49 protein-coding genes (2 of these 49 cut by a window edge) are annotated in these 57,671 nt (G+C 66.1%); 32 read left to right on the top strand and 17 right to left on the bottom strand.

Annotation, left to right across the window (positions count from 1 at the left end; all coding sequences use genetic code 11):
* Positions 1–468, bottom strand: the start of a protein-coding gene (locus tag CBY09_RS11905) for an aminoglycoside phosphotransferase family protein (protein ID WP_094289787.1). It extends 675 nt beyond the left edge of the window; only the first 468 of its 1,143 coding nucleotides appear in the window; the start codon lies at positions 466–468; its stop codon lies off the left edge, out of view.
* Between the two features lie 119 nt (positions 469–587).
* Between CBY09_RS11905 and CBY09_RS11900 the strand changes: the two genes are divergently transcribed.
* The 3 genes from CBY09_RS11900 to rsmA all read left to right on the top strand — a co-directional run bounded on the left by CBY09_RS11900 (position 588) and on the right by rsmA (position 5,273).
* Entirely contained in the window at positions 588–3,002 is a 2,415-nt protein-coding gene (locus CBY09_RS11900; RefSeq protein WP_094290191.1) for an LPS-assembly protein LptD, read from the top strand.
* 4 nt (positions 3,003–3,006) lie between these two features.
* Positions 3,007–4,425, top strand: coding sequence for a peptidylprolyl isomerase (locus CBY09_RS11895; RefSeq protein ID WP_094289785.1), 1,419 nt, complete (start codon positions 3,007–3,009; stop codon positions 4,423–4,425).
* Between the two features lie 68 nt (positions 4,426–4,493).
* Positions 4,494–5,273, top strand: coding sequence for a 16S rRNA (adenine(1518)-N(6)/adenine(1519)-N(6))-dimethyltransferase RsmA (rsmA, locus tag CBY09_RS11890; RefSeq protein ID WP_094289783.1), 780 nt, complete (start codon positions 4,494–4,496; stop codon positions 5,271–5,273).
* 235 nt (positions 5,274–5,508) lie between these two features.
* On the opposite strand, the gene CBY09_RS11885 is transcribed toward rsmA, so the two are convergent.
* The 7 genes from CBY09_RS11885 to aptA all read right to left on the bottom strand — a co-directional run bounded on the left by CBY09_RS11885 (position 5,509) and on the right by aptA (position 13,185).
* Positions 5,509–5,718 (bottom strand): hypothetical protein, encoded by a 210-nt coding sequence (locus CBY09_RS11885; protein WP_094289781.1) that lies wholly within the window; start codon positions 5,716–5,718, stop codon positions 5,509–5,511.
* Positions 5,697–6,122: a barstar family protein gene (locus tag CBY09_RS11880; RefSeq protein ID WP_063461487.1), complete on the bottom strand. Its 426-nt coding sequence runs from the start codon at positions 6,120–6,122 to the stop codon at positions 5,697–5,699. Before CBY09_RS11880 ends, CBY09_RS11885 begins: the two co-directional genes overlap by 22 nt.
* Positions 6,123–6,262: 140 nt before the next feature.
* Positions 6,263–6,670: a guanyl-specific ribonuclease gene (locus tag CBY09_RS11875; RefSeq protein WP_094289779.1), complete on the bottom strand. Its 408-nt coding sequence runs from the start codon at positions 6,668–6,670 to the stop codon at positions 6,263–6,265.
* Between the two features lie 154 nt (positions 6,671–6,824).
* Positions 6,825–9,170 carry an NADP-dependent malic enzyme gene (locus tag CBY09_RS11870; protein WP_094289777.1) on the bottom strand — a complete coding sequence of 782 codons (2,346 nt, stop codon included), beginning with the start codon at positions 9,168–9,170 and terminating at the stop codon, positions 6,825–6,827.
* Between the two features lie 409 nt (positions 9,171–9,579).
* Complete coding sequence (locus tag CBY09_RS11865) at positions 9,580–11,097, bottom strand: CoA-acylating methylmalonate-semialdehyde dehydrogenase (protein WP_094289775.1); 1,518 nt, start codon at positions 11,095–11,097, stop codon at positions 9,580–9,582.
* A 70-nt stretch (positions 11,098–11,167) separates the two neighbouring features.
* On the bottom strand, positions 11,168–11,803 hold the full coding sequence (locus tag CBY09_RS11860) for a DJ-1/PfpI family protein (RefSeq protein WP_094289773.1): 636 nt from the start codon (positions 11,801–11,803) through the stop codon (positions 11,168–11,170).
* 20 nt (positions 11,804–11,823) lie between these two features.
* On the bottom strand, positions 11,824–13,185 hold the full coding sequence (gene aptA, locus CBY09_RS11855) for an omega-aminotransferase AptA (protein ID WP_094289771.1): 1,362 nt from the start codon (positions 13,183–13,185) through the stop codon (positions 11,824–11,826).
* A gap of 400 nt (positions 13,186–13,585) precedes the next feature.
* On the opposite strand from aptA, the gene CBY09_RS11845 reads away from it, so the two are divergent.
* Positions 13,586–14,536, top strand: coding sequence for a LysR family transcriptional regulator (locus CBY09_RS11845; RefSeq protein ID WP_094289767.1), 951 nt, complete (start codon positions 13,586–13,588; stop codon positions 14,534–14,536).
* Positions 14,537–14,626: 90 nt separating this feature from the next.
* On the top strand, positions 14,627–14,932 hold the full coding sequence (locus CBY09_RS11840; RefSeq protein WP_063461580.1) for a flagellar basal body protein: 306 nt from the start codon (positions 14,627–14,629) through the stop codon (positions 14,930–14,932).
* Positions 14,933–15,143: 211 nt separating this feature from the next.
* Here CBY09_RS11840 and CBY09_RS11835 read toward each other — a convergent pair whose 3' ends face one another.
* On the bottom strand, positions 15,144–15,416 hold the full coding sequence (locus CBY09_RS11835; RefSeq protein ID WP_094289765.1) for a DUF2061 domain-containing protein: 273 nt from the start codon (positions 15,414–15,416) through the stop codon (positions 15,144–15,146).
* Positions 15,417–15,689: 273 nt separating this feature from the next.
* On the opposite strand from CBY09_RS11835, the gene CBY09_RS11830 reads away from it, so the two are divergent.
* From CBY09_RS11830 to CBY09_RS11760, 16 genes are all read left to right on the top strand, one after another.
* Entirely contained in the window at positions 15,690–16,733 is a 1,044-nt protein-coding gene (locus CBY09_RS11830; RefSeq protein ID WP_094289764.1) for an SPFH domain-containing protein, read from the top strand.
* A gap of 127 nt (positions 16,734–16,860) precedes the next feature.
* The gene (locus CBY09_RS11825) at positions 16,861–18,375 is read left to right on the top strand and encodes a DUF4178 domain-containing protein (RefSeq protein ID WP_094289762.1); all 1,515 of its coding nucleotides are present in this window, start codon (positions 16,861–16,863) and stop codon (positions 18,373–18,375) included.
* Between the two features lie 73 nt (positions 18,376–18,448).
* Positions 18,449–18,667 (top strand): DUF350 domain-containing protein, encoded by a 219-nt coding sequence (locus CBY09_RS11820; protein ID WP_199865996.1) that lies wholly within the window; start codon positions 18,449–18,451, stop codon positions 18,665–18,667.
* 144 nt (positions 18,668–18,811) lie between these two features.
* Positions 18,812–19,606 (top strand): UPF0149 family protein, encoded by a 795-nt coding sequence (locus CBY09_RS11815; RefSeq protein ID WP_094290190.1) that lies wholly within the window; start codon positions 18,812–18,814, stop codon positions 19,604–19,606.
* Positions 19,607–19,666: 60 nt separating this feature from the next.
* Entirely contained in the window at positions 19,667–21,424 is a 1,758-nt protein-coding gene (locus tag CBY09_RS11810) for an RNA-binding domain-containing protein (RefSeq protein WP_094289760.1), read from the top strand.
* Between the two features lie 358 nt (positions 21,425–21,782).
* Positions 21,783–23,339, top strand: a complete 1,557-nt coding sequence (locus tag CBY09_RS11805; RefSeq protein WP_094289758.1) for a polyamine aminopropyltransferase — start codon at positions 21,783–21,785, stop codon at positions 23,337–23,339.
* An 87-nt stretch (positions 23,340–23,426) separates the two neighbouring features.
* Positions 23,427–27,224: a PAS domain S-box protein gene (locus CBY09_RS11800; RefSeq protein WP_240515696.1), complete on the top strand. Its 3,798-nt coding sequence runs from the start codon at positions 23,427–23,429 to the stop codon at positions 27,222–27,224.
* Positions 27,221–28,213: a response regulator gene (locus CBY09_RS11795; protein WP_094289754.1), complete on the top strand. Its 993-nt coding sequence runs from the start codon at positions 27,221–27,223 to the stop codon at positions 28,211–28,213. Before CBY09_RS11800 ends, CBY09_RS11795 begins: the two co-directional genes overlap by 4 nt.
* A 21-nt stretch (positions 28,214–28,234) precedes the next feature.
* On the top strand, positions 28,235–29,953 hold the full coding sequence (locus CBY09_RS11790) for an NAD(P)-binding protein (RefSeq protein ID WP_094289752.1): 1,719 nt from the start codon (positions 28,235–28,237) through the stop codon (positions 29,951–29,953).
* Between the two features lie 6 nt (positions 29,954–29,959).
* A complete protein-coding gene (locus tag CBY09_RS11785) occupies positions 29,960–30,490 on the top strand; it encodes a L,D-transpeptidase (RefSeq protein ID WP_094289750.1) in 531 nt (176 codons plus the stop codon).
* Entirely contained in the window at positions 30,487–31,863 is a 1,377-nt protein-coding gene (locus CBY09_RS11780) for an MATE family efflux transporter (RefSeq protein ID WP_094289748.1), read from the top strand. Before CBY09_RS11785 ends, CBY09_RS11780 begins: the two co-directional genes overlap by 4 nt.
* A gap of 159 nt (positions 31,864–32,022) precedes the next feature.
* Positions 32,023–33,381, top strand: a complete 1,359-nt coding sequence (locus tag CBY09_RS11775) for an esterase-like activity of phytase family protein (protein ID WP_094289746.1) — start codon at positions 32,023–32,025, stop codon at positions 33,379–33,381.
* Between the two features lie 239 nt (positions 33,382–33,620).
* On the top strand, positions 33,621–34,859 hold the full coding sequence (locus CBY09_RS11770; protein WP_094289744.1) for an AAA family ATPase: 1,239 nt from the start codon (positions 33,621–33,623) through the stop codon (positions 34,857–34,859).
* The gene (locus CBY09_RS23710) at positions 34,856–35,392 is read left to right on the top strand and encodes a hypothetical protein (RefSeq protein WP_133066284.1); all 537 of its coding nucleotides are present in this window, start codon (positions 34,856–34,858) and stop codon (positions 35,390–35,392) included. The genes CBY09_RS11770 and CBY09_RS23710 overlap by 4 nt, the downstream gene beginning before the upstream one ends.
* Positions 35,393–35,598: 206 nt before the next feature.
* Positions 35,599–36,303: a riboflavin synthase subunit alpha gene (locus CBY09_RS11765; protein WP_094289742.1), complete on the top strand. Its 705-nt coding sequence runs from the start codon at positions 35,599–35,601 to the stop codon at positions 36,301–36,303.
* A gap of 22 nt (positions 36,304–36,325) precedes the next feature.
* Positions 36,326–36,868, top strand: a complete 543-nt coding sequence (locus CBY09_RS11760; protein ID WP_094289740.1) for a GNAT family N-acetyltransferase — start codon at positions 36,326–36,328, stop codon at positions 36,866–36,868.
* On the opposite strand, the gene CBY09_RS11755 is transcribed toward CBY09_RS11760, so the two are convergent.
* On the bottom strand, positions 36,855–37,748 hold the full coding sequence (locus CBY09_RS11755; RefSeq protein WP_094289738.1) for a LysR substrate-binding domain-containing protein: 894 nt from the start codon (positions 37,746–37,748) through the stop codon (positions 36,855–36,857). The two genes, CBY09_RS11760 and CBY09_RS11755, sit on opposite strands and share 14 nt — an antisense overlap.
* A gap of 135 nt (positions 37,749–37,883) precedes the next feature.
* Between CBY09_RS11755 and CBY09_RS11750 the strand changes: the two genes are divergently transcribed.
* The 4 genes from CBY09_RS11750 to bufB all read left to right on the top strand — a co-directional run bounded on the left by CBY09_RS11750 (position 37,884) and on the right by bufB (position 41,486).
* Positions 37,884–38,807: a DMT family transporter gene (locus tag CBY09_RS11750; RefSeq protein WP_094289737.1), complete on the top strand. Its 924-nt coding sequence runs from the start codon at positions 37,884–37,886 to the stop codon at positions 38,805–38,807.
* Positions 38,808–38,844: 37 nt separating this feature from the next.
* Positions 38,845–39,333 carry an NUDIX hydrolase gene (locus CBY09_RS11745; protein ID WP_094289735.1) on the top strand — a complete coding sequence of 163 codons (489 nt, stop codon included), beginning with the start codon at positions 38,845–38,847 and terminating at the stop codon, positions 39,331–39,333.
* A 141-nt stretch (positions 39,334–39,474) separates the two neighbouring features.
* Positions 39,475–39,768: a BufA2 family periplasmic bufferin-type metallophore gene (gene bufA2 / locus CBY09_RS11740; protein WP_094289733.1), complete on the top strand. Its 294-nt coding sequence runs from the start codon at positions 39,475–39,477 to the stop codon at positions 39,766–39,768.
* Positions 39,769–39,821: 53 nt separating this feature from the next.
* Positions 39,822–41,486 carry an MNIO family bufferin maturase gene (gene bufB / locus CBY09_RS24275; protein ID WP_094289731.1) on the top strand — a complete coding sequence of 555 codons (1,665 nt, stop codon included), beginning with the start codon at positions 39,822–39,824 and terminating at the stop codon, positions 41,484–41,486.
* Here the strand turns inward: bufB and CBY09_RS11730 are convergent.
* The 7 genes from CBY09_RS11730 to CBY09_RS11700 form a co-directional block, all read right to left on the bottom strand.
* Positions 41,473–42,447, bottom strand: a complete 975-nt coding sequence (locus tag CBY09_RS11730) for a Bug family tripartite tricarboxylate transporter substrate binding protein (protein ID WP_094289729.1) — start codon at positions 42,445–42,447, stop codon at positions 41,473–41,475. The genes bufB and CBY09_RS11730 overlap by 14 nt on opposite strands.
* A 39-nt stretch (positions 42,448–42,486) precedes the next feature.
* Positions 42,487–43,668, bottom strand: a complete 1,182-nt coding sequence (gene tcuB, locus CBY09_RS11725) for a tricarballylate utilization 4Fe-4S protein TcuB (RefSeq protein WP_094289727.1) — start codon at positions 43,666–43,668, stop codon at positions 42,487–42,489.
* Positions 43,655–45,148 carry an FAD-dependent tricarballylate dehydrogenase TcuA gene (tcuA, locus tag CBY09_RS11720; RefSeq protein WP_094289725.1) on the bottom strand — a complete coding sequence of 498 codons (1,494 nt, stop codon included), beginning with the start codon at positions 45,146–45,148 and terminating at the stop codon, positions 43,655–43,657. Before tcuA ends, tcuB begins: the two co-directional genes overlap by 14 nt.
* 117 nt (positions 45,149–45,265) lie before the next feature.
* Entirely contained in the window at positions 45,266–46,216 is a 951-nt protein-coding gene (locus CBY09_RS11715; RefSeq protein ID WP_094289723.1) for a LysR family transcriptional regulator, read from the bottom strand.
* A gap of 75 nt (positions 46,217–46,291) precedes the next feature.
* Complete coding sequence (locus CBY09_RS11710) at positions 46,292–47,356, bottom strand: porin (RefSeq protein WP_094289721.1); 1,065 nt, start codon at positions 47,354–47,356, stop codon at positions 46,292–46,294.
* A 75-nt stretch (positions 47,357–47,431) separates the two neighbouring features.
* Complete coding sequence (locus tag CBY09_RS11705) at positions 47,432–48,430, bottom strand: Bug family tripartite tricarboxylate transporter substrate binding protein (RefSeq protein WP_094289719.1); 999 nt, start codon at positions 48,428–48,430, stop codon at positions 47,432–47,434.
* A 52-nt stretch (positions 48,431–48,482) separates the two neighbouring features.
* The gene (locus tag CBY09_RS11700) at positions 48,483–49,574 is read right to left on the bottom strand and encodes a 4-oxalomesaconate tautomerase (RefSeq protein ID WP_094289717.1); all 1,092 of its coding nucleotides are present in this window, start codon (positions 49,572–49,574) and stop codon (positions 48,483–48,485) included.
* Between the two features lie 189 nt (positions 49,575–49,763).
* On the opposite strand from CBY09_RS11700, the gene CBY09_RS11695 reads away from it, so the two are divergent.
* The 7 genes from CBY09_RS11695 to bcsB all read left to right on the top strand — a co-directional run.
* Positions 49,764–50,705, top strand: coding sequence for a LysR family transcriptional regulator (locus CBY09_RS11695; RefSeq protein ID WP_094289715.1), 942 nt, complete (start codon positions 49,764–49,766; stop codon positions 50,703–50,705).
* The gene (mnmA, locus tag CBY09_RS11690) at positions 50,702–51,820 is read left to right on the top strand and encodes a tRNA 2-thiouridine(34) synthase MnmA (RefSeq protein ID WP_094289713.1); all 1,119 of its coding nucleotides are present in this window, start codon (positions 50,702–50,704) and stop codon (positions 51,818–51,820) included. The genes CBY09_RS11695 and mnmA overlap by 4 nt, the downstream gene beginning before the upstream one ends.
* A 308-nt stretch (positions 51,821–52,128) precedes the next feature.
* Positions 52,129–52,605, top strand: a complete 477-nt coding sequence (gene bcsD, locus CBY09_RS11685; RefSeq protein WP_240515695.1) for a cellulose biosynthesis protein BcsD — start codon at positions 52,129–52,131, stop codon at positions 52,603–52,605.
* A 46-nt stretch (positions 52,606–52,651) separates the two neighbouring features.
* Positions 52,652–53,245, top strand: coding sequence for a cellulose biosynthesis protein BcsP (gene bcsP / locus CBY09_RS23705; RefSeq protein WP_133066283.1), 594 nt, complete (start codon positions 52,652–52,654; stop codon positions 53,243–53,245).
* Entirely contained in the window at positions 53,242–54,024 is a 783-nt protein-coding gene (bcsQ, locus tag CBY09_RS11680) for a cellulose biosynthesis protein BcsQ (RefSeq protein ID WP_094289711.1), read from the top strand. Before bcsP ends, bcsQ begins: the two co-directional genes overlap by 4 nt.
* Positions 54,021–56,207, top strand: a complete 2,187-nt coding sequence (bcsA, locus tag CBY09_RS11675; protein ID WP_094289709.1) for a UDP-forming cellulose synthase catalytic subunit — start codon at positions 54,021–54,023, stop codon at positions 56,205–56,207. The genes bcsQ and bcsA overlap by 4 nt, the downstream gene beginning before the upstream one ends.
* A gap of 55 nt (positions 56,208–56,262) precedes the next feature.
* Positions 56,263–57,671, top strand: the 5' portion of a protein-coding gene (gene bcsB, locus CBY09_RS11670) for a cellulose biosynthesis cyclic di-GMP-binding regulatory protein BcsB (RefSeq protein ID WP_094289707.1). The gene runs 916 nt beyond the window's last position; only the first 1,409 of its 2,325 coding nucleotides appear in the window; the start codon lies at positions 56,263–56,265; its stop codon lies beyond the right edge, outside the window.

Genomic DNA, 57,671 nt, shown 5'->3' with positions numbered 1-57,671 from the left:
CCACTGCAGCAGTACATCGGTGGCCTGCTGGTACCAGGTGTAGGCGTCCTGGGGTTTTTCGGGGTTCAGCCGCTCGATCACGGTCTGGTGGCCCAGGTCGGACAGCAACATGAAGCCGGTGGGCTCGTCAAACGCCAGGATCTGCGGCACGTTCAGCCCGGCAGCGGCCATCAGGCCCTGCACCTGCACGAAAGGCTTGCAGTTTTCCTTTTCGGGCGGGGCATCCATCACGATGCGGCTGGCGCCCGTGGCCGTGTCGATGCGCAGGTAGCGACGAAAGCTCGCATCGGCCGAGGCGAGGCGCAGCGTGGCGGGCAGCAATTGCTGGGGGCCGGCCAGGGGCGCCAGCCAGGCGTCGAAGGCCGCTTTGCGGGCGGCGTCGGGCCAGGTCACGGGGGGCAATGTGGCGGCGGCAGCGGCCGCGCCCAGGGGCGCACCGGCGGGTGATGGGGGGAAGGGGTGGCTCATGGATAATCCGATTTTAAAACCCGCTTTGGGCACGCATCCCCGCAGAGCCTGGGGCGGGCCTTCTTCCTCTGCCACCGCCCGAACCACCACCCCACGTGCCACGCTGCCAGCCCCCCACCGTGCAGACCCCCCCTTCCCTCCGGCCCCGGCCTGCCACGGCACAGGCGGCGCGCCTGCGCGCCCCGGTGCCGCGTGCCCTGGCCTATGGTGTCGCACTGGCCTGTTGCAGCTGGCCGCTGACGGCCCTGGCCCAGGGCCCGGCCCACAGCGCCTGGGATGCCCCGCCTGCGCTGCGCACCTCGCCCCTGCTGCAGGAGAAGATCCCGGACGCCGTGCGCCCCCAGCTGCCCGTGTTTGTGAAGGGCGACCACATCAGCGGCCAGACCGACCTGAACGCGCTCATTGAGGGCAATGCCGAGCTGCGGCGGGGCGACACCGTGATCCACGCCGACCGGCTGGACTACAACGTGCCCGAAGACCTGGCCAAGGCCAACGGCAAGGTGCGCATCAACCGCGCGGGCAATGTCTACGAGGGCACGGCGCTGGAGCTGCGCGTGGATGCGTTCGAGGGCTTCTTCAGCGACGCGCGTTACCAGTTCCTGGCCACACAGGCGCATGGCGACGCCACGCGCGTGGACTTCATCGACCGCTACCGGGCCGTGGTGCACAACGCCACCTACACCACCTGCGAGCGCGGCAACGAAGCCAGCTGGGAGCCCGACTGGGTGCTGCGCGCAGGCACGCTGCGCCTGGACAACGAAGAAGAAGTGGGCACGGCCGAGAACGCCGTGCTGGAGTTCAAGGGCATCTCGGTGCTGCCCATCCCCTACATCACCTTCCCGCTGTCGGACAAGCGCAAGTCGGGCCTGCTGCCGCCCACCATCGGCCTCGACAGCCGGGACGGCGTGGCCTACATCCAGCCCTACTACTGGAACATCGCCCCCAACCGCGATGCCACGCTGCGCGCCGCGCTCATGACCAAACGCGGCGCCAACCTGGGCGGCGAGTTCCGTTACCTGGAGCCCACGTACTCGGGTCAGATCAGCGCGGACGTGATGCCGGCCGACCGGCTGCGGGACCGCCTGCGCTGGAGCTTCTCGGGCCAGCACCAGGGCGCGTTTGACACCGCCATCGGTGGCCTGGGCCTGAACCTGAACATCAACCGCGTGAGCGACGACAACTACTGGCGCGACTTTGGCCGCGCCTCCGAGCCGTTGCGCCAGCGCCTGCTGCCCGGCGACGCCACGCTGTCCTGGGCCCGCAACGACATGAGCGCCAGTGTCCGCACCCTGAAATGGCAGACGCTGCAGGACGTGAACGCGCCCATCGTGCCGCCTTACGACCGCATGCCCCAGCTGCAGTGGCGCTACGTCCCGACCCAGCTGGATGGCGGTTTCGACGCGACCGTGGAGTTGGACACCACGCGCTTCCAGGCCGCTCGCGCTCTCACGGGTCAGCCCAATGCCGACCGCAGCTATGCAATGGCGCAGATCAGCCGACCGTTTCTTGCACCCGGCGGTTTCATCACGCCGCGCCTGCAGCTGCACGCCACCACGTACCAGTTCGACACCCCCCTGTCCAACGGCGACCGCTCGGCCAGCCGCACGCTGCCCACGTTCAGCCTGGACAGCGGCCTGGTGTTCGAGCGCGACGCGGCCTACTTTGGCCGTGCCTTTTTGCAGACGCTGGAGCCCCGGGCGTTCTACACCTACACGCCCTACCGCGACCAGAGCCGCCTGCCGGTGTACGACACGGCAGCCAATGACTTCAACTTCGCCACCATCTTCACGGAGAACGCCTTTGGCGGCAACGACCGCCTGGCCGACAACAACCTGCTCACCCTGGGGCTGACCACGCGGCTGCTCGACCCGAACTCGGGCGCCGAGGCGGTGCGCTTCGGCGTGGCCCAGCGCCTGCGCTTTTCGGACCAGAAGGTCACCCTGCCGGGCGTGGCGCCCGTGAGCGAGCGTCTGTCCGACCTGCTGCTGGGCGCGGGCATCACCTGGACACCGCAGTGGGGCTTTGACTCCACCGTGCAGTACAACCCCAAGACAGGCCGCTCCATCCGCTCGACCATCGGCGCGCGCTACAGCCCCGGCAACTACCGCACCGTGAGCGCGGCCTACCGCCTGCAGCGTGGCACCAGCGAGCAGGTCGATGTGGGCTGGCAATGGCCCCTGAACGACCTGTGGGGCGACAAGGGCCAGGACCTGGGCGCAGGCCGGGGCCAGGGCGGCGGGCGCTGGTACAGCGTGGGCCGCCTGAACTACAGCATCAAGGACCGCAAGCTCGTGGACACCGTGGTGGGCTTCGAGTACGACAGCTGCTGCTGGATCGGCCGCGTGGTGCTGGAGCGCCTGCAAAGCAGCGTGACCACGTCCAACACCCGCCTGCTGTTCCAGATCGAATTTGTGGGATTCTCCCGCCTCAGCCTGGGCTCCAGCCCGCTGGAAACCTTCAAGAACAACGTGCCGCGCTACCAGAACCTGCGCGAGCAGGTCTCCACGCCCAGCCGTTTCAGCAACTACGACTAACGCCATGAACCACCGAGTTTTTGCACTGGCCCTTGCCACCCTGGCCTCCATGAGCATGCAGGGCGCTGCGGCGCAGGGGCTGCGCCCTTCGGGGGCGTCGCCGTCCGGCAAGAGTGGCCTGTCCGCGCCCTCGGCACGCCCACCGGCGGCGCCGTCGATCACGCTGCCAGAGTCTGGCGCGGGCACGGCGCCCCGCTCGGCCGACTTCATCGTGGCGGTGGTCAATTCCGAGCCTGTGACCAACTACGAAGTGCGCTCGCGCCTGGCCCGGGCCGAGGCCCAGCTGGCCAAGCAGGGCGGCGCCATGCCCCCGCGCGACCTGCTCGCGCGCGAGGTGCTGGAACGCATCATCCTGGAGAAGGTGCAGCTCCAGCAGGCGCGTGAATCCGGCATCAAGGTGGACGATATGGCGGTGGCCCAGGCCGAACAGGGCGTGGCCCGCCAGAACGACATGACCGTGGAGCAGCTGTATGCGCGCCTGGGCCGCGACGGCATGAGCCGCGAACGTTTCCGCGAAGAGCTGCGCAACCAGCTGCTGCAGCAACGCCTGCGCGAACGCGAGGTGGAAGCGCGGGTGAAAGTGACCGACCTGGACGTGGACCAGTACCTGCGCGACGAGCAGAAGGGCACGGACCCCGCCGCAATGGAAATCAACCTGGGCCATGTGCTGGTGCTGGTGCCCGAGAACGCCAGCCCCGTGCAGGTGGCCGAGCGCCAGGCCAGAGCCCAGCGCGCGGCCGACAAGGTGCGGGCCGGTGAAGACTTTGCCGCCGTGGCGCGCGAGTTTTCTGACGCTGCAGAGGGGCAGCGCGCGGGTGGCCTGCTGGGCCTGCGTCCGGCCGATCGCTACCCGGAGCTGTTCGTGAACTCCACGCTGGGCCTGCCCGTCGGCTCCATCGTGGGCCCCGTGCGGTCCCCGGCGGGTTTCCACGTGCTCAAGGTGGTGGAGCGGGTCACGGCGGGCATGCCCGCGACCGTGGTGCAGAACCACGCCCGTCACATCCTGCTGCGCACCGGCCCCCAGCTGTCCGAGACCGCCGCCGCCGCCCGCCTGGCCGACTACCGCCGCCGCGTGCTCGCGGGCCAGGCCGACTTTGCGGCGCTGGCGCGCGAGCATTCGCAGGACGGCAGCGCCAAGGACGGCGGCGACCTGGGCTGGGCCAGCCCCGGCCGGTATGTGCCCGAGTTCGAACAGGCCCTGGACACCCTCAAGCCCGGCGAGATCAGCGAGCCGCTGGTGTCGCGTTTTGGTGTGCACCTGGTTCAGCTGCTGGAGCGGCGCGAGGCCAAGCTCACCCAGCGCGAACAGCGTGAGATGGCGCGTGGCGTCGTGCGCGAGAAGAAACTCGACGAGGCCTACGCCACCTGGGCGCAGGAGCTGCGCGGGCGCGCGTATGTCGAGTACCGCGAGCCACCCCAGTAAACACCTGCAGCAGCATTGGTAGCAGCAGACCCATCCCCCACTTCCGTGACAAGACAGGCAAGGCCGCGTTGAAACACATCCCCCGCAAGCGCTTCGGGCAGCATTTCCTGTCCGACCACGGCATCATCGACGGCATCGTTTCGGCCATCGCCCCGCTGCCGGGCCAGCCCATGGTCGAAATCGGGCCCGGCCTGGCTGCTCTGACCCAGCCCCTGGTGGAGCGCCTGGGGCGCCTCACCGTCATCGAACTGGACCGCGACCTGGCGCTGCGCCTGCGACTGCATGGCCAGCTCGACGTGATCGAATCTGACGTGCTGAAGGTGGATTTCACGGCCCTCGCGCAGACCCTGCGCGAGAAGGCCGGTCAGCCCGGGCTGCGGCTGCGCGTGGTGGGCAACCTGCCCTACAACATCTCCACGCCCATCCTGTTCCACCTGCTCGCGCATGTGCAGGTCATCGAAGACCAGCACTTCATGCTGCAAAAGGAGGTCATCGACCGCATGGTGGCCAGCCCCGCGACGGGCGACTATGGCCGCCTGTCGGTGATGCTGCAATGGCGCTATGCCATGGAAAACGTGCTGTTCGTGCCGCCCGAGAGCTTCGACCCGCCCCCGCGCGTGGACAGCGCCGTGGTGCGCATGGTGCCCCATGCCGAGCCCGCGCCACTGTCGGTGCCCGTGCTCGAAGAACTGGTGCAGGTCGCCTTCAGCCAGCGCCGCAAGCTGCTGCGCCACACCCTGGGCCGCTGGCTGGAAGCCCGCCAGTTCGCTGGCCACTTCGACACCCAGCGCCGCGCCGAGGAAGTGCCCGTGGCCGAATACGTGGCACTGGCGCAAGTTTGCTCTTAAATTGATAGCTGTTGGTGCTTGCTGGACGCGCGCAAAGCAGTGTTTTCACTATTGATGCGCGGTGTGTCTACGGTGAGCAAGCTAGCGCTTGACTTCGCCACAACCCATAGCAACTGACGCAGCCCAGGCCAGTGACACCGCGCAAGGGCCGCCCCGCCGCGCTGGTGTCGTCCCCCTTCCCGGCGAAGCCGAGAGAAGGGGGAAGCGGCGCAGCCGCTCAGGGGGATGTACCGAGTTATGCGGCGCTGAGCCAGTAACCCGCGTTGAAAGGGCTGCTCATGCGCAGCGCCATGGGGGAGACGTCCACGAGCTTGTCGGTCGGCATCTTCTCGGCGGATTCCGCGTGGATCTCGATGCCCTTGACTTCCTGGGCGCCGGTAGCCTCGTTCGCCCGTTCTGCTTGGCTGGTGGATGCAGAACGGGCTACAGAAAAGAATAGAAACACCGGAAGGGGATCTTGCGATCACCCCAGTAGTCCGCCGCGTCGCGGAAGATGTCGAGCAGCTGCTCGCGTGCTTCCTTGTCAAACTTGGCCGTGGCGGGGATCTGCTCCAGCACCACGATGAATCCTGGCTGCGGGCCCGATTTGTGCAAGGGGTCCGTCATGCAGTCGTACAACGCGTCGAAGTTCTTGCCGAAATGCGACGGGAAGGTGAACTGGGCGGCAATCAGGTCCAGCACATCCTGTTTGGACTGCGCGTGGGCCAGGTTGGCATACAAGAAATGGTGACCCATGGAGGTGGCCGCATCCTGCAGGTCCTGCACGCGGAACGCGCGAATGGACTGCACGATGTTGGTGCGCACGCCACGCAGTGGCGTTTCCAGGTCTTTACGAAGTGGCGTCTGCATCTCCGCTACTCTTTCTTTAGAAAGTCCACAAACTTCTGGCTCTCCGCAGGGCTGCGGAATGCAGCCTGCGGGTGGGGGATTCAAGGGGGCGCACTGACCGCTGCCAGCGTATCTCTGGCCTGCGTGCAGCGCAACGGGTGTCACTCGACGATTTCGCGAAAACTGGCGTAGTGATCGCTGGTGTAGTAGCAGGCATCCGGAACCCGGGGCTTGCCGCCACACACGATGCGCCGGGCTCCCCGGTTGCGCGATCCTGGTGTTCTGACGGTGTACTCACGGTAGTAGCCCCGCTTGTGGGCGGGCAACAGCCGCTCGCGGTTGCCGAAAACTGTTCCGTCCTTGTCATACGGAAAGGGCCCTCCTTCACGGATCAGCGCATAGGTATCTCGCCCTTGGGGCGGCAACTCGGCCAATGCGATGGGGGGGATGGCGCCGCCGGTAGACGGGGCGTTTCGAGCGTGCCCCATTGCCGGGGACAACACGAACGCAACACCCAAAACACACAAAAACCCTGCTTTGCGCGCCCGGGTGGCTACAGCCTTCAACATCAACGAACCTTTCAGAAACTACGGGTTAACCCGAAATTTCGAGCCGCTAGTGTCGCTCAACGGCCCCCAAAAAGCAAGCGTCTGCACAAAGATTGGGCAGACGCTGAAGGGTTGATCAAGTGCCTTAAGTTAGCACTTGCTACCGCTTTGTGGCTTATCTTGAAACGTTGGCGTCGGCCACCGTCAAGGCGGTCATATTGACAATCCGGCGCACGGTGGCGCTGGGTGTCAGGATATGGACGGGCTTGGCCGCACCCAGCAGCACGGGGCCGATCGCAATGCCGCCACCGGCTGCGGTCTTGAGCAGGTTGTAGGCAATGTTGGCGGCATCAATATTGGGGAACACCAGCAGATTGGCATCGCCAGTGAGTTCACTGCTGGGCATGAGGGCCGCGCGGGCCTTGCCGTCCAGCGCCACATCGCCGTGCATTTCGCCGTCCACTTCCAGCCAGGGCGCCTGCTGGCGCAGCAGCTCCAGCGTCTGGCGCATCTTCACGGCGCTGGGGTGGTTGCTGGTGCCAAAGTTGGAGTGCGACAGCAGCGCGGCCTTGGGCTTGATGCCAAAACGCATCATTTCTTCGGCGGCCAGGGCGGTGATCTCGGCCAGCTCCTGGGGGGTGGGGTCGTAGTTGACGTGGGTGTCCACCAGGAACACCTGGCGGCCGGGCAGCATGAGGCCGTTCATGCAGGCGTACACGGGCACGTCCTGCGCCGTGCTGTCGGCGCCGCCCGCATGCTTGCCGATGACCTGATCGATGTAGAGCAGGTGGTTGGCGGTGGTGCCCCAGGTGCCGCAGATCAGGCCGTCCACCTCGCCCTTGTGCAGCATCATCGCGCCGATCAGCGTGAGGCGGCGGCGCATCTCGATCTTGGCGACCTGCTGGGTGATGCCCTTGCGCTCCGTCATGCGGTGGTAGGTCTGCCAGAAGTCGTTGTAGCGGTGGTCGAAGTCGGTGTTGACCACGTCGTAGTCCACGCCTTCCTTCAGGCGCAGGCCAAACTTTTCGATGCGCTGGGCGATGATGGCGGGACGGCCGATCAGCGTCGGGCGGGCGACCTTTTCGTCCACCACGATCTGCGCGGCGCGCAGCACGCGCTCTTCTTCACCTTCGGCATAGGCCACGCGCTTCTTCGCGGCATTGCGCGCCGCGTCGAAGATGGGCTTCATCGTGGTGCCCGAGGCATACACAAAGGTCTGCAGCCGCTCGCGGTAGGCGTCCATATCTGCGATGGGGCGCTGCGCCACGCCGCTGTCCATGGCCGCCTGGGCCACTGCCGGGGCGATCTTCATCATCAGCCGTGGGTCAAAGGGCTTGGGGATCAGGTACTCGGGGCCGAAGGTGAGCTTCTCGCCCACGTAGGCGGCTGCCACCACCTCGCTCTGCTCGGCCTGGGCCAGCTCGGCAATCGCGTGCACGGCGGCAATTTCCATCTCATCGGTGATGGTGGTGGCGCCGCAGTCCAGTGCACCCCGGAAGATGTAGGGGAAGCACAGCACGTTGTTCACCTGGTTGGGGTAGTCCGAGCGCCCCGTGGCCATGATGATGTCGCTGCGCACGCTGTGTGCCAGCTCGGGCGTGATCTCGGGGTTGGGGTTGGCCAGCGCGAAGATCACCGGGCGCTCGGCCATCGTGGCCACCATCTCGGGCTTGAGCACGTTGCCAGCCGACAGGCCCAGGAACACGTCGGCGCCGACCATCACCTCGGCCAGCTTGCGCGCGTCGGTCTTCTGCATGAACTGGCGCTTGTCGTCGTCCATCAGCTCTTCGCGGCCCTCATAGACCACACCGGCCAGGTCGGTAACGAACACGTTCTTGCGCTGCACGCCCACCTTGAGCAGCAGGTTCAGGCAGGCCAGGGCCGCAGCGCCCGCGCCGCTGGTGACCAGCTTCACGTCTTCAATCTTCTTGCCTGCCACCTTCAGCGCATTCACGATGGCAGCCGCCACCGTGATGGCCGTGCCGTGCTGGTCGTCGTGGAAGACCGGGATCTTCATGCGCTTGCGCAGCTCGCGCTCCACGTAGAAGCAATCGGGGGCCTTGATGTCTTCGAGGTTGATGGCGCCGAACGTTGGCTCCAGCGCGGCAATCACTTCCACCAGCTTGGCTGGGTCCTTCTCGTCGATCTCGATGTCGAACACGTCGACGCCCGCAAACTTCTTGAACAGGACGGCCTTGCCTTCCATCACCGGCTTGGAGGCCAGCGCGCCAATGTCGCCCAGGCCCAGCACGGCCGTGCCGTTGGAGATCACGGCGACAAGATTGCCGCGCGAGGTGTAGCGGAAGGCGTTGGCAGGGTCCTTGACGATCTCTTCGCAGGGCGCGGCCACGCCCGGCGAGTAGGCCAGCGCGAGATCGTGCTGGTTGATCATCTGCTTGGTGGCAGCAATCGCCAGCTTGCCGGGTTTGGGAAACTCGTGGTACTCGAGAGCGGCACGGCGCAACTGGGCGCGCTTGTCGGTATTGCTGTTGTTGTTCTCGGCCGTGGTGTTCTCGGGCATTCAGTGTCTCCAACTCAGGGGGTGAGGGGCCAAAACCGTACTCCAGCGGGTCTGCAGCAGGCTGTCAGCTTTGTAAGGGTCTGCGATTGTAGGGGGATGTGCGTAAAAACCCTAGTAAGCGAATCTGCTTACTCAGGGGCTGTTTGCCCATTCATTGTGTCGTGCGGACGGGGTTTTGAGACCCCCGTATCCATGCACAAAAGCTATGAGGTGTTTTGCTTTTTGAGGGGCGACACCGCGCTTGCCAGAAACGGGTCGCTTCATGGACTCTTCTGGCGTCAAAAGAGTGCATGCCGCGCCGGCCGTGGTCATTGGGATGGCCTGACTTCCAATGCTCTGGCGCGGCATGGAACAAAAAAAGGCCCCGCATGGGGCCTTTGTCGTTGAAGCGTAGACGCCGACGGCTGCTTCAGCGGCTGCTCGGGAAGCTGAACATCGCCCCCTCGCGCACGCCGGCCGACGGCCAGCGCTGCGTGATGGTCTTGCGCTTGGTGTAAAAGCGCACGGCGTCCGGGCCGTAGGCGTGCAGGTCGCCGAACAGGCTGCGCTTCCAGCCGCCAAACGAGTGGTAGGCCACCGGCACGGGCAGAGGCACGTTCACGCCCACCATGCCGACCTGGATGTGGTCGGTGAAGTAGCGGGCGGCCTCACCGTCGCGGGTGAAGATGCAGGTGCCGTTGCCGTATTCGTGGTCGTTGATGAGCTGCATGGCTTCCTGCAGCGTCTTCACGCGCACCACGCCGAGCACGGGGCCGAAGATTTCTTCTTGGTAGATCTTCATGCCGGGCTTGACGTTGTCGAACAGGCAGGCGCCCAGGAAGTAGCCTTCCTCGTGGCCCGCCACCTTCACGCTGCGGCCATCGACCACCAGCGTGGCGCCTTCGGCCACGCCGCTGTCCACATAGGCCTTCACCTTCTCGAAGTGCGGCTTGGTCACCAGCGGGCCCATGTCATTGCTGTTGTCGGTGCCGGGGCCCACCTTCATCTTGGCGATTTCGGTCGTCAGGCCCGCGATCACGGCGTCACCCACTGCGTCGCCCACGGCCACCAGCAGCGGGATGGCCATGCAGCGCTCGCCGCACGATCCGTAGGCCGCTCCCATGAGGGCGCTCACGGCGTTGTCCACATCGGCGTCGGGCATGAGCACCGCGTGGTTCTTGGCGCCGCCCAGGGCCTGCACGCGCTTGCCGTGCTTGCAGCCTTCGCTGTAGATGTATTCGGCAATCGGCGTGGAGCCCACAAAGCTCACGGCTTTCACGCGGGGGTCCTGCAGCAGCGTATCGACGGCCAGCTTGTCGCCGTTGACCACGTTCAGCACGCCGGGGGGCAGGCCGGCTTCGAGGGCCAGCTGGGCGATGAACAGCGTGGAGGAGGGGTCGCGCTCCGAAGGCTTGAGCACAAAGGTGTTGCCACACGCCACGGCCATGGGCCACATCCACAGCGGCACCATGGCCGGGAAGTTGAACGGCGTGATGCCGGCGGTGACGCCCAGCGCCTGGAACTCACTCCAAGAGTCGATGCTGGGGCCCACGTTGCGGCTGTGCTCGCCCTTGAGCAGCTCGGGCGCATAGCTCGCGTATTCCACGTTCTCGATGCCGCGCTGCAGCTCGCCATGTGCATCGGCCAGCACCTTGCCGTGTTCGGCGGTGATCATCGCGGCAATCTTGTCGGCGTTTTCTTCGAGCAGCACCTTCAGCTTGCTCATCACGCGGGCGCGCTTCAAAGGCGGCGTGTTGCGCCAGGCGGGGAAGGCGGCCTCGGCCGAGGCAATCGCAGCCTCCACCGTCGCTTTGCTCGCCAGCGCCACGCTGGTGGTCGATTGGCCGGTGGCAGGGTTGAACACGGGCTGCGTGCGATCAGAATCGGCAACGATCTTGCCGTCGATCAGGTGGCCGACGGTGGTGGTGACATTTTTGTCGTGGTTCATGGTTGTTTCAAGTAAAAAATGCCGCTTGCGCTCGTCCAGTATGCGCAAGCAGCTATAAAAAAATGAGTGACTATGCAGCCTGTGCCGCCGCCTGGAGTTCCAGTGTGGGCACCACATGGGACAGCGCGCGGTCGATGAACTCCTGCTTTTCGCCCACGGGCGCAAAGTAGTGCAGCACCTCGCGCGCGGCGTCCAGCCCCTTCAGACGTGCAACCAGCCACGCCACCAGATACTGCGACGCCAGGCACCCGCCCGCCGTGGCCACGTTGCCACGGGCGGTGAAGGCGCGCGGCACCACGTCCACACCCGACTCCACCACCCACGGTTTGCTGGTCAGGTCTGTGCAGGCCGGCGTGCCGTTGAGCAGGCCCAGGCGGCTCAGCAAAAAGGTGCCCGAGCACTGCGCCGCCAGCAACTGGCGTTCAGGGTTCAACGCACGCAGCTGCTCCATCAGCGCCGGGGTGTTGGCCACCTCACGCGTCTTCATGCCGCTGCCCACCAGCACCGCGTCGGCCTGGGCCAACCGGCTCAGGTCTTCATGCGCGTCGATGGTGAGGCCGTTCATGGACGTGACGCGCGGCGTGGGGCTCGCAATGCGCACCTGCCAGTCCGTGTCGCCCAGCAGTGCGATGCGGCTGAGCATGCCAAACGCCACGAGCGAGTCGAGGTCGTTGAAGGCGTCGAAAGTGAGGATGGAAATGCGCATGGGCCGGTCGGGCTTTTGCCTTAAGCCGTCTCGTGCAGGGCGTCGCCCAGGGCGCTGATCAGGCGGTCGATTTCGGCCTGGGTGCTGATGAATGGCGGTGCCAGCTGGATGGTGTCGCCACCGTAGCGCACGTAAAAGCCTTTCTTCCAGCAGTTCATCGCAATCTCGTAGGGGCGGCGGGCAGGCTCGCCGGGCAGCGCTGCAATCGTGAAGCCAGCGGCCAGGCCAAAGTTGCGGATGTCGGCCACATGCTTGGCGCCCTTGAGGCTGTGCACGGCCTGCTCAAAGTACGGCGCCAGCGCCTTCACGCGGCCGATCATGTCTTCCTTTTGCAGGATGTCGAGCGCCGCAATGCCCGCCGCGCAGGCCACGGGGTGGGCCGAGTAGGTGTAGCCGTGCGGAAACTCCAGCATGTACTCAGGGCCGCCTGCGGCCATGAACGTGTCGTAGATCTCTTTGGTGGCCACCACGCCGCCCAACGGCTGCGCGCCGTTGGTGACTTGCTTCGCAAAGTTCAGGATGTCGGGCGTCACGCCAAAGGCCTCGGCACCCGTCCAGGCGCCGCTGCGGCCAAAACCGCTGATCACTTCGTCAAAAATCAGCAAGATGTTGTTTTGTGTGCAGATCTCGCGCAGGCGCTGCAGGTAGCCCACCGGCGGGATCACCACACCGGCGGAGCCCGAGAAGGGCTCGACGATGACGGCCGCAATGTTCGATGCATCGTGCAGCGCAATCACTTCCAGCAGGCGGTCGGCCAGCTCCTTGCCCGTGGGCGGCATGCCCTTGTGGAACGAGCCCGCGGGCGGCTGGGTGTGGGGCAGGTGGTCGGCCTCCACGCCCTGGCCAAACAGCTTGCGGTTGGCCACGATGCCGCCCACCGAGATGCCGCCAAAGTTCACGCCGTGGTAGCCCTTTTCGCGGCCGATCAGGCGCGTCTTGGTGCCCTGGCCCTTGGCGCGCCAGTAGGCGCGGGCCATCTTCAGCGACGTATCGGCCGACTCGGAGCCCGAGCCGGTGAAGAACACATAGTCCAGCCCTGCAGGCGTCAGTTCCTTCACGCGGTTGGCCAGCTCGAACGACAGCGGGTGGCCAAACTGGAAGGCGGGCGCGTAATCGAGCTTCATCGCCTGCTTGCCGATGGCCTCGGCGATCTCGCGGCGGCCATGGCCTAGGCCCGCGCACCACAGGCCCGAGAGGCCGTCAAAAATCTTGCGGCCTTCGGAGTCGGTGTAGTAGGCGCCGCTGCCCTCCACGATCATGCGCGGGTTGGCCTTGAACTGGCGGTTGCCGGTGTAGGGCATCCAGTGCGCGTCCAGCCACTCGGCGTCCATGCGGGGGCCTTCGGCACCGGCGGCGGGTTTTTCGATGTTGACGAAGCTCATGGGGTTCTCCAGTGCAAAGGCGGCGAAAAAAGGCAGACAACCCCAGCGGCCTGGGGGTTGACGTTAGAACCTGTTCAAAGTCTTTTCGGGGATCGCATTGGAGTGCAATCGGGATGAGTGGATGTTTCGGATGCGCCGCATGGGCTCGTGCCCATGCAAGCAGCCGGAGCATTCAATCGCCCGATTTCACTCCAACCCTTCGGGCAAGTGCCTTGCCGGGCGGTCTGCGGCGTTGCGGCGCTTGTGGATAGCCGGGCTATCCACTGCGCACTGCGCCTTGCATCCCATCCCGGCAAGGTACTTGTGCGCCCCCGAAAAGACTTTGAACAGGTTCTAAAGCATTGTTGCGCTGCCTGTTAATCTCTCCAATACTCCAATATCAATGTTTACTTGACGGTTTATGCAAGTAAAAACACCTCTGCTCCACCCTTCCCCCAAACACCGCGCCGTACTGGGCCAGCTCAGCGACATGGACCTGCGCCTTTTGCAGGTGTTCAAGGCCGTGGTCGAGTGCGGTGGCATGTCGGCCGCCGAGCTGGAGCTGAACATCGGCACCAGCACTGTGAGCCGCCACATGAAGGACCTGGAAACCCGTCTGGGCCTCACGCTGTGCCGCCGGGGCCGGGCCGGGTTTGCGCTCACGGCCGAGGGCCAGCGCGTGTACGACGAAACCCTGCGCCTGCTGTCCGCCGTGGACGGCTTCCGCAGCAGCATCGACGACATCCACCGGCGCATGGGCGGGCGGCTGGAGGTGGCGGTGTTCGACAAGACCGCCAGCAACCCCGCTGCGCACATCGGCGATGCGATTGCGCTGTTTGCCAGCCAGGCGCCGGAGGTAAGCCTGCAGATGCACGTCGCGTCCATCCCGGCCATCGAGCGCGGGCTCATCGACGGCAGCTTCCATGTGGGCATCATCCCGGCGCACCGCACGTCACAAAGCCTGGTCTATGCCGACCTGTTCGCCGAAACCATGCTGCTGTACTGCGGCGCGCGCCACCCGCTGTTTGGCGGAGACCACGTCGCGCTCACCTGGGAATCACTGCGCGCCTACCAGTTTGCGGGCCTGGGCTACCACTCCCCCAACATGGAGCTGAGCCACAGTACCCGCCTGCCGCGCAAGGCCACGGGGTTCGATCAGGAGTCGATCGCCACGCTGATCCTGTCGGGCCGCTACCTGGGTTTTTTGCCCGACCACTATGCTGAGGGTTTCGAGCGCCAGGGGCTCATGCAGGCGGTGTCGCCCACGCAGTTCCATTACCGCTGCCAGTTCGTGAGCGTGCTGCGCAAGTCGCCCCAGCCGCCGCGTGCGGCGCAGGCGTTTGCGCAATGCCTGCTGCAGGCGCATGGTTGATCGCCCCGGCTTGCCTGCGCAGCGGTGCAGGCGGACAATTCGGGTTTTGCTGGTCTCACTGGCATTGGCGCTTTTTTGCGGGGCATAACCATGGCAACCATTTCTTCGATTGGCAGTTCAGGCCTGCAGGCCGCCCAGTTGCGGCTGGACGCCTCGGCCAACAACGTGGCCAACATGAACACGCCCAACTACCGCCGCCAGGTGGTGGCGCAGGAAGAAGCCGCCGACAGCGCCGGTGTGCGCGCCACGGTGCAGCGCCAGCAAGAGGCGGAAGGCGTGGCACTGGAGAAAGAGGCGGTGGAGCAGATGTCGGCCACCTACGCCTTCAAGGCCAACCTGCAGACCATCAAGACGCAGGACGAGATGATGGGTTCGCTGCTGGATGTGAAGGCCTGATTCGCAGCAAGCCTTCGTCCAGGTCCCCCATGCAATGCCCCGCTGGTCGGGGCATTGTTGCTTCTGGCCCTGGAGGGCGTTCGGCGGGTCAACCGGCCGATGCCAAACTAGCCAGCCGGTGCACCAGCCAGCGCTGGAAGGCCAGCCCCGTGCTGGTGCGGCTGCGCAGAGGGATGCTGTACATGGTGGGCTCCTTCGGGTGAGGGTTCAATCAAGCGGCCTGCATCGTGGCCGGGCTGGCGGCGGTTGGGGTATTGCCACCGCTGGCATCGCGCCGCGCCACCCGGTCCCAGGCCTTCTCGTGGAAGAAGAAGGCCACGGCCTGCACCGTGGGCTCCAGCAGGCTCAGCGTGAGCGAGGCCCACAGGTTGCCCGTGACGGCATAGGCCACCATCGCTGCCACGCCGATGTGGATGAGGTAGTAGCTGCCGGTCTTCATCAGCATGGTCTTGTTCTGGCGGGCGGCGCGGCGGATGTGGGACATGGCGGGCTCCTTGTTCTGCAGGCTGCGGGGGGATGTGCAGCGATGGAGAAATGGTAGTGATTCGCAATAGCAAAAGCCAATTGATCATTGCTAAAGCGGAGATAGTCGCTATCAAGCTGCGGTGATCGAGTGCCCCGCAGCGCCTATCGCAAACACAGGGCTGGTGGGTGTGAACTGGTTCACACAAGGGGGCAAAAATAGTGCGATCAGGCCCTCGCCCCCGTTGCTATGATGGCCGCTCTTTTCAACCCCTCTTTTGCTTTGGGAGCACACATGGCCCTCATGGACTTCATCAAGAAACAGTTCATTGACATCATTCAGTGGACCGAAGAGGGGGACGGCACGCTGGCCTGGCGCTTCCCCATGGCGGGCATGGAAATCCAGAACGGCGGCACGCTGGTGGTGCGCGAGTCGCAGATGGCCATCTTCGTGAACGAAGGCCAGGTGGCCGACGTGTTTGGCCCCGGCACCTACAAGCTCACCACGCAGACGCTGCCGGTGCTCACGTACCTCAAGAACTGGGACAAGCTCTTTGAGTCCCCCTTCAAGAGCGATGTGTACTTCTTCAGCACGCGCCAGCAGATCGACCAGAAATGGGGCACGCCCCAGCCCATCACGATCCGCGACAAGGACTTTGGCGCGGTGCGCCTGCGCGCGTTCGGCAACTACGCCTTCCGCATCGCTGACCCCAAGCTGTTCCACACCGAGATATCGGGCACGCGCGAGTCCTACCCCGTGGCCGACCTGGAAGGCCAGCTGCGTGGCCTGGTGCTGCAGAACATCAGCAACGCGATTGCGGGCAGCGGCCTGCCGTTCCTGGACCTGGCGGCTAACCAGGTCATGTTTGCCGACGCGCTGACCAAGGAACTCGCGCCCATCTTCGCCAAGCTGGGCATCCTGATCGAGTCCCTCACGGTGCAGAACGTCTCGCTGCCCGAAGAGCTGCAGAAGATCCTCGACCAGAAGATCGGCATGGGCATGGTGGGCAACGACATGGCCAAGTTCATGCAGTACCAGACGGCGCAGGCCATCCCCAAGTTTGCCGAAGCCAGCGGTGGCGGTGGCGGCATTGCGGGCGACGCCATGGGCCTGGGTGCGGGCGTGGCGCTGGGCCAGGTGCTGGCGCAGAACCTGCAGCAAGGCCTGCAGGCCCCCGTGGCCCCGGCAGCAGCGCAGACTGCAGCTGCTCCGGTGGGCGTGAAGCCCGAAGAAGTGATGGCCACGCTCGAAAAGCTGGGCGACCTCAAGTCCAAGGGCATCCTTACGCAGGAAGAGTTCGACACCAAGAAGGCCGAGCTGCTCAAGAAGCTGGTCTAGAAGGTGTGCCACACCTTTTGACTCAATTGCTATCATAAATATAGCTGTCTTCGCAGGAGGGACGCGCGCAAGGGGCCTAAAAAGCTCCAAAGCCGCGTGATGCGGCGCAGGCAGGACACTCCAGACGATGGCCACCGACCCCACCCAGCGCTACTACCGCGCGCCCTGCCCCGGCTGCGGCGCGCCGGTGGAGTTCAAGAGCGCGCAGTCCACGCACGCCGTGTGTGGCTACTGCCAGAGCACGGTCGTGCGCAGTGGCGAGGTGCTCACGCGCCTGGGCAAGATGGCCGAGCTGTTCGACGACCACAGCCCGCTGCAGCTCATGGCCAGCGGGCGCATCCAGCTCGATGGCAAGAATGTGCCCTTCACCCTCATCGGCCGCCTGCAGTACAAGGGCGACGCGGGCGTGTGGACCGAATGGGCCGCCTTCCTGAGCGACGGCACCCTGGCCACGCTGGGCGAGGACAACGGCGCCTACGTCTTCACCCGGCCCATCGACCCCGGCCGCGAGATGCCCGCGCCCGAGCGCTTCCGTATCGGCACCACCACGGCCATCAACGGCAAACCCTACAGCGTGGCCTACACCGGCCAGGCGCAGCTGATTTCGGCCCAGGGCGAGCTGCCCAAGCTGCCACCGCTGGGCCAGCCCTTTGGCATGGTGGAGCTGCGGAGCAGCGACGGCGAAGTGGTCAGCATCGACTACGGCCACACCCCGCCCAACGTCGAGCGCGGCCGTGCCGTGCTGCTCGAAGACCTGCAGCTGCAGGGCCTCAAGGACGAATCGGCCAAGCACGAAAAAGGCCGCCAGTTCAGCTGCCCGCACTGCGGTGCGCCGGTGCAGGTACAGCTGTCCACCTCCAAGAGCATCACCTGCGGCTCATGCGCCAGCATCATCAGCCTGGACAGCGGCGTGGGTGGCGAGCTGCGTTCGGCCGAGCAGGATGAGCCTGTGCAGCCCCTCATCCCGCTGGGCAGCAAGGGGCAGCTTCAGGGCGTGCACTGGCAGGTGGTGGGCTTTCAGCACCGCATGGGCGTGGAGCCCGGCGACGACGAACACTTTGGCTGGAGCGAGTACCTGCTGTACAACCAGAAGCGCGGTTTTGCGTTCCTGGTCGATTCCGAAGAAGGCTGGAGCATGGTGCGCCCCACCACCGGCGCGCCGCAGATGGCGGCCACGGGCCGCTCGGCCACGTACATGGGCACCAAGTACGACCTCAAGTACACCTACGAGGCCGAGACCACCTACGTGCTGGGCGAGTTCTACTGGCAGGTCACGCGCGGGCAGAAGACCACCAACCGCGACTTCGCCAGCAGCAAGGGTCTGCTGTCGATGGAGCAGAGCCCGAACGAGATCACCTGGTCTGCGGGCGACAAGATTTCCAGCGACACCGTGGCCAAGGCCTTCAAGCTCGAAGACAAGAAGGACGTGCTGCAGCGCGATGACCCGGGGCCTTTTGTGGCCAAGTCGGGCCTGGGCTGCGGCACCATCATACTGCTCGCGGTCGTGATCCTGATCCTGCTCATCTTGCTGAGCCGCTGCTCCAGCTGCGATCCCCGGGTCGAAAACTGTTCCTCGTCCTCCAGCTACCGCAGCTCGGGGGGCTCGTATGGCGGATATTCGTCGGGCGGCAGCCACAAGTAGTGCGGCGTATCTGCTTGTCCACCGTTCACCAGCCACTGTCACTGACACCACGTTTCAAGGAGATCACACCATGATGGGATTCGAATGGCTCAAACCCGCAGCATTTCTCGGGTCCATCCTCTACGCCATCATTGGCGTCATCATCTTCTGGCTGTGTTTTGTCATCGTGGACAAGATCACGCCCTACGACCTGTGGCGCGAAATTGTCGAAAAACAGAACCAGGCCCTGGCCCTGGTGGTGGCCGCGATGTGCCTGGGCATCAGCATCATCGTGGCGGCGGCGATTCACTGAAGACCCTGGCTGGTGCGGCGGGCATGGTACCGCACCCGTGTGAAAATCCGGGCGCGGTACGCCAGTTGCAGCGCAGCCACCGCGTCGCGGCACCCACGCGGTACGCAACGCCACGCCCCCGCGCCGCATCACACCCCCAAGCCCATGAACGAATTTTTCTCGTGGAACATGCTCCACAATCGCCCGCGGGACACCCTGCCCCGCCTCAGCGACGCTGAAACCGAAGAGCTGTTCGCGCTGATGGCCGACCCGTCGCTAGGCGAAGACGCCATGAGCATCGACATGGCCGATGGCTACCTGACCGCCATCGCCGTGGGCCCGTCCCCGCTGCCTGTGCACGATTGGCTGGAAGACATCTTTGCCCAGCCCTCACTGCCCCTGCCGCACGATCCCGTGCGTCAGCAGCGCCTGCTGCAGTTGCTGCTGCACCGCTACGCAGACATCCAGGCGGCCCTGGCGATACGTCCCGCCGAAGTCTCCTTGGAGGCCCTCTACACACCGCTGTCGTCCGAGCTGCAAGAGAGCGACTGCATCACCCCCTACCAGCTCAACGCCAACGGCGAGCGTGTGGGAGAGTGGGAGCTGAAATACTGGGCCGAAGGCTTTCGGCTGGCTATAGCCGCCGATGACGACTGGGAGCCACTGACAGCAGACCCTGACAGCATCCACCTGCTCGGGCCTATGGTGCTGTACTCCATGGGCTACAACCCGGATCGACTTGATTTTCAGCTCGAAGCCGAAGGCAAAGAGCTCTTGCCCTCACTCATCGTCTCGGTGTATGCCTTGCGAGACTGGTGGCAGGGCTACCGGCGCACCCACGGCTCCGGCTCCGCGTATCCCGCCACATTGCCCATCGTGCGCGACACCCCCAAGGTCGGCCGTAACGGCCCCTGCCCCTGCGGCAGCGGCAAAAAGTTCAAGAAATGCTGCGGCGCCTGACCCTTGGGTGGGTGTATCTGATGTCCGTGTCTTTTCTGCATGAAGTGAAAGCGCGCTGACATGTCTACAGCCGATTCGACCGCGCGTGAACTGCAAACCTGGCTGCGTGCACGCTTTCCCAAAGAGGATGAGCGCTATGAGTGGAAGGAATGGCGAAGCCTCAAATCCAACATCTCAGGTCGCAAAGGTGACGATCTGGTGTCTTATGTCTCGGCTTTGGCCAACATGGACGGTGGTTGCGTCGTCATTGGCGTGCAGGACAAAACCCTCGCAGTAACCGGCATTCAGGATTTTGCTGACTACACGGTGGAGAACGTGGTCCATCGCGTGCTGGGCAAGACGCCGGGGCTGCCGTCCATGGGGTTGCGGGTAGAAGAACTGCGTGCCAGCGACACGGGTGCCGTGGTGTGGTTGGTGCATGTCCCACGCCATGGCCCGCGTGAGTTGGTGTTGGCGCACGACCAAGCTTGGCAGCGCGATGGCGATAGCCTGACCATCCTGCGTGAGGATCGACGTCGGGCGATTTTGCTGGAACACTTGGCGGGGGAGGACTGGAGCGCGGCCGTGGTGTCTGGCGCCACCCTCGACGATCTGGAGCCAGCCGCCGTTGCTAAAGCCCGGGACAAGTATTTTGAAAAGCATCAACGCGATCCGCGGGCCAGTGAGATTCCGCAGTGGCCTGTGCCCAAGCTGCTGGACAAGATCGGTCTCACTGTCCATGGGCAGATCACGCGGGCCTGTCTGTTGCTGCTGGGCTTGCCCGAGCGAGCGATGGCGCTGCTGTCGCCACATCCGGTGGAGATCACCTGGAAGGTGGCGGCGGAGCGCGTGGCAGAGCTTTTTCATCCACCGTTTTTGCTGACGACCACCCAGGTGGCGCAGTACATCCGAAACCCCAATATCAAGCTGTTCCCCGCCCATGAATTGCTGGCGGTGACCCTGCCACGGTATGACACCCACACGGTGTTGCTGGAGGGTCTGCACAACTGTCTTGCGCATCAGGACTACGCTCAATGCGGGCGGGTTGTGGTGGAAGAGTCCGCCGGTATGGTCCGGATGATCAACCTTGGCGGATTTTTCGATGGCCAGCCTGATGACTATGCCAGCGGCCAACGCACACCGGAGCGCTATCGCAATGAACGCCTGGCCAAAGCCATGGTCGAGGTGGGCATGATCGACAAACAGGGATTTGGCATCCACGATATGGTGCAAGCGCAGCGCAGGCGCTTTTTGCCGCTGCCAGACTACGAAGGTTCGACGCCCCTGCGCACCGTGTTCAATGTGCACGGGCAGGAGATCGATGCCAACTACACGCGCTGGTTGATGGATCGCACCGATCTGCCCATCGAACATGTACTTTGGCTTGACCGGTTGCAGAAAGGGCGCAAGCTGGATACCACACAGATAGCCGAGTTGCGGGAAGCGGGGCTTGTGGAGGGACGCAGCCCGAAGCTGCACATATCAGCACGGGTTGCCGTGGCCACCGGGCAAGAAGTGGAGTACCTCAACCAGCGTCGCCCCGATGTAGACGACTACAAATCAGCCTTGTGCAAGTTGCTGGCGCTGGGACCTCAGCCCCGTGCCAAGGTGGATGCCCTGTTGCTCCCCAAGTTGCAGCTATGGATTCCCGAGCTGGCGCAGCGCAAAGAATATGTAAAAGCGCTGCTCAAGGAAATGTCCAAGGAGGGGCGCATTCGGAATATTGGGGGAAAAACCAAGGCGGCACGCTGGGCCTTGGCTTCTGTCGGCGCTGAGCAGCCACCCGCACCAACTGGCCGTCCCATTCGACGCCCAAAGCTTCCTAAAAGACCTGGATAAGCCCAAACAAAGTAGATTTTCCCCCAATGGGTTTTGAGAAATGCTTTTGAAATCAATGGGTTGCAGTGATTTTTCATTCCCATTCATTCCCATTCATTCCCATTCATTCCCATTCATTCCCATTCATTCCCATTCATTCCCATTCATTCCCATTCATTTCGATTGAGCCTCATTCGTCGCCATTCATGAATCCCTTCAATTTCGTCAGTCACCAGCGGGCCGTTGCGGAACCGTTGGTGCATAGCGTTCCATGGGCGCGGTGTGCCCAGCGACGTGGTCGCGCGGCGTCTGGCGGGTTGATTGAGCAGCACGGCACTGAGGACCTGCAGCGACACTTCAGTGTGATGTTCGACTGACTATGGTGCAACCATCATCGGCAAACGGGGGAGAACAGGCCACCGGCCCCCGCCCCATCGAAATCGCCCTGCTCATCAGCGTCTTCGTCGTGGCCGCCTGCGGGCTGCTGTACGAGCTGGCGGCAGGGGCGCTTGCGTCGTACGTGCTGGGCGACTCGGTGCTGCAGTTCAGCACCATCATCGGCACCTACCTGTTTGCCATGGGCGTGGGCTCGTGGCTGTCGCGGTACTTTGAGCGGCAGCTGCCTGCGCATTTTTTGCGCATTGAGCTGCTGGTCGCGCTGGTCGGTGGGCTGTTGCCTGCCACGCTGTTTCTGGCCAATGCCTACACGCCAGGGGCCTTCCGGTTTCTGCTGTACGGCATGGTGCTCATGGTGGGCACGCTGGTGGGGCTGGAGATTCCGCTGGTCATGCGCATCCTCAAGCGCAACGTGGCGCTCAAGGACCTGGTCTCGCAGGTGCTCACTTTCGACTACCTGGGGGCGCTGGCGGTGTCGATGGCGTTTCCGTTGCTGCTGGTGCCGCACCTGGGGCTCATCCGCACGGGGCTGTTGTTTGGCGTGATGAACGCGGCCGTGGCGCTGTGGGCGGTGTGGCTGTTCCGGCACGAGCTGCGGCGGCTCAAGGCCCATCTGGCGGCCTGTGTGATGGTGCTGGGCATTCTGCTGGCCGCGCTGGCGGGGGCCGAGCACATCACGAGTTTTGCCGAGGACAAGTTCTACCAGGACCGCATCGTGTTCACCTCCGCATCGCCCTACCAGCGCATCGTGGTGACCCAGGGGCGCGCGGGGCATCGGCTCTACCTCAACGGCAACCTGCAGTTTTCGCAGAGCGACGAGTACCGCTACCACGAGGCCCTGGTGCACCCCGCCATGGCGGCCCACGGGGCGCCCAAGCGGGTGGCCGTGCTGGGCGGTGGCGACGGCATGGCCGTGCGCGAAGTGCTCAAGTACCCCTCGGTGGAATCCGTCACCCTGGTCGAGCTGGACCCGGCCATGACGCAGATCTTCAGCCAGAACCCCGCGCTCGCGCGCCTGAACGACCACGCGCTGCAGAACCCCAAGGTGAAGATCGTCAACACCGACGCCTTTGGCTGGCTGCAGCAAGGTGCGGACACTTTTGATGTGATCGTGGTGGACTTTCCGGACCCCACCAACTTCTCGATCGGCAAGCTCTACACCAACAGCTTCTATGCGCTGCTGGACAAGCGCCTGGCGGCCAGCGGCTATGCCGTGGTGCAGACCACCTCACCGCTGGTGGCGCGCCAGAGCTTCTGGACGGTGGTGCAGACCATGGAATCCGTGGGCCTGCAAACCGCGCCGTACCACGCCCATGTGCCCAGCTTTGGCGAATGGGGCTATGTGGTGGCCAGCCGCCGGCCCTGGCGCATGCCCGAGGCCCTGCCGGACGGCCTGCGGTTTCTGAGCCGGCCGTCGCTGCCGCTGCTGTTCGACTTCCCGCTGGACATGGCGCGGGTGCCCGCCGAGGTGAACCGCCTGTCCAACCAGGCCCTGGTGCACACCTACGAGCGCGAATGGGGCAAGGTGGTGGCCCACTGACGCGTTGGCGCCCCCTGATCTCTGCCGCCCGGCGGCCCGGTGGGGCGGGGAGTCCCGAAGGCGCCGGGGCGTGACAATGGGATACAAATGATGGCAACCACCGGGTTGCCATGGGCGAACTTCATGCTGGACTCCTTTCTTCTCTCCAACGCGCCGGCCTACCCCTTGCTGTGGGCGCAGCACGACCCGTGGCTGGTGGCGCTGTCGGTGCTGATGGCGGTGCTGGCCTCGGTGCTGGCGCTGCAGATGGCGGCCCTGGCCCGGCGGGCAGACACCGGCTTCATGCGCCAGATGGCCCGGGGCTCGGGCGCGCTGGCGCTGGGCGGCGGCATCTGGGCCATGCACTTCATCGGCATGCTGGCGTTTGCCGTGTGCGCGCGCGGGCAGTTCGATGCTGTGACCACGGTGGTGTCCATGCTGCCCAGCGTGCTGGCGTCGTGGATCGCGCTGGGGCTGTTGATGCGCCGCACGGTGGGCCGCATGGCCCTGGTGGTGGGCGGTGTGCTGGTGGGCGCGGGCATTGGCGCCATGCACTACATCGGCATGGCGGCATCGCAGTGGGCCAGCGTGATGCGCTACGACCCCTGGGGGTTTGTGGCCTCGGTGCTGGTGGCGGTGCTGCTGGCCATTGTGGCGCTGTGGGTGCGCTTCGGGCTGGAGCGTGTGGTGCAGTGGCGTGCCTTGTACCTGAATGGCGCGGCCGGGGCGGTGATGGGCCTGGCGATTGCGGGCATGCACTACACGGGCATGGCGGCGCTCAGGTTCACCGATGCACCCGACGAACTGGAGCTGCTGGCTGCCGCCGAAAGCACCTCGCTCGCCGTGGCCGTGGCGGTGGTGGCCGTGGCCATCGGCCTGCTGGTGGTGGCCATCAACGCTGGCCTGCGCTACCGGCAGATGTTCATGAAGGTGCGCCAGAGCGAGTCGCGGCTGCGCGCGATTGCCGAAACCACGGTGGATGGCATCGTGATGATCGACGCCCGGGGTGTGGTGCAGTCGTTCAACGCGGCGGCCGAGCGCATCCTGGGCTGGTCTGCCGCCGAGGTGCTGGGGCAGAACCTGTCCATGCTCATGCCCGAGCCCGACCGCTCGCGGCACGACGGCTACCTGCAGCGCTACCTGGCCGGGCAGGGCAGCGGGGTGGTGGGGGGCAGCAGCCGCGAGGTGCTGGCCCTGCGGCGCGACGGCAGCACGGTGCCCATCCGCATTTCGGTGGGGCGTGTGCAGCTCGATGGCGACCCGGTGTTTGTGGGTTTCATCGGCGACCTGAGCCAGCACCGCGCGATGGAGCAGGAGCTGCGCGACAGCGAGCAGCGCCTGCGTTCGCTGATGGGCAACATCCCGGGCGTGAGCTTTCGCTGCCGCCATGACGCGGACTGGACCATGCTGTTCGTCAGCGACGCCGTGACAGCGCTCACGGGCTGGACGCCGCAGGACTTTCTGGAGGGCCGCATCAACTTCACGCAGCTCACGGTGCCCGACGAGGTGCCGCGCCTGTGGAACGAGGTCTCGGCCGCCATTGCGCTGCGCCGCCCCTACCACGTGGAGTTTGGCCTGGTGGACCGCCAGGGCCGCATGCGCTGGGTGTCCGAAAGCGGGCGCCCCGTGGTGGGCCCGGACGGTGAGGTGCAGTGGATCGACGGCGTCATCATGGACATGACGGTCTTCAAGGAACGCAACGCCGAGTTCGAGAGCACCGTGCGCGCCATCGACCGCGCACTGGCTGTGGCCGAGTTCGACCTGCAGGGCCATGTGATCACCGCCAACGCCAACTTCCGCGAGCTGATGGACTACCGGCTCGACGAAATCGTGGGCCAGCACCACCGCATGTTCTGCGAGCCCGCCTATGCGCAGAGCGATGCCTACGCCGCGTTCTGGCAACAACTGCGCGATGGCAAGCTGGAAGGCGGCGAGTACCAGCGCCTGGGCAAGGGCGGGCGGCGCATCTGGATCCAGGCCACCTACAACCCCATCTTCGACGCGCAGGGCCGGCCGTTCAAGGTCGTCAAATTTGCCACCGACCTGAGCCAGCGCCGCGCGATGGAGCAGGAGCTGCGCGCCGCCAAGGACCGCGCCGAGCAGGCCGCTGCGGCGCGCAGCACCTTCCTGGCCAACATGAGCCACGAGATCCGCACGCCCATGAACGCCATCATCGGCTTCACCGAGGCCCTGCTCGACACCCCCATGGACGCCCAGCAGCGCCGCCACCTGGGCACCGTGCAGCACTCGGCGCGCTCCATGCTGCGCCTGCTCAACGACATCCTGGACACGGCCAAGCTCGAAAAAGGCGCGGTCGAGCTGGAGATCGCCGACTTCTCCCTGCCCGAGGTGTGCGACCAGATCCTGGCCTCGCTGCGCATCCACGCCGCCAAGAAGCGGCTGGAGCTGCAATGCATCACCACCGAACAGGTGCCGCCCTACCTGCGCGGCGACGCGCTGCGGCTGCAGCAGGTGCTGCTCAACCTGCTGGGCAATGCGCTCAAGTTCACCCAGCGCGGCCATGTGCTGCTGCGCCTGGATTACCGGGACGGCACCTTGGTGATGGAGGTGGAAGACACCGGCATCGGCATCGCCGCCCAGCACCTGGACCGCATCTTCGACCCCTTCGCGCAGGCCGATGCGTCCACCACCCGGCAGTTTGGTGGCACGGGCCTGGGCACCACCATCTCGCGCCAGCTGGTCGAGCTGATGGGCGGCAACATCAGCGTGCGCAGCACCCTGGGCGTGGGTACCACCTTCACCGTGTGCCTGCCGCTGCCCCTGGGCCAGGCCACCGAGGCCGTGGCCACCCCCGGCCATGCCGTGAAGCTGCCGCCTTTGCGCATCCTGGCGGTGGACGACGTGCCCGCCAACATCGAGCTGCTGCAGATCCACCTGGACAAGGGCCGCCACCACACCACCATCGCCCGCGACGGTGAAGAGGCCGTGGCGGCCTTCCAGTCAGGCCGCTTTGACCTGGTGCTGATGGACCTGCAGATGCCCGGTTTGGACGGCCTGGAGGCCACGCGCCGCATGCGTGCGTTTGAGCAGGAACAGCGCCGCAAGCCCGTGCCTGTGATCGCGCTGTCGGCCAGCGTGCTGGAGCAGGACCGGCGCAACGCGCGCGCTGCGGGCATGGACGGTTTTGCCAGCAAACCCCTGGAGCCCGCCCGCCTGTTCCGCGAGATCGCCCGCGTGCTCAAGCTGCAGCCCGAGCCCGCCACATCGGGCTGGGGCGCGCTGACGGCCGCGTCCTCGCTGGCCAGCCTGGCCCCCGTGCCGGTGCCCACGGCGCATGCGCACACCGCCATCGACTGGGAGCGCGGCACCCGCCTGTGGGGCCAGCGCGCGCTGCTGCGCGACGCGATTGCGCGGTTTGTGGGCGAATACGACACCGCACCCGCCGCGCTGCAGGCCCTGGTGGCCCAGCACGACATGGACGGTGCCCGCGCCCTGGTCCATCGCCTGCGCGGCGCGGCGGGCAACCTGGCGCTGGCGCCCGTGCAGACGCTGGCCCAGCGCATCGAAGAAGCGGCCCATGCGCTGGACCGTACCGCCCTGGGCTCGCTGGTGGCCGCGCTGCCTGCAGCCCTGCACGCCGTGCAGCAGGCCCTGGCGCAGGAGCTGGACGCCGCCGCCGCCCCGGCCCCCGGTGTGGGCCAGCACGCGCCGCTGGCGCCCGCGCAGCGTGCCCAGGCCGCTGCGGCGGCCCAGGCGCTGCAGCAGGCCCTGGCCCGCTCCGAACTGGCCCAGCCGCCCCTGGACGAACTGGCGCAGCTGCTGCCCGCCGATGCCATGGAGCGGTTGCAGGAGGCCATCGACACCTTTGACTTCGACCAGGCGCTGGCGCAGCTGCAGCAGCTGCGCACGCACTGGATCGACGCGCCCACGGAGACCCCCGCATGAACCCCGCCCCCGACCTGCGGCCCCGCCTGCTGCTGGTGGATGACGAGCCCACCAACCTGCAGGTGCTGCGCCATATCCTGCAGGCCGACTACCGCCTGCTGTTTGCCACCGACGGTGAACGCGCGCTGCAGGTGGCGCGCGAGCAGCGGCCCGACCTGGTCCTGCTCGACATCATGATGCCGAACCTGGACGGCTATGCCGTGTGCCGCCTGCTCAAGGCCGACGCGGCCACGGCGGCCATCCCGGTGATCTTCATCACCGCGCTCACCGACAGCCAGGACGAAACCGCCGGGTTCGATGCGGGCGCGGTGGACTACATCACCAAGCCCGTCAGCCCGCCCGTGGTGCGCGCGCGGGTGCGCACCCACCTGTCGCTGGTGCGGCTGGACGAGCTGCGCGAAACCCGCCTGCAGATCGTGTTGCGCCTGGGCCGCGCGGCCGAGTACAAAGACAACGAAACCGGCATGCATGTGATCCGCATGAGCCACTTTGCCCAGCAGCTTGCGCTGGCCGCAGGCTGCAGCCCCGCCTGGGCCGAAGACCTGCTCAACGCCGCGCCCATGCACGACGTGGGCAAGATCGGCATTCCCGACGCCGTGCTGCGCAAGCCCGGCCCGCTGGATGCCGACGAATGGGCCACCATGCGCCGCCACCCCGAGATCGGCGCCGAGATCATTGGCGAACACCCCGCCGGGGTGCTGCAGCTGGCGCGCGAGATTGCGCTGGCCCACCACGAAAAGTGGGACGGCAGCGGCTACCCCCAGGGGCTGGCGGGCGAGGCCATCCCGTTGTCGGCACGCATCGTGGCCATTGCCGATGTGTTTGATGCCCTCACCACCCGCCGCCCCTACAAGGAGCCCTGGCCCGTGCACGAGGCCATGGACCACATCACGGCGCAGGCGGGCAAGCACTTCGACCCGGCCCTGGTGCCGTTGTTTGTGCCGCTGCTGCCCGTGCTGCAAGAGGTCCGCGCCCGCTGGGCCGACTGACCCGGTGCAAGGGACGATGGCATGACCGCATGGACTTTGCAGCGCCGCCAGTTTGTTGCGGCGGGCGCTGCCGCCCTGGCCACGGCCGCCCTGGGCGGGTGTGAGCGCACCACGCCGCCTTTGCTGGGCGGCTTCACCGGCATCGACATGGCCCGGGGCCACCAGCTGCGCGACCTGCTGAAAAACGGCAGCCTGCCCGCGCCTTCCGTGGTGCGGCGCGCGCAGGTGGTCATTGCAGGCGGTGGCGTGGCCGGGCTGGCCGCAGCACGCGCGCTGCGGCTGGCGGGTGTGCACGACTTTGCCCTGCTGGAGCTGGAAGACACCCCCGGCGGCAACAGCCGGGGCACCCTGGTGGGCGGCCTGCCCTGCCCGCAGGGCGCGCACTACCTGCCCGTGCCCGGCGACGACGCACGCGAGGTGCAGGACCTGCTCGAAGAACTGGGCGTGCGCCAGCGCGTGGCCGGGCGCTGGCAGTACGACGAACGCCACCTGTGCCACAGCCCGCAGGAGCGCCTGTTTTTTGACGGCGAATGGCAAGAGGGCCTGCTGCCCGTGCACGGCGTGGGCGAGGCCACACTGGCGCAGTACCGCCGCTTTGCCCGCGCCGTGGACGCCGAGGCCCGCGCCGCCCGGTTTGCGATGCCTGCGATCAAGTTATGGAGCCAGAAACAGCCGCTTGCGCCCGCCCATCAAGCGCTGGATGCTATTACTTTTGAAGAATGGCTGGCGGCAAACGGGCTGGATGACGCCCACCTGCGCTGGTACCTCGACTACTGCTGCCGCGACGACTATGGCGCGGGTGCCGCCCGCGTGTCGGCCTGGGCGGGCATCCACTACTTTGCGAGCCGCCACGGTTTTCATGCGCCTGGCGAGGCGGTGGACGAAGCGCGCGAAAGCGTGCTCACCTGGCCCGAAGGCAATGGCTGGCTCACCCAGCGCCTGGCCGAGCCGCTGCAGAGCAGTGCCCCAGGTGGCGGCCAGCTGCGCACCGCCACCAGCGTGCTGCGCATCACCGAAGGCCGCCACGGCGTGGAGGTGGACGCCCTCAACCACCGCACCGGCAACGTGGAGCGCTGGGTGGCGCCGCAGTGCATCGTGGCGCTGCCCGTGCTGCTGGCGGCGCGGGTGGTGCAGCAGCCGCCTGCCTTCCTCACGGGCGCAGCGCAACGCCTGCAGTGGGCGCCCTGGCTGGTGGCCAACATCCACATCAACAGCCCGCTGGCCGACCGCCCCGGCGCCGCACCCGCATGGGACAACGTGCTGTATGCCGACCCCACGGCCGGAGGCCTGGGCTATGTGAACGCAGGCCACCAGGGCCTGGACCCGCGCGCCACCCTCACCGGCCCCACCGTGCTCACCTATTACCAGGCACTTGGCGACGTGGCCGACGGCCGTCAGCAACTGACCACCCAGCCCTGGCAGCACTGGGCCGACGCCGCGCTGGCCGCGCTCTCGGTGCCCCACCCCGACCTGCGCGAACGCGCCACGCGCGTGGACATCACCCGCTACGGCCACGCCATGGCCATCCCCACGCCCGGGGTGCTGGAATATTTGAGCAAAATTGGCCTTCACCGCGCGACCAGATTGCCCAATAAGCTATCAAAAACAGAGCAAACGCCCTGGATCCCCACCCCCACCACCGCGCGCCTGGCGTTTGCGCACAGCGACTGGTCGGGCTACTCGGTGTTTGAAGAAGCCTTCACGCGCGGGCACGGCGCGGGCCTGGTGGCTGCGGGCTGAATCCCCTTGGCGGGCACCGAACTGCACATCGACGTGGCCCAGCAGCGGCTGGCCCTGGTGGTGGACGGGGCCACGGAACGCAGCTACCGCATCTCCACCGCACTCAACGGCGTGGGCGAGATCCATGGCAGCGGCTGCACCCCGCGCGGCCAGCACCGCGTGCGCGCCAAGGTGGGCGCGGGCTGCGCGCCCGGCACCGTGTTTGTGGGCCGCCGCGCCACGGGTGAGGTGTATTCGCCCGAACTCGCCGCCGCCCACCCGGGGCGCGACTGGATCCTGAGCCGCATCCTGTGGCTCACCGGCTGCGAGCCGGGCCTGAACCGGGGTGGTGCGGTGGACACGCTGCGCCGGTACATCTACATCCACGGCTGTCCAGATGACTGCGCGATGGGCGTGCCGCTGTCGCACGGCTGCGTGCGTTTGGCCAATGCCGATGTGATCGACCTGTTTGACCGGGTGGTGGTCGGCACGCGGGTGTGCATCCACAGCACCCCAAGCCCCTGTGCCACAGAGCACGCGGAGGGCACGCAGCCATGACAGGCCCGGCCCACCCCGCCAGCCCGGCGCCTTCGCTCAACCGCCGCTTCCTCGTCTTCCTGGGCCCGCTGGTGCTCACCAACATGCTGCAGGCGCTCACCGGCACGGTGAACCACATCTACGTGGGGCGGCTGCTGGGCGCAGGCCCGCTCGCGGCGGTGGCCTCGTTCATGCCGCTGTTCTTGCTGCTCAGCGCCTTCGTCTTTGGCCTGGGCACGGGGGCGTCCATCTTGGTGGGCCAGGCCGTTGGTGCGCGCAACCACGCCCGGCTGCATGCCGTGGCGGGCACCACGCTGTGCGCGGGGCTGCTGCTGGGCCTGGTGCTGGCCGCCCTGGGGATGGTGGCCGTGCAGCCCTTGATGCGGCTGCTGGGCACCCCCGCCGACGTGCTGCCCCAGGCGGTGGCCTATGCGCGGGGGATGATGGCGCTGTTCCCCGTGCTGTTCACCTCCATGCTCGCGGCCGCGCTGCTGCGCGGCACGGGCGACACCGTCACGCCGCTGCGTGCACTGTTGGTGTCGCTGTCGGTCACGGTGGCGTGTGCGCCGCCGTTCATCCAGGGCGTGCCCACCCTCGGGCTGCCCGCGCTGGGCATTCTGGGCGGCGTGGCCGCGCTGCTGCTAGCCACGCTGTGCTCGCTGGGCTACACGGCCTGGCACCTGCGACGCCGCGCCCATGTGCTGGCCCCCACACGGGCGCTGCTGGCGCAGGTGCGGCTGGATGCGGCCTTGCTGCAAACCCTGGTGCGGCTGGGTGTGCCCGCGGGCCTGTTCTTCATCACCGGCTCGCTGGCCGACTTGGGCCTGCTCAGCCTGGTCAACGCCCATGGCTCGGCCGCCACGGCGGCCTGGGGCGCGGCCAGCCAGGTCATGTCGTATGTGCTGTTCCCGGCGATGGCCGTGGCCATGGCGTCGTCGGTGTTTGCGGCGCAGGCCATTGGTGCGGGCCAGGGGCAGCAGCTGGTGGCCGTCACCCGCACCGGCATGCGCATGAACCTGTGGCTCACCGGCGGCCTGGCCGTGCTGGTGTTCGCCGCCGCGCCCTGGGTGGTGGGCCTGTTTGTGGCCGACGCGCGGGTGATCGACATCGCCGCGAGCGTGCTGGGCATCACCGTGTGGGGCGCGTTCTTCTTCGGGCGCGCCAGCGTGTACTCGGGCGTGATGCGCGCCAGCGGCACGGTGCTGGCGCCCACGCTCATCTCGCTGGGCTGCCTGGCCTGCCTCATCGTGCCGCTGGGCTGGGTGCTGGGCCGCCAGTTTGGCCTGGTTGCCACCTGGGCGGCCTACCCCGCCACCTACCTGTGCGCGATGCTGTTGCAGGGGCTGTACTTCCATGGCGTGTGGCGGCGCCAGGCGGTGCAGCGGCTGGTTTGATCTGATCAAAAAGGGCTCCTGCGCCTGATGGGTAAGCCTGGGTAGCTATAAAAATAGTAGCTATCACGAAGCCCGCCCACCAAGCCAGCGGCGTGGCCGTCACAGCCCCGTCACGCGCTGGCGGCATCGTGGCCGCTTTACTTTTTTGCCCCTGCCACCATGTCCCCATTCTCTGCCCTGGCCGCCTGCGCCGCGCTGGCCTGCGCCGCCGCTTCCCACTCTGCCATCGCCCAGCAGGCCTACCCCGCCACCCTGGCCGGCCACGCCGTGCTGCCGGCCTTCACCGTCATCCCCGCACCCAAGGATGCGCCGCAGGACCTGCAGGTCAGCGGCAAGTTCACCACCCCGCGCCGCGTGGACGCGGTGGGCACGGTGATGGGCCAGTCCGGCGGGCGCAACACGGGCGTGTCGCTGCCCTTCCAGGGCCAGCCCATCCAGGGCCACTCGGGCATCAAGCGCATGGCCGATGGGTCGTTCTGGATCCTCACCGACAACGGCGCCGGTGCGAAAGCCAATTCCGCAGACTTCATGCTCTACCTGAACCACTATGCGGTGGACTTCCAGTCCGGCCAGTTCCAGCGCCGCCAGACCGTGTTCCTGCACGACCCCGACAAGAAGGTGCCGTTCCGCATCACCCACGAAGGCACTGAAAAGCGCTACCTCACGGGCGCCGACTTCGACCCCGAAAGCTTCCAGTTTGCCGGTGGTGCGTTGTGGATCGGTGACGAGTTCGGCCCCTTCCTCATCAAGGCCGACCTGGGCGGCAAGGTGCTGGCGGTGTTCGAGACCAAGGTGGACGGCAGGGTCGTGCGCTCGCCCGACGCCCCCGGCGTGCTGATGCCCGGCGCACCCGATGCGAAACCCACACCGTTCGAGGTCAAGCGCTCCAAGGGCTACGAAGGCATGGCCGCCAGCAAGGACGGCAGCAAGCTCTACGCGCTGCTCGAAGGCGCGCTGTGGAACGACGACGCCAAGGCCTATGAAAACGTGGGCGGCAAGCAATACCTGCGCGTGCTCGAATTCGATGTGAAGACCGAGCAATGGACCGGCCGCCACTGGAAATACGTGCTGGAGGCCAACCACCACGCGATCGGTGACTTCAACATGATCGACCAGACCACGGGCCTGATCATCGAGCGCGACAACGGCGAAGGCACGGCCGACAAGGCCTGCCCCGAAGGCCAGAAGCGCACCGACTGCTTCCACGACCTCGCCCAATTCAAGCGCGTCTACAAGGTGGAGATGAGCGACGCCAACGTGGGTGGCGAGATCCGCAAGATCGGCTACATCGACCTCATGAACATCCAGGACCCCAAGCGCCTGGCCAAGAAGCCCCTGAACAACGGCGTGTTGACCTTCCCGTTCTTCACCATCGAGAACGTGGACATCGTGGACGGCACCCACATCGTGGTGGGCAACGACAACAACCTGCCCTTCAGCAGCAGCCGCGACCCGAACAAGGCGGATGACAACGAGCTGGTGCTGTTGGAGGTGGGCGAGCTGCTGCGGGCGAGATAACTAGGGTGTCGATTGGATCCTGCTTTGTTCCCCACACAAAGGGACGGTTGTAAGCCGGGAGCAGGATTGCAGTATTGGCAGTTGTTTGGGTCCTGCTATAACTTCCCCCTTCTAGATCAGAGGGAGTGAGCGGATGTCCAACGAACAACTGCAGCTGTTGCATGGCCTAGTTGCTGAGCCTGGGGCCTGCAACCCAGCTGCCGTGGGTCATGTGCTGCAGCCACACCAAGGGGTGAGTGATGGCAACACGTAGAAGCGGAAAAGCGGCTCAGCACAATCGTCTGGCCCTTCATCAGGTAGGGCCTATCAAATCTGCCGATGTGGCATTTGGTGACCTCACCGTCATTGTGGGACCGCAAGCAACGGGCAAGAGCATCTTCCTGCAAACACTCAAGTTGGCACTTGATCGGGACCACATCCACGATACTTTTCGTCGCCATAACGTAGTGTTTAACGGGGACAGTGGCGCTTTTCTAGGTGGGTACTACGGCAAAGGTATGGCTGCAGCATGGAAGAGTGATTCTTCAAGGCTGAGATGGAACGATAAGCCGGTGACGCTGCCTGAACTAGCTAAAGCCAGTACAAGCAAGCAGCGCAAAGAAAAGCTGTTTTTCATACCAGCGCAGCGGGTAATGAGCCTGACACGCGGTATGACGCAGAATTTTGGACAGTTTGATTACGGGGATCCCTACACCCTGCGCTATTTCAGCGATACGGTGCATGATCTTCTGCAGAACGAGTTTGGTGCTAAGGGTGAATTGTTCCCGCAGTCCAACCGTCTGAATGACACCTTGCGTAGGCCCATTACCCAGCACCTGTACGGTACGGCGCGGCTGGCGGTGGATTCAAAAGAGTTCACCAAGCGCTTGGTTTTGAATGTGCCTGGGCACACAGAGGGACTGCCTTATACCGCTTGGTCGGCCGGGCAGCGCGAGTTCACTCCACTTTTGCTGGGTCTGTACTGGTTGTGTCCTGGTGGCGCGATTACCCGACGTGATTCGATCGAGTGGGTTGTGGTTGAGGAACCCGAGATGGGCCTGCATCCTCAAGGTATTGAGGCCGTACTGCTGTTGGTGCTGGAATTGATGAAGCGGGGCTACAAGGTAGTTTTGTCTACCCATTCTCCTGTCGTATTGGATTTGGTCTGGGCTTTGCAGGAGTTCAAGCAACTGGGAGGAACCGCGACTGATGTTCGCAAACTGCTGAATTTGAGTGCGAGCGGATACGCCAATGAGCTTGGCAAAGCAGTCTTGAAGAAGGATCTGCGGGTGTACTTCTTTAATCGAGATAGCGAAGTAGAAGATATTTCTCGGCTGAGTCCATTGTCTGAACAAGCCGCTGAGGCCGAATGGGGCGGATTGGTTGGATTTGCAAGTCGTACAGGCAAAGCAATCGCAGATGTAGTGAACCGGGTAGAGAGCCAAACGCAGCGCAAACGTAGGACTCAGCCCGCCAAGGCTAAGGCTCAGGTCCTATGAGCACGAGGAAACCTGACACCAAACGGAAAGCTCTTGTTGCGCCTATACCTTCGGAGTCTGCGTTCGAGAAGGCGGTGATTGCCGCTGGACTGACTGTGGCGACGGGGAAAACTGCTGTGGACAACCGCTACAGAGGACAAATCGAAGGCAAATCCGCGAACACCCGTTTTACCGGCAGTTTGGACATGGATCTCGCATTCAAGCTGGTCGAAGCGCGTTCCAACCGTTGGGATTTTGGTCTGGGCGTGCTCCCACCAGGAAAGAAAGAGTTTGCGGTATGGGTGGAGCCGCACTCCGCATCCAGCCTAGGGGAAGTCAAAATTGTTTTGGCAAAGCTCGACTGGCTTCAAGCCAAGCTCAAGCAACCGGCTTTCGCGCAATTGAAGGCGCTGACCGATGCCTGCCGCGAGCAAGGTCATCAGCCATTTCGTTGGATGGCGACTGCCCATGTAGGTATTCGCCCTGGTAGCAGAGAGGCAAATATGCTTGCCGCCCGTGGTATGAGTCCACCTTCAGCCCGAGTCGTTATCTGATCAAGGTACGTCGTGCATTCGTCAATGCTGCGCGTTGGGTGACCCTGTTGAGTCTCTGGCTTTCGGGCGATTGGACGCTAGCGTCACGCACACGACGTGCCAATCGTTGAGTCAAAGGCGAGGAGTTTGGCAAAATTGAGACTCTTACTCCAAGCGTAATGTGGCATCTAGCCGCTCTCTGCGCCCCCGTCACCAAAGCTGCGCTTATGTTCACAGGCATCGTCCAAGCCACGGCAGGCATTGCCGCCATCCACGACCGCGCAGGGCTGCGCACGTTCACGCTCGATTTCCCCGAGGGCTTCTGCCAGGACCTGGCCATTGGCGCCAGTGTGGCCACCGATGGCGTGTGCCTCACGGTCACCGAGATCCTGTCGCCCACACAGGCCAACTTCGACGTGATGCTGCAGAGCCTGAACATCACCACGCTGGGCAGCTACGCGCAGGGCGACCGTGTGAACGTGGAGCGCGCGGCCAAGGACGGTGCCGAGATCGGCGGTCACCCGTTGTCGGGCCATGTGGACTTCACTGGCACGCTCATCGAGCGGCGCGAGTTCGACAACAACCTGGTGTGGCGCGTGGCCGTGCCCGAGGCTTTTCGCCGCTACATCTTTGCCAAGGGCTACATCGCTATCCACGGCGCCAGCCTCACGGTGGCCGAGGTGAACCGGCAAGAGGGCTGGTTCGAGATCTGGATGATCCCCGAGACGCGCCGTGCCACCGTGTTTGAAAACAAAAAGGTGGGCGACCGCCTGAACATCGAGATCGAGCGCAGCACCCAGGTGGTGGTGGACACCGTGCGCGAGGCCGTGCAGGAGAGCCTGGGCCGCCTGCAACCGGTGCTGGAGGCGCTGCTGAAGGAAAAGGGCCTGTCGCTGGACGACTTCGTGCAGGCACCCGTGCTGCCGCACTGATTGACCAAAACCAAGCTCACTCATGTCCGTGGTGGTGCGCCCGCTGGCGCTGAGCGATCTGGCCGACCTGCTGGCCGTGCAACTGGCCTGTTATGGCGAGGGGTTTGTGGAAAGTGGCGAGGTGTTTGCCCGCCGTCTCGCCAGCCCGGCCAACTGCTCGCTGGTGCTGGAGCAGGGTGGCACCGTGTGTGCCTACCTGGCGGCCTACCGCAGCGTGCGCGGCAAGGTCACCCCGCTGCACGGCGACTTTGAGGTAGCGGCCCAGCCCGATGCGCTGTACCTGCACGACATGGCGGTGCTGCCTGCCCATGCGGGGCAAGGTCTCGCCCATGCATTGCTGCAGCCGCTGTGGGAGCGCGCTCAGCAAGAGGGTTTGCGCCACACGGCGCTGGTGTCGGTGCAGGGCTCGCAGGGCTACTGGGCACGTTATGGCTATGCCCAGCAGGCGTTGGAGGATGCCGTACAGCGCCAGCGCTTGGCCACCTACGGGGAGGACGCGAGCTACATGGTGCGCAGCCTGGTGCAGGGGCTGGGCGGCCACACTGTTCGCGTCAGCCCGCGCTGATGCCTCCGGCCTGCGCACCCTCGTCCACCACCCAGTCGCGAAAGCGCCGCAGCGCAGGGTCGATCAACGCCTCGGGGCGGTAGACCAGGCGATAGCCCAGCGGCGTTTTCACAGCCGGGGCCTGCAGGCCGACCAGGGCCTGGGTGGCCAACTCGCGCGCGACCGAAGCCCGTTGCACCAGCGCAAAACCCTGCCCCGCCAGGGCAGCCTCCACGGCACCCCCGGCGCCCGCAAACACCACCCCCTGGCCACTGTCCACCCGCGCCAGGCCCTGGGCCTGGCACCACAGGCGCCAATCGTCGCGGGTCCCGTCGTGCAGCAGCCGGGGCCCGGTGATGTCTGCCAGCTGCGCCCAAGGGCGTGGTGCCACCAGGCGCGGGCTGCACACGGGCACCAGGTCATCGTCCAGCAGCCACTCGGCATGCAGGCCGGGGTAGGGCCCCAGGCCGTGGCGCACCGCGAAATGCATGTCCTCGGCCAGCAGGTCCACCGCGCGGTGGGTGCTGTTCACGTGCACATCCAGCTCGGGCGCGTGCTGCAGAAAATGCTGCAGGCGGGGCACCAGCCACTGGGCCGCAAAGTCGGGCGTGCAGCTCACCCGCACCACGCGGCGGGCCCCGGCGGCCAGCCGGGCGGTGGCGTGGCCGATGCGGGCTAGTGCCTCGCCGCAGGCCGCCTGGTAGTCCATGCCCGCAGGCGTGAGGGCCAAGCCACGCGGGAGGCGATCAAACAGCGCACAGCCGAGGAAATCCTCCAGGCGCCGCACCTGCTGTGACACCGCACCGGGGGTTACGTGCAGCTCGCGTGCGGCCTCGCGCACGCTGCGGTGGCGTGCCGTAGCCTCGAAAAAGCGCACCGCAATCAGCGGAGGGAGTTTCATCGGCGTGGACTCTGTCTGTTGAGTGAATCTAAACAGCTGTCGAGGATAAATCGTTTGCCAGAATTGAACACATTTTCAACAATACCCCGCATGTTTTGTGCTTCCCGCTGACCGAACTTTCTTTCAGGTGCCGACATGCCATTGCCCAGTTTCCTGCGACTCCTTCTGCTGGCTGCCCTCTGGGGCGGCAGCTTCTTGCTGATGCGCGTGGCTGCGCCCGTGCTGGGAGCCTTGCCCACCACCTTTGCCCGCGTGCTGCTTGGCGCTCTGGGGCTTGGGCTCTTGCTGCTGGTGTTGCGCCTGCGCCCGCAGTTTGGGGGCAAGCTGGGCGCCACTCTGGTGCTGGGGGTGGTGAACTCGGGCATCCCCTTCCTCATGTTTGCCATGGCCGCGCGCAGCCTGCCTGCGGGCTACAGCGCCATCCTGAATGCCACCACACCGTTGATGGGGGTGCTCATCGGCGCGCTGGCGTTTGGCGAGCGCATCACGGCCGCGCGTGTGGGCGGGGTGGTGCTGGGCATGGCGGGGGTGGCGGTGCTGGCCCAAGCCGGGCCGGTGGCGCTCACGCCCGAGGTGCTGGGCGGCATGGCGGCCTGCCTGGTGGCCACGGCCTGTTATGGGCTGGCGGGGTTTCTTACCAAGCGCTGGGTCACCGAGCGCGGGGGGCTCGACAGCCGCATCGTGGCCCTGGGCAGCCAGATGGGGGCGGTGCTGGTGCTGGTGCCGGTGGTGGCCTGGGAGCTGCTGCGCCAGCCCGCCGCCGCAACGGCCTGGCTGGCCGCCCCAGCGCCGGTGTGGGGCGCGCTGCTGGGGCTGGGTTTGTTGTGCACGGCCCTGGCCTATGTGCTGTACTTCCGGCTGATTGCCGATGTGGGGCCGCTCAAGGCACTCACCGTCACCTTCCTGATCCCGCTGTTTGGCGTGGCCTGGGGCTGGCTGCTGCTGGGCGAGCCCGCAACCTGGGCCCATCTGGCGGGCGGTGGGCTGATTGGCGCGGCGCTGTGGCTGGTGCTGCGGCCCGTACCGGCCGCTCCTGTGGCGCTGCAGGGTGCCCGCTGAAAACCCCGGGTCATACGGCGTGGTCATAATGCCCGCCATGCCCCACCGCTGGAAACCCAACGTCACCGTGGCCGCGCTCATCGAGCGTGATGGCCGCTTTCTGCTGGTCGAGGAAGAAACCACGGACGGCCTCAAGCTCAACAACCCCGCAGGCCACCTGGACCCGGGCGAGTCGCCCATCCAGGCCTGCGCGCGCGAGGTGCTGGAAGAAACCGCGCACGACTTCGAGCCCACGGCGCTGATTGGTGTGTACCTCAACCGCTTCACCAAAACCCGCACCGGTGACGACCTCACTTACATGCGGTTTGCGTTTGCGGGCACGCTGGGCACGCACCATGACTGGCGCACGCTCGACACCGGCATCGTGCGCACGTTGTGGCTCACGGCCGACGAGATCCGCGCCTGCCCCGAGCGCCACCGCAGCCCGCTGCTGCTGCGCTGCCTGGAGGACTACCTGGCAGGCCAGCGCTTTCCGCTCACACTGGTGCACACCGACATCTCGGTGACTGAACCCTCTGCGCAATAGCGCCGGGGCGCACCGCAAGATTTTTTTGGACTGCATGTAACCCGCAGCGTGCGGGGGACGAATTACCAGGCAGAGAGCGCGGCACTGTGTTGCGTGATCTACCCGCTTCATTCATCCCTCAACGTTTTCGGAGTTACCACCATGCTGTCAACCCAAGCCAAGTCCACTGCTTCTTTTGCCCTGTCTGCCGCCCTGCTGGCACTGGCATCCACCAGCTTTGCGGCCGATGCGCCCAAGGGCTCCAAGGGTGCGGCCATTGCCGCCAACGACAAGGTGCACTGCTACAACGTCCACGACTGCAAGGGCAACAGCGACTGCGCCACCGCCGAGCACAGCTGCAAGGGCCAGAACGCCTGCAAGGGCCACGGCTTCAAGGCCAAGACGGTTGCGCAGTGCCTGATGGACAAGGGCACCATCGGCGATATCAAAGGTTGAAGATTCGGACAGCCCCGGCGCTGCGGTTGTAGCGCCGGGGCCGTCCGCCCGCCATGGCAAACGAACCCATCGCCACGCGCGGCACCGGCTTTGGTCTGGGCCTGCGCACGCAGCACTACGCCGATTTCCTGGAGCGCAAGCAGCCGCTCGACTGGCTGGAAATCATCACCGACAACTACCTCATCGACGGCGGCAAGCCGCTGGCGGTGCTGGATACGCTGCGGCGCGACTACCCCGTGGCGATGCATGGCGTGGCCATGTCCATCGGTGCGGCGCAGGGCGTGGACTTGCCCTACCTGCAGCGCGTGAAGGCGCTGGCCGACCGCATCGAGCCGCTGTGGGTGTCCGACCACCTGTGCTGGACGGGCCCTGGCCCCGAGCAGTTGCACGACCTGTACCCGCTGCCCTACACCGATGCCTCAGCGCGGCACGTGATCACGCAGATCCGCCGCGCGCAGGATGTCTTGGGCCGCAGGCTGGTGGTGGAGAACGTCTCCAGCTACCTGCGCTACCGGCACGACAGCGCGAGTGAATGGCAGTTCCTGACCTACGTCGCGCAAGAGGCCGACTGCCTGCTGCTGGTGGATGTGAACAACATCCATGTGAGCAGCGTGAACCATGGCTTTGACCCGCTGGAATACCTGCATGCCCTGCCCGCGCACCGCGTGCAGCAGATCCATCTGGCCGGGCACAGCGACAACGGTGACCACATCATCGACACACACGACCACCCGGTGGCGGAGCCGGTATGGGAGCTGTACGCCCAGGCCTGCGCGCGCTTTGGCGCCGTGGCCGCGATGATCGAGCGCGACGACCACATCCCGCCGCTGGTCGAGCTGCTGGCCGAGATGGGCATCGCCCGGCGCATTGCGGCAGACCACACAGCCCAGCCCCCAAGCGCTGTGGTCCCCGTGGCGCTGCCGCCCTCCGAAGGGGCCGATGCGCCCTGCCTGGCCGCGGTGCAGCGGCAGGTGGCAGATCGGGTGCTGGCGGAACCATTGGCCGCCGCGTCACAGGACTTTGTGGCGACTGGCCGCCTGCCCATCTACCACCACGCCTACCGCGCGCGGCTGGCCGAGGTGCTGGCCGACACCTATGCCAAAACGGCGCTCTACATGGGATCGGATCACTTTGACAGCCATGCACGTGCCTACGCCGTTGCCCACCCACCGCACATCCGCAGCCTGAACCGCTATGGCGAGGGGCTGGTGGACGCGCTGCGCCAGCAGTACCCCGCCAACCCCGAGCTGCACGAACTCGCGCAGCTCGACTGGGACCTGCGCACCCGCTTCGATGGGGCAGACCAGCCTGTGCTCGGCAGAGACCAGGCCCATGCCGCTACCGACTGGACCACGCGGCCCGCCGTGCTGCACCCCAGCGCGCTGCTGCGCACGGTGACCACCAACGTGGTCAGCCTGTGGAATGCCATCGATGCCGACGCTGAAGTCCCCGAGGCTGTGGCGCTGCCTGCGCCTCTGGGCCTGCTGGTGTGGCGCAAGGGCTTTCAGCCGCATTTCCGCACGCTGGACGCCGCCGAGGCGCGCTGGGTGGGCGATCTGTACGCAGGGGCCTCCGTGCACGATGCCTGCACTGCCTTGCTGGGCAGCGGGCTGTGGGACGGCGATGCCGCCCAGCTCAGCGCGTGGCTGGCGCAGCTGCTGGACGATGGGCTGGTGCGGACAGATGGCGCAGTGCAGGAGGCCGTCACTCGGCCGTGAGCTTGCGCTCCTTGATGATGGTGGCCCACTGCGTCGACTCCTTCTTCATGAAGGCCGTCAGCTCGGCGCGTGTGGTGGGCTGCGGCGTGAGGCCATGCTTGTTCAGCGCCTCCTTCACGCCCGCATCGTTCAGCACCTTCACGATCTCCTGGTTCCAGCGCTCCAGCAGTGGCACCGGCGTTTTGCCCGGGGCCACGAAGGCATACCAGTTGAGTGCCTCAAAGCCCGGAAAGCCCGACTCCGCCACGGTGGGGATGCCCGGCAGGTAGGCGGGGCGCGTGAGGCCGGTGGTGGCCAGCGGGATCAGCTTGCCTGTCTCGACATGGGGCAGCGCCGTGGGCGGCGCCGCAAAGTAGGAGGTGATGCGCTCGCCCAGCAGGTCTTGGAGCGCGGGGGCGCCGCCCTTGTAGGGCACATGCGTCATGTCGATGCCCGCGCGCTGGTTGAACAATTCCCCCGCCAGGTGCGATGCCGAGCCCGCCCCGGTGGAGGCAAAGTCCACGCTGCCGGGCTTCTTCTTGGAGAGCTGCACGAACTCGGCCAGCGTCTTTACGCCCGCGCCCTTGTGCACCACCAGCACGTTCGGAAAGTTCACGCCGCCCGACACGGCGGCGAGGTCCTTGAACGGGTCGTAGGTCAGCTTCATCAGGTGCGGCGCGATGGTGAGCGGGCCCACCGAACCGAACAGCAGCACCGTGCCATCGGCCGCCGCATTGGCCACAAACTGGTGCGCGATGTTGCCGCCCGCGCCGCCCTTGTTGTCCACCACCACCGCCTGACCGATGTTCTCGCCCAGTTTCTTGGCGATCAGGCGCGCGGCGGCATCGGCCGCGCCGCCTGCGGCAAAGCCTACGACCAGCGTGACGGGCTTCTTGGGTGGGAAGTCCTGCGCGGCCGCGCCAAAGACCAAGGGAACGCTGGCCAGCGCCAGGGCGCTGCGCAGCAGGGTGCGTTTGTTCATGGGTGTCTCCTTCATCGTGGGGGTGTTGTGGTCGTGGGCTCAGTCGGCGCTCAAACCGATGGGGTGGGGCTGGCGCTTTTCCACTGCGTGGCGCAGCAGCGCAGCGGTGCGGAAGATGCCGTGCGCAAACTTGCCATAGGGCATGGTGGCAAACAGCGCCATCACGGCGCCCAGGTGCAAGCACAGCAACAGCGGCAAGGCGGCGGTGCCGCGCGCGGCCCACAGGGCCAGGCCGCTGGTGGCGGTGAGGAACAGCAGGGCGATGAAGGCGCGGTCCATGGGCTTTTGCGCGGCGTCGCCGTGTTGCGGATGGCGGCGCTGGTTCAGCCGCCACAGGCCTGCCGTGCCAATGGCCAGGCTGACGCCACCCACACCGCCCAGCAGCTTGGGCAGGCTGGGCAGGTCGTAGGGTGCGGGCGCGCCCAGTAGGTAGTGGTACAGCGTGGCCACGCTGGTGGCCGCAAAACACAGCAGGAAGCCGTAGAACGTGAGGTGGTGGAAACGCCTGCGCGAAAGGGTGTAGGCGTCGTCCTCGTTGTGGCAGCCGTCGCCGTGGCCGCCGTCCAGGTATTTGAGGCGCAACACGGCATCGGTGGCTTCGGCCGTGGCGGGGGCAGTCAGCGGTGCGCCGCTGGTGGCGGGCGTCACGTCGCGCCAGAAGCGGCGCACGCCCAGGCCCAGCGCGAGCACGGCGAACAGGAACACCGGTGCGAACAGGCCCACCAACAGGTTGTGCGGGAAGATGCCGTAAAAGCCGCCCACGGGCGCGTGCCACAGCGCCGCCAGCCCTTGCCCGTGCAGCACCACGGCCAGCAGCAGGAATAGCGTGAGCCCGGCCACCAGCGCCAGGGCCAGGGTCAAGCCGTTGCGCTGGTAGAGCTGGCCCAGCGCGGGCGGCCAGGCGTAGTCGGCATAGGTCTGGCCGCGCACTTGGGCCATGGCCTGCGGCACATTCACCGCAAATTCGTGCGGCGGGGCGTACTGGCAGGCGTGCAGGCAGGCACCGCAGTTGTGGCACAGGTTGGCAATGAAATGGATGTCGGCCTTGCCGAACTCCAGCCGCCGCGTCATAGCCGGGAACACGGCGCAAAAGCCTTCGCAGTAGCGGCAGGCGTTGCAGATCTGGAGCTGGCGGGCCACCTCGGTTTCGGGGGCCGACAGCACGATGTCGCCATTTGCCAGCGCGCGGGCGTCGCGTGCCAGGGCCTCAAGCGTTTGCATTGTTTGCTCCTGAATTGATAGCTATTGAGGCAATTCCATCAGGCGGTAAGGCCTTTTTTGATACCGAAGCGGCACGCGCCGCCTGTGTGCCCGCGATGCGACCGAACGCGGTGCCAATGCTCATGCCCACACCGGCCGTGTAGCCCTTGCCCAGCACGTTGCCCGCCATCATTTCGCCCGCCACAAACAGGTTGGGGCTGGGCTGGTTGTTGAAGCGCACGGCGGCCGTGTCGTCGGTGTGCAGGCCGAGGTAGGTGAAGGTGACGCCGGGCTTGAGCGCGTAGCCGTAGAAAGGGCCGGTGTCGATGGGTCGCGCCCAGTGCGTCTTGGCGGGTGCCACGCCTTTGGTATGGCAGTCGTCCAGAGTGGTGTGGTCGAACTGGCCCACGCGGCAGGCGGCGTTGTAGTCGGTCAGCGTGCGCATGAACGTGTCCAGGGGCAGGTCGAGCTTTTGGGCCAGCTCGGGCAGTGTGTCGGCCTTCACGCCCGGAAACACGGGCGGCATGAAGCGGCCAATGGCCTTGCTGTCGATGATGGAGTAGCCGATCTGCCCCGGCTGCTGCGCCACCAGGCGGCCCCAGATGGCATAGCGCTTGGGCCAGAAGTCCTCGCCCTCGTCGTAGAAACGCTCGCCGTTGCGGTTGACCACCACGCCCAGCGACACGCAGTCGATGCGGGTGCAGATGCCGCCGTCGTACAGCGGCGCGCGCGCGTCGATGGCCACCATGTGCGCCTGCGTGGGGTCGCCGATGCGGTCGGCGCCGTGGTCGTCGAGCAGGTGCCGGAGCAGCACCCCCTTGTTGTAGGCCGTGCCACGGATCAGGAAGTTGTCGGCCGGCCACTCGCCGCGCTCGTTCTGGCCCCAGGCTTCGCGCAGCCACTCGCGGTTCGATTCAAACCCGCCAGCGGCCAGCACGCAGCTTCTGGCGGCAATGCGCTCGCCGTTCGCCAGGTGCGCGGCAATGAAGCGGCGGCCCTCCATCTCGATGCGCTCGACGGGCGCCTCGTACCGTATCTGCACGCCCAGCTGCTCCGCGCTGCGGTAGTAGGCATTGACCAGCGCCTTGCCGCCACCCATGAAGAACGCATTGGTGCGCGCCACATGCAGCGTGCCCGCCAGCGCGGGCTGGAAGTGCACGCCATGGCGGCGCATCCAGGGACGGCAGGTGCTGGATTCGCGGATCACCAGGCGCGCCAGGTGTTCGTTGGTGAGGCCGCCCGTCACCTTGAGCAGGTCTTGCCAGAATTCTTCCTCGGGGTAGGCATCGACCAGCACGTCCTGCGGCGCGTCGTGCATGCAGCGCAGGTTGCGCGTGTGGGCGGAGTTGCCGCCACGCCAGGCGCGTGGGGCCGATTCAAGCAGCAGCACGCTGGCGCCCGCTTCGCGCGCCATGAGGGCGGCGCACAGGGCGGCGTTGCCACCGCCGATGACAAGCACGTCAACCGCAGTGTGTTCCGCAGGGGTGGGGTGATGTGGCACCGTGGTCTTCCATTCGTGGGGGTGGCCGCCACTGTAGGAATTTCGCCCCGGTGTGGGCAGGCCCGAATGGGCAAGGGGCCATCACGGATCGTGATGACCTGAGGCTGCTTTGAGCGGCTATGCAGGAGCCTGCGCGAGCGTGGCCCCGACCCAGGTGCCCGACTGCACCAGCGTCCGCGCGCAATCGGCCAGCACCACGCGGGTGGCCAGCGCGGCGGGCGAGAGTTCATCGTCGGACAGGCTGCACAGCGCGGCCGGGCGGCTGGCGGGCGCGTCGGCCAGTTCGGCCAGGCCAAAACGTGTGGCGGCATCCGGGTAGCGCCCCACGGCGGCCCAGGGTTGCAGGGTGCTGCCCAGGCCCGCATTCACGGCATCCATCAGCATGGCCAGGGAGTCGATCTCCATCGCCACCTGGGGCGTAACCTTGGCGGTGGCGAAGGCGGCGTCGATGCGGCTGCGCAGGCCATGTGGACCGGTGGGCAGGATCAGCGGCTCGTGCTGGAGCTGTGCCAGGCGCAGGCGCCTGGGCAGCTTGGCGGGCAGGGTGCTGGCGCCGCCGTGGGCGCAGCGGATGAGGAACAGGCGCTCGTCCAGCAGCGGCAGTACGCTCCAGCGGCGCGCGGGCTGGGTATCGAACAGCACGGCCAGGTCCAGCTGGCGTGCGTTGAGCATGTTGGAGAGGTGGCCCGACAGGCTCTCGACCATGTGCAGCCGCACGTCGGGGTAACGCTCGCGCATGGCGCGCATCAGGGGGATGCCCAGCACCGAGGCGGTGGTGGGTGCCAGGCCCACGGTCACGGTGCCTGACAGCCGGGCTTGGCGCGCGACGCGCGCCGCCTGGTCGGCATGGCGCAGGGTGAGCTGCGCCTCGCGGAAAAAGGCCAGCCCGGCCTCGGTGGGCACGGTGCCCTTGCTGGTGCGCTGCAAGAGCCGCGTGCTCAGCTCCCCCTCCAGCCGGCTGATCTGCTGGCTCAGGGCCGACTGCACCATTTGCAGGTCGAGCGCGGCGCGGCCCATGGAGCCGAGTTCGACGATGCGGACGAAGTAGCGAAGCTGGCGCAGTTCCATGGGGCGATGGTCGCACAGTCCCACCAGTGCCGGTGCAACCGCCCCCCGATGACAGAGCAAGCAGGCTCTTGCACCTCAGAAGGTGTGCACCACGCCTGCAGAGACACCGGTGGCGGTCGCCTTGTTGGCTGCACCCTGGAAGCCGTTGCGCCAGCGGGTGTTGTCCAGCTCGGCATACACCTTGGTGCGGCGCGAGAGCTTGTATTCGGCAAACGCCACCAGGCGGCCGTAGCCGTCGTCGGCGGCGCCAGTGCGCGAGCGGTCCACCTTGTAGTACGCCGCTGTCAGGTCCACCCAGGGCGTGGCCGCCCAGGTGCCACCGGCGGACAACACGCGCTGCACGGTGAAGCGACCCGCCGCCGTCTCGGCCTTGTTGCGGCCTGCATTGGCAGCCAGACGCACGCTGCCCCACTGGTAGGCGGCGCCCAGCGTGGTGGCGTCCAGCGAGCGCTTGTTGGTGTCGTTGAAGCTCTGGTGGGCGCCGGACACCACGAAGCCGTACGCAGCCCAGGCCAGGCCCACTCCGCGTGACGACAGGGCCGAGGCCTGCGATGCGACTTCGCCCATGCCCCACATGGCACGTGCCGTGAAGCCGCCGAAACGGCCCGTGTATTTGATGGCGTTGTCGAGCCGGTATGAGCCCGAATTGGCGCCTGCGCTGCCGTACTCGATGCCCAGGCCATGCTGGCTCAGTGCGGTCACTCCGATGTTGGGGTTGAAGCTGGCAAAACGCATAGCCAGCGGATCCACGGGCGAGATGGCGTCGGCCAGCGTCGTGGTCTGGCGGCCCAGGGCCAGCGTGCCCCACCCGCCTTGCAGGCCCACCCACGACGCCCGGTCGAAGTACTTGCTGGCGTTGGCGGGCGCGCCGGTGTCAGCGTTGAGGCCGCTCTCCAGGTTGAACAGCGCCTTGGCGCCACCACCCAGGTCTTCGCTGCCCCGCAGGCCCCAGCGGCTGGTGGTGTGGATGCCGCTGCCCAGGCTGTGGGTGGAGCCCGGTGCCGGGGCGTTGGATGCGGTGAGGCCGCTGCCGTTGCGCAGGCCCAGGTCTGCCACGCCGTACAGCGTCACGTCCGCGTTCTGCGCCATCGCGCAGGGGCCGACGAATGCAGCGCAAGCCGCTGCCACAATTTTCTTCATGCATGTCTCCTGTTGTTGAAATTTGGGCGGGCAGCATGGCTCTCACGCGACCCGCTGGGCCTCCCTCGGCACCAGTCAGTCCGGGGTGAGCTGGGCCTTCAGCACCACGCCCTTCCACTTGGCAAGTTCCTGCTTCACGGTCAGGGCCAGTTGCTCGGGCGTGCTGGTGTCCACCACGGCGCCTTGCTCCTCGATGCGGCGCACCACGTCCTTGTCGGCCAGTGCGGTGTTGAGGGTCTTGTTGAGCAGGTCGATCACCGGGCGTGGCGTCTTGCCGGGCGCGAACAGCGCATACCACTGGGTGATCTCCACGCCTTTGACGCCCGCCTCTTCCAGCGTGGGCACATCGGGCAGCAGCGACGAGCGCTTGGGCCCGGCCAGCGCCAGGGCACGCAGCTTGCCGTTCTTGACATGCGGGTAGGCCGAGAACAGGCTGGGAAACATCACCTGCGTCTGCCCGGCCATGGTGTCGTTCATGGCGGGTGCAGCGCCCCGGTAGGGCACATGGGCCATCTGGGCGCCGCTTTCCAGCTTGAAGATTTCTGCCGAGAAGTGCGGGGCCGTGCCGTTGCCCGCCGATGCGTAGTTGAAGTCGGTGGGCTTGGCCTTGGTCAGTGCCACCAGCTCGCTCACGGTCTTGGCGGGCACCTTGGGGTTCAGCACCATCAGGGTGGGCGAATAGCTCACCATGCCAATCGGCTCGAACTGCGTGATGGGGTCGTAGCGCAGCTTCTGTAGCGCGGGGCTCATGCCATGGGTGCCGATGTAGCCGAACAAAATGGTGTGCCCGTCGGGTGCCGCACGGGCCACGTATTCGGCCGCAATGGCGCCATTGGCCCCGGCCTTGTTCTCCACGATGACCTGCTGCCCCAGCAGGGTGGAGAGCTTGAGCGCCACCACACGTGCCATGCCGTCATTGCCGCCACCGGCGGCGGTGGGAACGACCAGCGTGATGGGCTTGTCTGGAAACGCTGCGTGTGCGGCGCCAGCAGCCCAGAGGGCGCTGGACGCGAGCGCCAGCGCGGCGGTGGTCAGCGCCGTACGGCGCATGGTGGAGTGAATGGAACGGGTCATGGTTTGTCTCCTGTCGTAATGGTTGGAATCGTCGAAACCGTTGGAAGGGCGCTCAGTGCGCGGGGGCGCTTTCGGGCACAAACAGCGTGCCTTCCAGAATCTTTCGGGCGGTGCGCACCAGTGCGGCCTGCACCAGCTTGAACTGGCCATCCACCTCGCTGAGCTCCACCTCCACCTGGATGCGGCCTGCCGGGTGCTGCACCTCCACACGGCGCAGCCCGGCGGCGGGTGCATGCCGTTTGTCGGTGGCCACGGTCCCGGGCAGCACCGATGCTGCGGCGACGCCGATGGCGCCCGTCACCGCGTGGGACCGGTGGCATTGGTGGGGCGTGAAGTAGCGCGACACCACGCTGCCTGGCGATGTGCCTGGCGACACGATCACCGGCTTGGGCAGCACGCTGTGGGTCACATCGCCCATGCCCATGCGCTGGCCCGCTTCGAGGCGCAGGGCCTCCAGGCGTTCGAGCAAGGCGGTGTTGGCGTCCAGCTCGGCGGGTGTCTCGTCGCCGCGCAGGCCCAGGTCGGCGGCGCGCACCAGCACCATCACCTGCGCTGCGTCGATGCAGGTGACCTGCAGGCCCTGGATGGTGTCGATGCGCTGGCCGGTGGGAAAGATCTGCCCGGTGACGGCGCCCCAGGCGTCCAGGAAGTTCATCAGCACGGGGGCGGCCGTGCCCTGCACGCCGTCAATGCGCACATCGCCGTCGTAGTGCACCTGGCCGCCCGCCGTGCACACCTGCACGTCGATGCGGGAGCGGGTGTTGACGTTGTAGACCCGCACGGTGGTGGTCTGGCCTTCGCGGTCTGCAGGGACCAGCCCCTGCTCGATGGCGAAGGGCCCCACACCGGCCAGCATGTTGCCGCAGTTGGGCCTGGTGTCCACACGGGCTTCCTGCACGCTGACCTGGGCAAACAGGTAGTCCACATCACAGTCGGGCTGCGTGGAGCGCGAGACGATGGCGACCTTGCTGGTCAGCGAATTGCCGCCGCCCAGACCGTCAATCTGCAGCTCATGGGGCGAGCCCAGGGCTGCAATCAGCGTGCGGTCGCGGGCCTCAGGGTCACGCGGCAGCCAGTCGGCCAGGAAGAACGGCCCCCGGGAAGTGCCGCCACGCATCAGAACGCAAGGAATGTTGGTGCTCATGGGTCAGCATGGTGCGACGCCCTCGCTGATCTGTGAATTGCATTGTTGGCAATGATTGATGCATGCTGTGCAATAGGATCACGCGGCTTGTACATGCTCCAATCACGGCCGTGAATTGCAATGTTCTGATCATTTGATGCACGGCTTGCAACACTGACAACACTCCGAAGCGCACTGGAAGGACGCCCGATGAACAACAAATTCGACCTTGCCGACATCCAGGCCTTTGCGGCCGTGGCTGAGCTGCAGAGCTTCCGCGCAGCGGCAGAGGCCATCCACCTTTCGCAGCCTGCATTCAGCCGCCGAATCGACAAACTGGAGGAGGCGCTGGGAGTGCGGCTGCTGGACCGCACGACGCGCAAGGTCACGCTCACTGCCGTGGGGCGCGACTTTGCACGCAAGACCCGCGCGTGGCTGGACGACCTGGACGGCATGCTGATGGGCTTGGGCGATGTGGCCGCGCGGCGCATGGGCGAGGTGACGATTGCCTGCGTGCCCTCGGCCGTGTATTACTTTCTGCCGCAGGTGGTCAAGCGTTACCACGAGCGGTTCCCCAAGATCCGCGTGAAAGTGCATGACGCCAGCGCCAACGAGGTGCTGGTGGCCGTGGCGCAGGGCGATGCGGACTTTGGCCTCAACTTCATCGGCAGCCAGGAGGCCGAGATCGAGTTCAAGCCCGTGCTGGCCGAGCGCTTTGTGGCCGCCTGCCGGCGCGACCACGTGCTGGCGCGGCGCAAGAAGGTGACCTGGGCGGAGCTGGGCCAGCACGACTTCATGTCGGTGGGCAAGACCTCGGGCAACCGCCTGCTCATGGACCTGGCGCTGGCCAACGTGCCCGACCGGCCCCAGTGCCTGTACGAAGCCAAGCACGTGACCACGCTGCTGGGCCTGGTGGAGGCCGGCCTGGGCGTGGCGGCCGTGCCCAGCCTGGCCATGCCGGGCAAGGACCACCCCACGCTGGTCAGCATTCCGCTGGTGGAGCCCATCGTGACGCGGCAGATGGGGCTGATCAAGCGCCGGGGCAAAACCCTGTCGCCCGCCGCGCAGCAGCTGTATGACCTGCTGGTGGCTACGCGTTCTGCGCGCCCGCGCAGTGCCCCGGCGGCATCAAAAATACAATCGGGGCAATGACTTCCCCTACCAAACAGCGCGTTGTCGTCGGCCTTTCCGGCGGCGTGGACTCGGCCGTGACCGCCTACCTGCTCAAAAAGCAGGGCCATGAGGTGGTCGGCATCTTCATGAAAAACTGGGAAGACGATGACGACAGCGAGTACTGCTCGTCCAACATCGACTTTGTGGATGCCGCCGCTGTGGCCGATGTGATCGGCATCGAGATCGAGCATGTGAACTTCGCGGCCGACTACAAGGACCGCGTGTTTGCCGAGTTCCTGCGCGAGTACCAGGCCGGCCGCACGCCCAACCCGGACGTGCTGTGCAACGCCGAGATCAAGTTCAAGGCGTTCCTTGACCACGCCATGCGCCTGGGTGCCGAGAAGATTGCCACGGGCCACTACGCGCGCGTGCGCCAGAACCAGACTTCCGGCCTGTTCGAGCTGCTCAAGGGGCTGGACCCCTCCAAGGACCAGAGCTACTTCCTGCACCGCCTGAATCAGGCGCAGCTGGCCAAGACCCTGTTCCCTGTGGGCGAGCTGCACAAGACCGAGGTGCGCCGCATCGCCGAGGAAATTGGCCTGCCCAACGCCAAAAAGAAGGATTCGACCGGCATCTGCTTCATTGGCGAGCGGCCGTTCCGCGAGTTTTTGAACCGCTACATCAGCCACGCGCCCGGCCCCATCCTGGACGACCGGGGCCGCAAGCTGGGCCAGCATGTGGGCCTCTCCTTCTACACCCTGGGCCAGCGCCAGGGCCTGGGCATTGGGGGGGTGAAGGAAAAAGGGGCGCAACGTGGTGGCGGCGCGCACGAGCCGTGGTTTGTCGCACGCAAGGACCTGGAAAAGAACACGCTGCGCGTGGTCCAGGGGCATGACCACCCCTGGCTGCTGTCGCACCACCTGGTGGCGCAGGATGTGAGCTGGTGCGCTGGCCAAGCACCCGTACCGGGCGCCTATGCTGCCAAGACACGTTACCGCCAGCAGGATGCGGCCTGCACCCTGGAGGCCGCGCCCGACGGCTTCGCCCTCCGTTTCCCCGAGGCCCAGTGGGCGGTGACCCCCGGACAGAGTGCGGTGCTGTATGACGGGGAGGTGTGCCTTGGGGGTGGGGTGATCCAGGTCGCCGCGCCCTGATTCCTGTGTGCCCGAGGGGTGGACTCTTGGGTGGTTTCAGCAGGTGTTTTGACTATTGAAATGATTCTGCAATAGTTTTTTCTTATATTGTGTGGTGTTGTGCCCACAGACACCGGCATGGAGGGTGCCGTTAAAGGAAGTTCACCTTTGGCCTGGCCGCTGAAAGTGCTTTTTTTGGGGCAAGACTCCTAGAATTCCGCACAACCTGTTTGAAACCACATGTATCAGTCGATGCATGGGGTATCTCCCTTGAGTCCACCCCCGCGAGGGCCGCCGAATCGGGCCCGAAGCTTGCTCGTGCGCACGCCATGTTTTCAACTGCCTCCCTACCAGCCAACCCCGACATCACCCAACGCCTTATCGATCAGCAGTGCACCGTGCAATGGAGGGGGTTCCTGCAGGCCCTGGCGGCCGAGTTTGCTGCCGCGCTGCCGGCTGAAGACCTGCGCGCGCTGATGTTCCGGGTGGGCACACGGTTTGCGGCCGAGCACCCCCTGCCTACATGTGCCACCCTGGATGACCTGCAGCGGAGCATGGCGGCCGTGTGGGACCGCATCGGCTGGGGTGGCGTCCGCCTGCAGCAGGCTGCGGCACAGCTGGATATCCACCACGACCTCTCGCCCTTGTCGGCGGCTTTCGGGCCTGGCCATGCGCCATGGTCCGGGGGCTTCCTCGAAGGGGTCTACCAAAGCTGGTTTGAACAGGCTGGCGCAGCCCAGCTCCGCGTAGCCCAGTCCGCCCCGGCGGATGCCTGGGGCTGCATCCACTTCCAGCTGGCACGCTGAGCCCTGCGGGCTCCGGTTTTCCACGTTTTGCTATTGGCGGTGACCCGTGAAGCAATCAGACGATATCGTGAACCTCTTCCAGCAATTTGGAGGCAAGGCCGACCCTTACCAGGAGCTGGCCCGCAAGCAGGAGCACCAGCGCTCCAGTGAACGCTGGCCATTGGTGTCCGCCGTTCGGGGTGCTGTGAGCGGGGACGTGCCAGCGGTGGACCGCCGCCCCGGGGGCTTGCCCGCCCCCGCGTCCCAGAACCCGGCTGCGCCAGTCGCCAGCGCGCCCGCTCCCGCAGGCTGGACGCAGCCCGCCGCGCCGAGGGCCGGTGACAGCCCCGCGCCGTTGTGGGGCGCTGCCGCAGCACCACAACCAGCCGCCGCACCTGCCCCGCTGCCCGTTTCGGCGACAGCGATGGCCCAGGCATCTGCACCCCTGGCACCCTCTGCTTCCTCTCCCGCACTTGCGGCGCGCTCTCCGCTGGCGGGACTGGCTGGCCTGCATGCGTCTGCCGCAGCCACCCTGCGCGATGCGCCCGCTGCAGCGCCCGATCCGCTGCCCACCGACCTGCCGTCGGTGTTTGCACGCCTGACCGGAGAGCCATCACCCCGGCCCGCTACGACCTGGCAGCCTCGCAAGGGCCAGCCATGAAGGTGGTTGCTGTTGTTTCTGCCAAAGGCGGTGTGGGCAAAACCACCCTGACCGCGAACCTGGCCACGGCGCTGCAACACCAAGGCGCACCGACGGTGCTGGTGGTGGACCTGGACCCGCAGAACGCGCTGGGCCTGCATTTCGGAGCCGACCCGGGGGCCCTTGCCGGGGTCTCCCGCGCCAGCCTGTCGGGTGACAGCTGGGCTTCGGTCTGCCAACCAAGCCCTTCGGGGGTGCATGTGCTGCCCTACGGGGTGGTGAACGAGGCCGATCGCGTGGCCTTTGAGCGGCACCTGGAGGCCCATCCCGACTGGCTTGCGCAGCAGCTGCAAAGCCTGGATCTGCCCCCCGATGCGCTGGTGTTCATCGACACGCCGCCGGGCCCCTCGGCCTATATGCAGCAGGCGCTCACGGCAGCCCAGGTGGTGGTGGTGGTCAACCTGCCCGATGCGGCGTCGTATGCCGCGCTGGCCCTGATGCAGCGCTTGGTACACACCTACTGCACACCACGCCCCGACTTTGCCGGAACCCTGCATGTGCTGAACCAGGCCGATGGTGCGCGTCAGCTGTCCAAGGACATCACCCGCGTGATGCAGGACAGCCTGGGCGACCGGCTGATCGGCGTGATCCACGAAGACCAGGCGGTGCGCGAGGCCCTGGCCTATGACCAGAGCGTGCTGGAGTACGACACCCATGGCCAGGCGGCCGACGACCTGCGCAAATGTGCGCAGGTGCTGGCCCAGCGCCTGGGCTTGTCACTGCCGGGGGCAGCGCGATGAGCGTGGACCAGCGGCCCCAGGCCGACGAAGTTGCCGACGCCGATTCCCACAGCCCTCAGGCGCATTGGCGCACGGTGGTGCATGCCATCACGGGCTGGGAGATCTGGCAACACCCCACGGCCCGCGTGGTGGCCGTGGTGTTCAGCGCGCTGCTGATGGGGTTGGTTATCAGCGTGCCGCTGGACCTGCAGGGGCAGATCCTGTTCTCCCTGGGCTCGTTTGCGGCCGCGCTGCTGCTGAGCAAGACCCCGGGACGCCTGTCCACGCTGGCCATGATCGTGCTGTCGATTTCGGCATCGTCGCGTTACATCTACTGGCGCTTCACCGACACCATCGGGTTTACGCACTGGATGGACGCAGCCTTCGGCTACGGGCTGGTGCTGGCCGAGCTGTATGCGTTTGCGGTGCTGCTCATCGGCTACTTCCAGACTGCCTGGCCGCTGCAGCGCCGCCCCGTGCCCATGCCGGCGGACGTGAGCACCTGGCCCAGCGTGGATGTGTTCATCCCCAGCTACAACGAGCCGCTGGAAGTGGTGCGCCAGACGGTGTTCTCGGCCATGAGCCTGGACTGGCCCAAAGACCGTCTGCATGTGTACGTGCTCGACGATGGCCGCCGCACCGAATTCCGCGAGTTCTGTGAAGAGCTGGGCGTGGGCTACCTGATCCGCGACAACAACCACCACGCCAAGGCGGGCAACATCAATGCGGCGCTCAAGGTCACGCATTCCGAGTACATCGCGATCTTTGACTGCGACCACATCCCCACGCGCTCCTTTCTGCAGGTGTGCATGGGCTGGTTCTTCAAGGACACGAACCTGGTGATGCTGCAGACGCCCCACGTCTTCTTCTCGCCCGATCCCTTCGAGCGCAACCTGGACACTTTCCACCGCATGCCCAACGAGGGCGAGCTGTTCTACGGCATCGTGCAGGACGGCAATGATCTGTGGAACGCGTCGTTCTTCTGCGGTTCCTGCGCCATCATCCGCCGCAAGGAGCTGCTGGAGGTGGGCGGCATCGCGGTGGAGACCGTGACCGAGGATGCGCACACGGCGCTCAAGCTCAGCCGCCTGGGCTACAACACGGCGTACCTCGAAGTGCCGCAGGCTGCAGGCCTGGCCACCGAGAGCCTCTCGGGCCATGTGGGCCAGCGCATCCGCTGGGCGCGGGGCATGGCGCAGATTGCGCGCACCGACAACCCGTTGTTCGGCAAGGGGCTCAAGTTCGGCCAGCGGCTGTGCTATCTCAATGCGATGCTGCACTTCTTCTACGGCTTGCCACGCCTAGTGTTTCTGACGGCGCCGCTGGCCTACCTGTTTTTTGGTGCGCATGTGTTCCAGGCCTCCGCGCTGATGATCACGGCCTATGCCCTGCCGCATCTGGCCCATGCCAGCGTGACCAACTCGCGCATCCAGGGGCGGTTTCGCCATTCGTTCTGGAATGAGGTGTACGAGTCGGTGCTGGCCTGGTACATCATGCGGCCCGTGCTGGTGGCTGCCATCAACCCCAAGCTGGGCAAGTTCAACGTCACGGCCAAAGGCGGGGTGATCGAAAAAGCCTACTTCGACTGGACCATCGCCCGTCCCTACGTGGTGCTGTTGCTGATCAACCTGGTCGGCATGGCGGTCGGGGTCTGGAAGTTGTTCTCGTCGGCCGGCGACGAAACCACCACGCTGGTCATCAACATGGTGTGGACCGTCTACAACATCATCTTGCTGGGCGCCAGTGTGGCCGTGGCCAGCGAGACGCGCCAGATCCGGGGCACGCCGCGCGTGGCGGCCAGCCTGCCAGCGGTGATCCGTTTCGAGAACGGCCGCACCCTGGTGTGCAAGACCGAAGACTTCTCGCAGCATGGCCTGGGGCTGGCGGTGCCACCCGATGTCGATATCCCCATGGGCAGCCGCCTGGCGGTGTCGCTGTTCCGCTCGGACGAGGAAGGCGTTTTCCCGGCCATTGTCACGTTCAGCGGCAAGGGTCGCCTGGGTGTGAAATTCGACAACCTCAGCCTGCACCAGCAGGCCGAACTGGCCTCGCTCACCTTTGCGCGCGCCGACGCCTGGATCGCCACCTGGGGCACGGGCCAGCGCGACAAGCCGCTGCGCTCGCTCAAGAGCGTGATCGTGATCGGGCTGCGTGGCATGGGGCAGCTGACTGCCACAGCTTTCAAGTCCCTCAAGCCCCGCTAGAGCGTGCACAACACGCTCTCAGCCTTTCCCTGTTTTCCAAGACTTCTCCCTCACCATGATTTCCACACGACGTCCGACAGCGCGGCTGCCACGCCAGCGCATGCTGCCTGCCATGCTCGCCCTGGTGCTGGCGGGGGCCGCAGCGCCCGTTTCGCAGCTGGCAGCCGCCCCCGCACCGCTGGCCGCGCCGGCCCCTGTGGCCGTGCCGCCTGCCGAGTCGGGGGTGCGTGTGCACCGTGCCAGCCTCAAGGAGCTGGGCGCACTGTTTCCGCTGCAGCTGCGGGGGGTAGACGGCACCAGTGGCGTGGCCTTCAGCGTGCGCAACGATGAGGTGGTGATTGGCGCCAAGCTCAAGCTCAACTACTCGTATTCGCCTGCGCTGCTCACCAACCTGTCGCATATCAAGGTGCTGGTGAACGAACAGGTGGCGGCCACGATTCCTGTGACCACCCAGCAGGCCGGTGAGAACCTGCAGCGCGAAATCACCATCCCGCCGCGCCTCATCACCGAGTTCAACCGGCTGAACCTGCAGCTCATCGGCCACTACACCATGGAGTGTGAAGACCCGCTGCACTCCAGCCTGTGGGCCAACATCGGCAACGACAGCGTGCTGGAGCTGACGGTGGCCCCGGTGGCGCAGACCAACGACCTGGCGCTGCTGCCCCAGCCCTTCTTTGACCGCCGGGACGTGCGGCCGCTGGAACTCCCCATCGTGTTCAGTGCCGCGCCCAATGCGGGCACCTTGCAGGCGGCGGGCACGATGTCGTCGTGGTTTGGCGCGCTGGCGGGTTTCCGTGGCGCGAAGTTCCCGTCCCTCATTGGCGAGCTGCCTGCGCGTGGCAACGCCGTGGTGATGGTGGCTGGCCGGGCGCAGGCGCCCGCAGGCCTTGCGCTACCCGAAATCTCCGGCCCCACCGTGGCGGTGGTCAGCCACCCCGGCGATCGCAATGGCAAGCTGTTGCTGGTCATGGGGCGCGACGATGCCGAGCTGGCTGTGGCGGCGAAGGCACTGGCGATTGGCTCCTCGGCCCTGTCCGGCCCGCTCGCACGCATTACCGAAGTCACCGAGCTGAAGCCCCGAAAGCCCTACGACGCGCCGAACTGGCTGGCCAGCGACCGGCCCGTGAAATTTGGCGAACTGGCCGAGGCCCAGGCGCTGAACGTGTCCGGCTATTCGCCCGACCTGATCCGCGTGAACTTCTTCCTGCCGCCCGACCTGTTCGGCTGGCGCCAGAAGGGCATTCCGGTGGACCTGCGCTATCGCTACACGCCGCGCCCCAATGCCGACAAGTCCACGCTCAACATCAACGTGAACCAGCAGTTCCTGCGCTCACTGCCCCTGCGGGCCGTGAACCATGAAGAGCAAGGCACGCTGGACCGCTGGTTCACCAAGGTGATGCCCGCAGGCGAAACGGTGCCCGAGCGCGAGAAGCTCCACATCCCGCTGTTCAAGCTGCCCGCCCA

It is taken from the genome of Acidovorax kalamii (assembly GCF_002245625.1).
Classification (GTDB): domain Bacteria; phylum Pseudomonadota; class Gammaproteobacteria; order Burkholderiales; family Burkholderiaceae_C; genus Acidovorax; species Acidovorax kalamii.
This window is presented reverse-complemented; position numbering and strand designations above follow the sequence as displayed.

Coding starts and splice junctions, on each gene's coding strand:
- CBY09_RS11895 (WP_094289785.1), top strand. CDS start 3,007: ATGAACCACCGAGTTTTTGCACTGGCCCTTGCCACCCTGGCCTCCATG.
- CBY09_RS11880 (WP_063461487.1), bottom strand. CDS start 6,122: ATGCAGACGCCACTTCGTAAAGACCTGGAAACGCCACTGCGTGGCGTG.
- CBY09_RS11875 (WP_094289779.1), bottom strand. CDS start 6,670: ATGTTGAAGGCTGTAGCCACCCGGGCGCGCAAAGCAGGGTTTTTGTGT.
- CBY09_RS11870 (WP_094289777.1), bottom strand. CDS start 9,170: ATGCCCGAGAACACCACGGCCGAGAACAACAACAGCAATACCGACAAG.
- CBY09_RS11865 (WP_094289775.1), bottom strand. CDS start 11,097: ATGAACCACGACAAAAATGTCACCACCACCGTCGGCCACCTGATCGAC.
- CBY09_RS11860 (WP_094289773.1), bottom strand. CDS start 11,803: ATGCGCATTTCCATCCTCACTTTCGACGCCTTCAACGACCTCGACTCG.
- aptA (WP_094289771.1), bottom strand. CDS start 13,185: ATGAGCTTCGTCAACATCGAAAAACCCGCCGCCGGTGCCGAAGGCCCC.
- CBY09_RS11845 (WP_094289767.1), top strand. CDS start 13,586: ATGCAAGTAAAAACACCTCTGCTCCACCCTTCCCCCAAACACCGCGCC.
- CBY09_RS11840 (WP_063461580.1), top strand. CDS start 14,627: ATGGCAACCATTTCTTCGATTGGCAGTTCAGGCCTGCAGGCCGCCCAG.
- CBY09_RS11835 (WP_094289765.1), bottom strand. CDS start 15,416: ATGTCCCACATCCGCCGCGCCGCCCGCCAGAACAAGACCATGCTGATG.
- CBY09_RS11830 (WP_094289764.1), top strand. CDS start 15,690: ATGGCCCTCATGGACTTCATCAAGAAACAGTTCATTGACATCATTCAG.
- CBY09_RS11825 (WP_094289762.1), top strand. CDS start 16,861: ATGGCCACCGACCCCACCCAGCGCTACTACCGCGCGCCCTGCCCCGGC.
- CBY09_RS11820 (WP_199865996.1), top strand. CDS start 18,449: ATGGGATTCGAATGGCTCAAACCCGCAGCATTTCTCGGGTCCATCCTC.
- CBY09_RS11815 (WP_094290190.1), top strand. CDS start 18,812: ATGAACGAATTTTTCTCGTGGAACATGCTCCACAATCGCCCGCGGGAC.
- CBY09_RS11810 (WP_094289760.1), top strand. CDS start 19,667: ATGTCTACAGCCGATTCGACCGCGCGTGAACTGCAAACCTGGCTGCGT.
- CBY09_RS11805 (WP_094289758.1), top strand. CDS start 21,783: ATGGTGCAACCATCATCGGCAAACGGGGGAGAACAGGCCACCGGCCCC.
- CBY09_RS11800 (WP_240515696.1), top strand. CDS start 23,427: ATGATGGCAACCACCGGGTTGCCATGGGCGAACTTCATGCTGGACTCC.
- CBY09_RS11795 (WP_094289754.1), top strand. CDS start 27,221: ATGAACCCCGCCCCCGACCTGCGGCCCCGCCTGCTGCTGGTGGATGAC.
- CBY09_RS11790 (WP_094289752.1), top strand. CDS start 28,235: ATGACCGCATGGACTTTGCAGCGCCGCCAGTTTGTTGCGGCGGGCGCT.
- CBY09_RS11780 (WP_094289748.1), top strand. CDS start 30,487: ATGACAGGCCCGGCCCACCCCGCCAGCCCGGCGCCTTCGCTCAACCGC.
- CBY09_RS11775 (WP_094289746.1), top strand. CDS start 32,023: ATGTCCCCATTCTCTGCCCTGGCCGCCTGCGCCGCGCTGGCCTGCGCC.
- CBY09_RS11770 (WP_094289744.1), top strand. CDS start 33,621: ATGGCAACACGTAGAAGCGGAAAAGCGGCTCAGCACAATCGTCTGGCC.
- CBY09_RS23710 (WP_133066284.1), top strand. CDS start 34,856: ATGAGCACGAGGAAACCTGACACCAAACGGAAAGCTCTTGTTGCGCCT.
- CBY09_RS11765 (WP_094289742.1), top strand. CDS start 35,599: ATGTTCACAGGCATCGTCCAAGCCACGGCAGGCATTGCCGCCATCCAC.
- CBY09_RS11760 (WP_094289740.1), top strand. CDS start 36,326: ATGTCCGTGGTGGTGCGCCCGCTGGCGCTGAGCGATCTGGCCGACCTG.
- CBY09_RS11755 (WP_094289738.1), bottom strand. CDS start 37,748: ATGAAACTCCCTCCGCTGATTGCGGTGCGCTTTTTCGAGGCTACGGCA.
- CBY09_RS11750 (WP_094289737.1), top strand. CDS start 37,884: ATGCCATTGCCCAGTTTCCTGCGACTCCTTCTGCTGGCTGCCCTCTGG.
- CBY09_RS11745 (WP_094289735.1), top strand. CDS start 38,845: ATGCCCCACCGCTGGAAACCCAACGTCACCGTGGCCGCGCTCATCGAG.
- bufA2 (WP_094289733.1), top strand. CDS start 39,475: ATGCTGTCAACCCAAGCCAAGTCCACTGCTTCTTTTGCCCTGTCTGCC.
- bufB (WP_094289731.1), top strand. CDS start 39,822: ATGGCAAACGAACCCATCGCCACGCGCGGCACCGGCTTTGGTCTGGGC.
- CBY09_RS11730 (WP_094289729.1), bottom strand. CDS start 42,447: ATGAACAAACGCACCCTGCTGCGCAGCGCCCTGGCGCTGGCCAGCGTT.
- tcuB (WP_094289727.1), bottom strand. CDS start 43,668: ATGCAAACGCTTGAGGCCCTGGCACGCGACGCCCGCGCGCTGGCAAAT.
- CBY09_RS11715 (WP_094289723.1), bottom strand. CDS start 46,216: ATGGAACTGCGCCAGCTTCGCTACTTCGTCCGCATCGTCGAACTCGGC.
- CBY09_RS11710 (WP_094289721.1), bottom strand. CDS start 47,356: ATGAAGAAAATTGTGGCAGCGGCTTGCGCTGCATTCGTCGGCCCCTGC.
- CBY09_RS11705 (WP_094289719.1), bottom strand. CDS start 48,430: ATGACCCGTTCCATTCACTCCACCATGCGCCGTACGGCGCTGACCACC.
- CBY09_RS11700 (WP_094289717.1), bottom strand. CDS start 49,574: ATGAGCACCAACATTCCTTGCGTTCTGATGCGTGGCGGCACTTCCCGG.
- CBY09_RS11695 (WP_094289715.1), top strand. CDS start 49,764: ATGAACAACAAATTCGACCTTGCCGACATCCAGGCCTTTGCGGCCGTG.
- mnmA (WP_094289713.1), top strand. CDS start 50,702: ATGACTTCCCCTACCAAACAGCGCGTTGTCGTCGGCCTTTCCGGCGGC.
- bcsD (WP_240515695.1), top strand. CDS start 52,129: ATGTTTTCAACTGCCTCCCTACCAGCCAACCCCGACATCACCCAACGC.
- bcsQ (WP_094289711.1), top strand. CDS start 53,242: ATGAAGGTGGTTGCTGTTGTTTCTGCCAAAGGCGGTGTGGGCAAAACC.
- bcsA (WP_094289709.1), top strand. CDS start 54,021: ATGAGCGTGGACCAGCGGCCCCAGGCCGACGAAGTTGCCGACGCCGAT.